The organism is Pseudobutyrivibrio sp. OR37 (genome assembly GCF_900113655.1).
Classification (GTDB): Bacteria; Bacillota; Clostridia; order Lachnospirales; family Lachnospiraceae; genus Pseudobutyrivibrio.
The window spans coordinates 1-57,671 of the sequence record NZ_FOQF01000009.1 but is presented as its reverse complement, the minus strand read 5'-3'; the positions used below and the strand labels follow the sequence as shown (position 1 = coordinate 57,671).

Here is a 57,671-nt window from a genome sequence, read left to right as displayed (position 1 = left end):
TTGCTGAAAGGTTACCTACTGTGGAGCCACCTACCAGCATGAAGGCTTTATCTACTCCGTAAAGAGTAGCAAGACGATTCTCATCCAATGCTATTACATCTTCTGGATCATGCAAATCATCCACTCCTTCTACCTCAGTCATATCTATCTGATAACATCCATCTAACATCCTTTTATGGCCTGGCATGTGAAAGGGATACATATTTGATTTTTTATAGTTTTCTAATCTTTTCTTTAAACTCATATTTCTTACTTTTATTTTTAATTGAAAATCAATATAATGTATGTATTCAAAATATATGGAGGCACACATGAACAAAACACTAGTAATCCTTTGCGGCGGAGATAGCTCTCGTATGGGAACTAAAAAAGCTCTTTTACCATTTGAGGATAAAACTATGGTTGAATATATCTACGACAAATTCAGTCCATATTTTGATAAGATTTATCTTTCTGTCAATGAAAGGGGTGACCTTACTCATCTTGGTTTAGACGCTATTGAGATTCCCGATATTTCAAGAAAAGCTGGCCCTTTTGGTGCAATTCTTTCCTGCCTTACAATGATTACTGGAGATAGAGCTTTCATTATGTCCGTGGATACTCCTTTTTTAGATCCTCGTACTGCAATGCTTTTATATGAGCACTCTTCCAACTACGATTTTACTACCTTTAATTTCAAAGAAGATCAGTTGGACACTATTTGCGGAGTCTACAGTAAACGCTGCATAGGCCCCCTTTTTAAAAGCATATTCTTTAAAAATACTACACACAACTTTTTACAGGATAAATGCCACACTAATCTGGTGGATACTAAAGAAATCGAAGGTATTTCAAAAATATCTGTAGAGCAACAGTTTTATAAAGTGAATGATAGACGCTCATATTATTATGCCGTTTTCTCAATCTTAAAGCATAATTTTGTGTGCTAACACTAGTCAAGGAATCGTTTTAATTGAGGCATCCAATCACCTAGAAATACCATATTCTTTTCCATGGCTTCCCATATTGGGCTCAAAAAATTAACAATGCATTTATTTACGTCTGGCCAGCTTGGGTCAGACTTCTTTTTTTGGCGTAACTCCACCTTCCACTTCTTTTTCATATATGTGTAATCGGTATAGCCTTCTAGCATCTTCATTCTGGTATCATCAATCACTATACCTTTTTCATTTAAAAGCTCTACCAATCGATCTTTCACCTTGCGTCCATTCACAGGATTTTCGGATAGGATTTCGTAGGCAATCAAATAATGATCCATATCGTTAATTAATTCCAGCTTTTCTATTATCTCTAGCAAATGCTTTGATAATTCCTCTTCCTTTGGGTTTGTCAAAACATCTACTTTTCTATTTTCATAGGCTATTAAATGTAATGTAATTTTCTCTGGGTCCTGGCTTCCATGGTGCTTTCTAAAATATAGATGAAGAGGTATATACATTTCATCTACGGTGATTTTTAGAATGATGCCTGAATCATCTACTGAACCATTTACAGCAAAGCCTTCCATTGCAGCCTTTGTCATGATTTCCTTTAGAATATCTCTCATGTAAAGGATGCTCATCTTATCGTCTAAATCCTTAACGTACTCGTAATAAATATTGGTTATGCAGCTATCCTTATATATCTCACTGGAAAATTCATTGTAATTGCAAAGATATAGTTCGTTGCAATACTTTCCGTTTGCTAGTAATTCAATAATAATTTCTGAAACAGCTGCAGATAAAAGATTTCTAAATGGAATATTCAGTTTTTCTGCTTTTTCCTTTATTCCAAGTCTATTTATCATAGCCACACGCCTACCATCGTTTGAACCTTCTTCAATACCTTACGTTCCTTGGCATATTCCATCAGCTTTGCTACGTCTTTGTTTTCATCCATAATGTATGCCCATACACCTTGCTTGAAAAGCTCTCTGTCCATTTTTTCCTGATATTTTAACACATCACAGATTAATCGCTCTTTAGTGTATATTTTCATTTTTCCACCTGCAAAATCTGCTTCTGTTTCACCAAGCTCAAGGACCTCTGGTTCTGTGTAATATGGTTCTACAATCGGATAATCTATGTGGAAACGGGATTTTGAAGTGTTCTTATTGATTGCTATACTCCATTTATAGGGCCTATCCTTTAGATAGCCATATACCCATAGCGCAGATTCCATTGTAAGGATTCCATCTTCACCAAAAAGCTTAAAAATCCAGTCTTCTTCAGAGCACTCATAATATTTCGTAGTGTAATATCCACTTTTTACTCTGATAAGATAGCCTTCCTCCACAAACTTTAAGACTCTTCTGTAATCAACACCAAGAGCCTCTATCTCGCTTGTTTTGATTAATCCGCCATTGTTTTCTACCAAATCATTTATTTGTTCTAACTGGTATTGCTTCTTTTCATCCCTTGAAAACAAACTTTCCATTTTTTCCACTCCTACATGCATCACGAGGTTATTTTCTTCATTATCCCATTGTAAATGTAGGAAGTCAATTAATTAACCAATTCTTCACATTCTATTTTTGTAACAGTTGCTGTCTTTTATTTGTTTATTTACTGTCTTATAATTTAGATAATACAAAATATGATGTCTTTGGAGGTTAAAATATGTCTGAAGAAACTATGGGGCTTAGAAAAAATCCTTCACGTAAGGAATGTGAGAAGATTATCAAAAAGATTTTGATGACTGAAGTGTTGGAACGTGGGACTAATGAACACTTTAAAACTGCATCCGATTTCATGGGATATTTTAAATCTTTATATCCTGCCAGTGAAAGTCTTACCAAGCAAGTTCAGCGTGCAGTAAAATCTCTTGGTATGCCAAAGGATGAACGAGGTTATTTCATCATCAATAAAACTGAGGCGCAGTTAAATCAGGATAAAGAAATAGCCTTTATGATGCAAAAATGTAATTGCCAGCTTACTGCTTTCGAAGATTATCAAACACTTTTTCTTAAAGCAGATGGCACCTACAAGGATTATCTATATCAGCTTCTCTCTGAATCAGAAACCTTTGCTGATAAAATAATTACTATAATTAATTCTTCTAAGGGATTAATTTTGTTCACTAACAATAAACAACAGCTAGAAATTATGATAAATAGTTTGATAAATAGATAATTTGTTTGTGTTTAATATACAAATCATTTCATGTCTATACTGAATATAAAAGACAGCATGATGAAAATCAGCTGTCTTTTTATATTTCATTATGTCTTTTATTGATGCATTACAGACAATTATTGTCTTTATTTACGTCTTCTTCTCTTTTTTCCGTTATTCCTTATGATAACCATGCCTTTTGTAGAAGGCTTTGCATGCCTGCTTGCATATCTATGCTTGAATAAGAGAATTTCACTAGATTTACTTCTTATGTAAAGGATGATTGCAATAACTACTGCAAGTACTAGTAATATCAATCCGATTTTAGGATAGTTTACCTGGATGTAATCTTTTCCACTACCACCCTTCTCTACAGGTAAATTATCGAATGGATAGCTTCCTGTCTGTGCACTGGTAAATACCAGATTTGCAAATCCTACCTCTCGACCTGCATAGGTGTATCTTAGCTGCCCTATAACTGCGCTGTTATCTTTTTCCGAATATGGAACAACCTCAGCCTGCACATCTAACACACTTGCTGTCTTTGGAATTACTACTAGGCCTGATTTATCTATCTTAATTAAATCGCTATTCTCGCTAAGAATTCCAGTTACATTTGTATCATCCTCAGATATTGATGCGAAATCTGCCACCTTATTGGTACTAAAGTTATCGAAGCAATATTCAAACAGATTTGTTGTATCTATATATTCATCTGTTGTTGTATCCTTCATAACAACGCAGATTAGCGTCATGCCATCCTTTTTAGCATATGTAACTAAGGTTGCACCTGCCACTACAGTATATCCTGTCTTACCACCTAAACAATAATCATAAAGATATTTATTAGTCTTGTAATAATGTAGCATTTGATGATGATTGTTAAGTGGTGTTGGATCAGCGTGCTTGTTAGTAGGTGGAATCGTATAATTTTTTGTTCCTACTATTTCGGCAAACTTAGGTATTTCATATGCTGCCCTGGCAATCAATGCCATATCATGTGCTGTTGTATAATGCTCATCATCAGGAAGTCCATTTGTATTATTAAAATGAGTATGTGTACACCCCAACTCTTTTGCTTTAGCATTCATCATATCAACAAAAGATGGTATATCTCCTGCCACATGCTCACCTAAAGCATAGGCACATTCATTAGCGGATTCCAGCATCATTCCATACAACGTTTGCTCAACTGTCATCTCTTCATTTACATCGCGGGCGATACTTGAAGATCCTAACTCCGTTCCATAAACTGCTTCAGCTGAGAAGGTTACCTTTTCATCCAAATCGCATTCTTCAAGAACTATTAGAGCAGTCATTATTTTTGTAATACTAGCTGGAAAATGTTCCTCATCTATATTCTTAGAATATAGAATCGTTCCCGTTTCCTGCTCCATGATAATAGCCGATTCAGCTGTAACTCCAACACTGTTTGGCCAATAATCTGCTGCTTTCGCAATATTGGTTTGGGCTACCAATAACCCATTAAATAAAAATAGAAAGGCTATTGCCTTTGTAATATGTTTCTTTATAATCATAATCTTATTCCTTTTCGCTTATCTAGTATAAACTTCCTTTTTATATACTTGCAATACTATTATTGAAAAAATTATGTTATAATATATCCTTCGAGCGCAAAAGATTTTATTTTTGGAGGTAATTATGAGATTAAGAAATATCCCTGGAGCTGATGAGGTAGTTGCTAACAGTCCATACTGTATCAATCAACCAATAAAGCTTAAGGGTAAATATAAATCAGAGCTTTTTCAAAATGATAATCCACTCTATATCGAGATAGGTATGGGCAAGGGACAGTTTATCACTACACTGGCAAAACAAAATCCAAATATTAATTATATTGGTATAGAACGATACACTAGCGTTTTATTACGTGCTGTTCAAAAAGTTGAAGAGGAAGAAATTCCTAATCTTCGTTTTATTTGCTTTGATGCTGCCGATATTCTTGATATTTTTTCATGTAGAGAGGTTGATAGAATTTATCTTAATTTTAGCGATCCTTGGCCAAAGGATAGACACGCTAAGCGTCGTCTTACCTCATCTACATTTTTAAATAGGTATAATTCTATATTGGCTTTAGATGGTCATATTGAATTTAAAACAGATAATAAGGATTTATTTGATTTTTCTGTTGAGGAAATTACAAATCACCCTCTATGGAAATTAGATGCTGTTACTTATGATTTGCATAATGATTCTGCTATGAATGAGGGAAACGTTATGACAGAATATGAAGAAAAATTTTCTAGTCAGGGAAATCCTATTTTTAAGCTTATAGCTAGTAGATAATATATTATACCTCCACTTTTATAGTGGAGGATTTTTTGATATATTTTTATATACAAAAAAACCGTCGACACATATCGACGGTTAAGTGCGCGATCAGGGGTTCGAACCCTGGACACCCTGATTAAGAGTCAGGTGCTCTGCCAGCTGAGCTAATCGCGCGTATCCAATTGCCTCAGCAACATGGATTATTATATAACCTATTAGAACTTTTTGCAAGTGTTTTTTTTATTTTTTATTAAATAAAGCACCTGCCTAGTGACAGGTGCATGTTATTAAATATTTGCGAATAGTTTTTCTATTTCTTCAGGACTCATTACCCTATTTGGATCAGTTAAATCTACTCCTACATCCGGAATAACTATTGAATCATCCTTAGGTTCCTCTGGAGGTGCCTCTGGCTCTGGCTCAGGCTCCGGTTCAGGTTCTTCAACAGTTTCTCCAATTTCTTCAAGTAATGCATCCAGATTTGAACCAGGGTCATCTGCTACTGGCTCTTCTGTTATTATTTCTTCAGCTGGTGCTTCTTCCGCTACTGGTTCTTCTGCCACTATTTCTTCGGCAGGAGCTTCTCCCGCTGTTGGTTCTTCGGCCACTATTTCTTCAGGCGGTGCTTCTTCAACTATTGGCTCTTCCATCATCACTTCTTCAGTAGCTGAATCTAAATCCAATCCTAAGTCTTCTACTATTTCTTCTTCTACTTCTTCTACTGGAAGTTCTTCTGTAGGCTCCTCAACTATTGCATCTAAGTCTAATCCTAAATCATCAGCTCCAGATTCCTCTTCTACGACAGCATCTAAATCTAATCCTAAATCATCTACTACTTCTTCTGCTGGTACTTCCTCCACAGAGGTTTCTTCAACTGGAAGTTCTTCCATTACTGGCTCTTCTGCCACTGGCTCCTCTGCTGGAAGTTCTTCCATTACTGGCTCTTCTGCTACTGGCTCCTCTGCTGGAAGTTCTTCCATCACTGGCTCTTCTGCCACTGGCTCCTCTGCTGGAAGTTCTTCCATCACTGGCTCTTCTGCCACTGGCTCCTCTGCTGGAAGTTCTTCCATCACCGGCTCTTCTGCTACTGCCTCCTCTGCTGGAAGTTCTTCCATTACCGGCTCTTCTGCTACTGCCTCTTCAACTGGAAGTTCTTCCATCACTGGCTCTTCCATTAATGTTTCTGTTACAGACTCTACAGGTGCTACTTGTGGCTCAGGAGCCATAGCCTGCATCTGAGGTGGAACCATCTGTATCGGCTGAATTGGTTGTGCTGCCATCACTGGAATTCCATTTTGTATTTTTCCTTCAATGATAGAAATCTGAGATGTAAGTTCCGATATTTTTTGTTGAATATCAAAATTTGATTCCTTCAACAAAGATTGCTGCTTTTCTAAAATTTGATTATTATTACTATCTATTATCTCCTTGATATTTACTATTTGATTTATAAGCTCATCATTTGAGTTCATGAGAGCATCTGTATTTTCTTTACTTCGAGAAATAGTAACTTTAGCCACTGCCTTTTGTGCATTGATAATATCTTCTGCTGGTAGTGAGCTATTTGCTTCTATAGCACGAAGCCTTTGCTCCATTTCATCAAAGCTTTTTTTGATAACGAGATAAGACGCTTTCTGCGCATTATATATTTCTTCATATTTTTCATTTTCTATGTCTTTTTGCTTTAAAGACATATCCATTAACGCACTAATCAGGAAAAAAAGCGCAACAATCATAAGTAATATGCCAATTGCCATTGCAATAAAATTACTTCTGAAATTTATCATGATATAGAACTCCATGATTATCAGCACTGCAAGGGCTATACTTGCTAGTATTACCTGAATCTTATCCTTGGCTATTTCTCTTTGAATTGCTTTAGCGTTCTCGTCCATTTCGCCCCCTAATTATCCTTTTTTTCAAATAGAGATACCATATCTTTAGCAAAAGTAATAGGATACAGCTGCACCATCACTGAATCTACTACCGTTCCAATTTTTAAATTAAATGTTACTTTTACAAAATCTACTTCTGGTGATTCAAATAATCTCTCAAATATCTTTACACTTTCTACATCAATGTTGTCTGTTTTTGGTGGTGAAATATCTACCACTCTATCAAGTAACTGTGACATCGATGAAGCTGCACTTCCCATCATTTGGTTCATAGCTTCTGACACAGCAGACAACTGAATTTCACCAATTTCGTCTGGACCAGCAACACCTGGACCACCCATCATTAAATCAGCTATAATTTTTACATCATTCTCTTTTAATATTAATACGTTACTTCCTGATAAACCCTTAACATAATTAATATGAACCAAAACGCATACGTTATGATAGTCATCCAAAGATTCACTTTTCCTAATTAATTCGATTTTAGGTGTTGTGATATCTACCTTTAAATTATTCAAAAGTGCACTTAATGAAGTTGCTGAAGATCCCATGCTGATATTCGCAATCTCTCCAAGTGTATCTTGTTGCTCTCTTGATAAAGTTACATCTGCCATTCGCCTTTCCTCCTTTTGATTGTTTTCCCCCTCTGAAATAATCTAAAGAAGTGCCTTTTTAGCACTAGCATTGTCAAATAACTTATTCTATATTATACAATATTTGCAATATTTAGACTACTTATCACATTAAAAGTATTGTAACTTATTATTGCGAAATATCTGTGGCTAAATTGTTATTATTCCCTATAAAAAAAAGAAGTCGAATAAATCGACTTCTTAGATCATGTTCGAGATGGGATTCGAACCCACGACCTTCCGCTTAGGAGGCGGACGCTCTATCCAGCTGAGCTACTCAAACAAGCAACTATTTGATTTTAATCTAGTATGCTAAAAAAATCAATGCTTTGTCACTGATATTTAGCTAAAATCAACTGTGCCCTGTAACCAGATTATTCCCTTAAAGCGTCTACCAACTAATGGTTCACCTAGTAAGTTATCTTTATTAATGCAAACCTCAAATACTACGTCGTTACTTTCAACAACAAGGAGATATAATTCCTCCATTGTGAGATGATTTACAACAGCTCTAACATCTAAAATATCACCGAGTATTTCATACTTATCATTTTCAATTCCGTATGGCATAAAGAAGCTTGTAACTACACTTAAGATATCTTCTCTTGCAACTCTTCTTGTAATACGCTGGTACAAATCAATCTCATCCATTGTGAGACTTTCAAGAGCCTCTTCATTGCCCTCTCGTGCCTGAGTAACAAGGTCAATACGCTTTTGGTTATTCATTTTTTCCTTAATACGACTTTTTTCATTGTCATACAATGGAAGGATAACCTTACCCTCTAAGGATAAAGCAGCAAGACTTACACTACTTTTACTGCTCTTTCCTTCAGTTATGTGTCTTCTTAAATATTCTCCCATATTCTGCAATTGAAAAATGAGATTAACACCCAGTCTAATTTCATCTACCATTACTTGATAATTTTCTTTATCAGACTGTTTGATAATATCTACATCATTTACAAGAGAAACAGTATCACCGAAAAATGTTGGATAATAATAATCTAAAACAAATTCATCATCATTATTATAGATACCGCGAAGTACTAAACCAACATTATCGGTTACCATGTATCTAATCTCTACAAACTGATTTCCTTCAAGATCAATAGCTGATTCCTGGTAATCAGGTCTTAACTCTATTTCTTGAAGCAAATCCTTAAGTGTATCATTATTAAGTTTACTAAATCCTATTGCTGGTAAATATTTATGCATTACATACCGCCTAAAGCTTGTTCTAGTGCCTGTTCCTCTTCCTCTGCAAGTTGAATTATAGAATTTCCATCTATAATCTCCTTAACATAAGTATAGCATCCTTCTCTTGAATGCATAGCATTAATTATGTATCCAGAGTTCTTTTCATTTAACATGCAAAGAGAAAAACTAAGCTTGCCTCCCATCTCATTAAAAGCGTCATATTTAACAAGACCTATCTTTTGGAAGCAATTCTTCATATTTTTGAAGATAGTATCAATATTTCTTTCATTGCTTGCATTAGCTTCGATTAATTCATCAACCTGTTCTAATCTATAAACTAATGTATCTTCTAAAGATTTAGCATCATTACCCTGCATAAATATTTTATATCTCTTCTTAAGCTTACTCATTTGTACAATGAATACTATAAGTAGAATCATCATTATAAGCACAAGTGCTGCTAAACCTATTACAATATAATCTGTACTAATTCCTAAGTACTGCTCTATCATTACTATTTCTCCAATCGAACGTATATTCTATTTTATAGATTGTAGTAAATCTACAATTCTATTAAGCTCATCTTGAGAATAATACTCAATTTCAAGCTTTCCTGTTTTATTATCTTTGGCATTGATAAATACCTTTGTACCAAGAACACCTTTTAGCTTTTCTTGAGTATCATGGTATACTGCCTGAAGCTGTGGATCAATACCAACCTTTGATTTCTTGTTAGAGGAGTTTTCACTTAATAACTTCTTTACTTCACGTTCAACATCTCTAACAGACATTTTTTCATCAAATGCCTTTTCTGCAAACTCATACTGCTTATCTAAATCGGTAATAGATAACATAGCTCTAGCATGACCTGTTGTTAATTTATCATCAACAATCATATCTTGAACACGTTTATCAAGCTTTAATAATCTAAGTGCATTAGTAATAGTTGTACGACTCTTTGATACTCTCTCTGCTACTTCATCCTGCTTTAACTTAAACTCATCAATCAATCTTGCAAATGCCATTGCTTCTTCAATTGGGTTTAACTGCTCACGCTGAATGTTATCAATAAGAGAAATCTCTACAAACTCCTGCTCACTTAGATTCATAATGATTACAGGAACTTTCTTAAGACCAGCTATACGTGCTGCTCTCCATCTACGCTCACCACCAATCAACTCATAGTACTTTCCTCTATCCTGTACCAATAATGGATTGATGATTCCATGTATTTTTATATTTTCAGCCAAGTCCTGTAGCTTATCTTCATCAAAGTTTTTTCGTGGCTGTAGCTTATTTGGCTCAACTTTATCGATATCTACTTCAACAGGTGATCCATGTTGTTCTGGATTAACTGCAACTACACCTTCGTTCTTATTTACAATAAGAGAATCTAATCCCTTACCTAATCCTCCCTTTTTTGCAGCCATATTATATATCCTTTCTTCCTATAATTTCTTTTGCTAAGTTACGATAGCTCTCTGCACCGGCAGACTTTTCATCATATAGATTAATTGGAAGACCGTGTGATGGAGCTTCTGCCAATCTAACATTTCTAGGAATAATAGTTTGATATACAGTTGCATTAAGATTATTCTTTACAGTATCTACTACATCAGATGAAAGATTTGTTCTCTTATCATACATAGTAAATACTACTCCATCAATCTTAAGTTTCGAATTAAGTCTTTGTTGAACAAGATCGATAGTGTGAATTAACTGGCTAATACCTTCCAATGCATAATACTCACACTGAATTGGAACTAATACAGAATCAGCTGTAGTCATTGCATTGATTGTTAACATGTTTAATGAAGGAGGACAATCAATAATAACGTAATCAAAATCATCCTTTACATAATCTACAGCATTTCTAAGAATATATTCCTTTTCATTAATTCCTAAGAGTTCGATTTCAGCACCAGCTAAATCTACATTTGAAGGAATAATTGTAAGGTTAGGAATATTTTCAACCTTATACATACATTCTTTAATACTACATTGATCAAGAACTAAATCATAAACAGTATTCTCACATTCATCCTTATCAAGACCAAGACCACTTGTTGCATTTCCCTGTGGATCAGTATCAATAACTAATACCTTCTTACCTGCTTCAGCTAAACAAGCTGATAGATTAATACTTGTTGTTGTTTTTCCAACTCCACCCTTTTGGTTGGCAATTGCGATTACTCGTTTCATTTATTGTCTCCCTCTTGTTTTATTATGTTTAACTCTGAATAGATATAATTATAGCATTCTACTTTTTTCAATTCTACTAAGAAAATCCGTTTGATTGCTATATATATTGCTAATCTTCACTATATCTAGTTGCTTAAATAATTAAGAAAAAATGTTTCACGTGAAACATTTTTTACCCAAAATAGCAATATATAGAAGTTGATTCAAATTTCAAAATACTATATTTTGTGTTTTAAACCCAATATTTAACTAAATGTTTCACGTGAAACATTACTATATTTAGGTTTGTACATTTTTATAAAGAACTAATTATCTTATCTATCTCTAATTTTGCTCTATAAGGATCAAGCATTATATAATCCTTTATATCATTCAATGAGTCTTTTATATTAGAAAGAATATTAATATTATTATCATTAACAATATGTTTATTCTTATCATCATAAGTAGGTCGATTAATAACAGCAGTATTATTTAACAGTGCAGTAATTTCAACTAATCTTCCATCATAAAATTTCATCTGCTGATTTTTTTCATCCATCTGAGCATTCAAATCACTAAGAATAGCTCTTACTTCAGCAGCTTTTTCATTATTTTTTGCATTAATATCTCTTGGAGTAAACTCTTTAAAGTATGATTCATTAGATTCTTCTAAAAGAGAAAGAAATTTAATTTTTTCATTAATCTTTGTTTCTAATAAATCCATATCTTCTTTTAATTGAATTTTATCAGAAATAAGTTCCTCCTGATATTTTTTTAGAAAATCGTTAACCATATATATTCCCCTTTTTTATTAAGTTTCATGTGAAATATATTTATTACTTTAAAGGTTCTTTACTTGGAGTACCAGCTTTTCTAGGATAAACCTTAGGAGTATTTATTTCTTTATTTATAATAAGAAAAGACCTACTAATATCAGTATTAGGTAATGAAAATAATACTGGCTTAGTCAACTTACCACCTAATTTATTAATAGCTTTTCCTGATTGTGAAATTTCATCTTCAATTTCGCCAGACTTAAAGCTAATAAAATATCCATTTACCTTAACAAGTGGTAAACAATATTCTGATAAAGTAGCAATATTAGCAACTGCACGTGAAACAACTAAATCGAATTGTTCTCTATATAATTTATTACGTCCAGCTTCCTCTGCTCTTGCATGTACTAATGTAACATTATGAAGACCAATAGCATCTACTACTTCTTGCAAAAACTTGATTCGCTTATTAAGAGAATCAATTAAAGTAAACTGGAAATTTGGATATGCAATAGCCATAGGTATACCTGGAAAACCTGCTCCAGTACCAAGATCGCATACAGTCTTTATATCATTTGGAATAATAGTACAGATAGATAAACTATCCGCAAAATGTTTAACCAATACTTCATCAAACTCTGTGATAGCAGTAAGATTCATAACCTTATTTTTTTCGATTAGCATCTCATAATATTTATCTAACTGTTGAATCTGTTTTTCATCTAATTGATAATTCCAATTTGATAAAGTATCAATTAAGTAAGAATAATCTCTATTCATAAATCTCCTAAATTTTTATATGATTATAAGGGTATATAACTATACCCTTATAACTATCAATTATTTTTTGTTAAAAGTTTCTAAGTATACTAATAATACTGAAATATCCGCTGGACTAACTCCAGAAATTCTAGAAGCCTGTCCAATATTAGCAGGTCGAAGCTTTGTCAATTTTTGTCTAGCCTCTATTCTTAAACTTGAAACATCATTGTAATCTATTTCGGTCGGAATTAATTTTTGTTCAAGTTTTTTAAATTGTTTAACCTGCTTTTCTTGCCTTGATAAATATCCTTCATATTTAATATAAATATTTACTTCTTCTCTAACTTCTTCAGATAAAGAAGGTCTATCTGGATCAATAGGCGCTAACTTATCGTAATCTAATTCTGGTCTACGAATCAAATCAACTAGTTTGATACCGTTTGAAAGTGGAATACTTCCATAGGATTCTAATAATTCCTGTACTTCTTTTCTTGCACCTATATTAATTTCTTTAACACGGGCTACCTCTTCATTAATCAAACGTTCCTTTTCAACTACATGATCATAACGTTCTTTAGAAAGTAAGCCAACCTCGTATCCAATTTTAGAAAGTCTCAAATCTGCATTATCTTGTCTAAGTAAAAGCCTATACTCTGCTCTTGAAGTCATCATTCGATATGGCTCTTTTGTTTCCTTTGTAACAAGGTCATCTATTAAAACTCCAATATAAGAATTTGATCTATCTAGAATCATAGGCTCTTTATTAAGAAGTTTTAATGCTGCATTAATACCAGCAACTAATCCTTGCGCTGCTGCTTCCTCATATCCACTACTACCATTAAACTGACCAGCAGCAAAAAGTCCATCAATATTTTTAAATTCTAATGAGGCCTTTAACTGAGTTGCATTAATACAATCGTATTCGATAGCATAAGCATTACGAACAATCTTACAATTTTCTAAGCCAGGAACAGTATGATACATTTCATATTGTACATCCTCTGGCATAGATGAACTCATACCACCAATATACATTTCATTTGTGTTAAGTCCCTCTGGCTCAACAAAAAGCTGATGACGATTCTTATCAGCAAAACGAACAACCTTATCTTCAATACTAGGACAGTATCTAGGACCGGTACCTTCAATAACACCTGAATACATTGGTGATCTATCAAGATTGGCCCTAATAATTTCATGAGTCTTTTCATTAGTATAAGTAAGATAACATGGAACCTGCTCAATTTGAACATCATCACGATTAGTACTAAATGAAAACGGTACAACCGGATTATCACCAAGCTGAATTTCCATCTTTGAATAATCAATAGAACGACTGTCTACTCTTGCCGGAGTACCAGTTTTAAAGCGGTTCATTTCTACATTATTATCAGTTAATGATTGAGTTAAATGATTGGCAGCTTTTAATCCATTTGGACCAGTATGTTCAATAACATCACCATACAAACATCTAGCTCTAAGATAAGTTCCAGTACAAATAACAACAGCTCTAGCATGATAGGTAGCACCAGATAAAGTCTTAACACCTTTAACCCTACCATCTTCAACAATTAAATCTGTAACCTCAGCTTGTCTTAAAGTAAGATTATCTGTATCCTGCATAGTCTTTCTCATTCTAAGAGAATATGCAGATTTATCTGCTTGTGCTCTTAGTGAATGAACAGCAGGACCCTTTGATGAATTTAGCATTTTCGATTGGATAAAAGTATGATCAATATTAATACCCATTTGACCACCTAACGCATCAAGCTCACGAACAAGATGGCCCTTAGAACTTCCACCAATATTAGGATTACATGGCATTAATGCAACAGAATCCATACTAACAGTAAAACAAATTGTATTTAATCCCATTCGTGCTGAAGCAAGTGCTGCTTCACATCCAGCATGTCCTGCTCCTATTACTACAACATCATAGGACTCTTCTACGTGTGACATAATTAACTCCTTAAAACTTCTACCTATTTTCCCATACAAAATTCTGCGAAAATCTTATTTGCTAAATCATCATCTATAGTCTCGCCAGTAATTTCACCTAAGAAATTATATGCATCCATTAAATCTATTGAAAAGAAATCTTCTGGCATCATATTTTCAATACTAGCTAATACATTAGTTAAACTATTCTTTGCATTTGTCAAACAAGCAGCCTGACGGGAATTAGTAATATATAATGTATCATCAGATTTTACTTCACCACTAAAGAACATATCAGTAATAGTAGATTCTAATGTCTTTAATCCATCCATACTAACAGATGAAAATGAAATTACAGGTTTATCATATTTTTTACATATATCTTCCTCGTTGATAACGGTGTCGAGGTCAGATTTATTTAATAAAATAATTATCTTTTTATCAATAATCTTATTAATTATAAATTCATCATCGGAATCTAATGGTCTAGATGAATCTAGAACAAATAAAATCAAATCAGCATCTTCTATAGAATCAATAGCTTTATCAACTCCTATTTTTTCAACTACATCATCTGTTTGACGAATACCTGCTGTATCAATAATATTTAATGAAACACCATTAATAGTAATCTGTTCTTCAAGAGTATCTCTAGTAGTACCAGGAATATCAGTTACTATAGCTCTCTCTCTTCTAGATAATGTATTAAGTAAAGAAGATTTTCCTGCATTAGGCTTTCCTAAAATAAGTGTATTGATTCCTTCTTTTAAAATATGACCTGAATTAAATGAATTAATCAAATCATCAATATTAGAAATCATTTCATCAACTTTAATTTTAAGATTATCTGGATAATCCGTTAAATCATAATGCTCCGGATCATCTAAAGCCGATTCAATATATGCTGTTTCATATAAAATCTTATTTCTTAAATCAACGATAATTTTATTTAATGAACCAGATAACTGTTTAATGGAATTTTTCATAGCAAGCTCTGAATTAGATGAAATTAAATCCATTATAGACTCAGCTTCCGATAAATCTATTCTACCATTTAAAAAGGCTCTTTTTGTAAACTCTCCTGGCTCGGCTATTCTAGCTCCTGCATCTATAAGAAGTTTTAATACCTTTTTCAGTACCAAAATTCCACCATGACAATCTATCTCAATAGTGTCTTCTGTAGTGTAACTTCTAGGAGCCTTCATAATCATAACTAGTACTTCGTCTACAATTTCAGTATCAGAAACAATATGTCCGTATTGAATTGTATGAGAATCACAATCTACCAGTTTATTTTTTCCACGAAAAATAGAATCAACTATAGCAATTGATTCTTCACCACTGACACGGATAATACCAATACCAGAACTATTTAACGATGTTGCAATAGCACAAATTGTATCTGACTGATACATAAAAGCCTCCATATTTGTTAATTAATAAATCAAAGAATAATTCTTAAATCTATTAATTAACAAAGTCAAAGGGTTAGCCTATATAAAAAGACTAACCCTTGAAATCAATTATTTCTTAAGAGTAATAACAACGTAGCGGTATGGCTCTTCACCCTCTGAATGTGTAGTTACATTATTATCATTCTGAAGTGCTGAATGGATAATACGTCTTTCATAAGGATTCATTGCCTCAAGAGTAACTGCCTTCTTTGTTCTCTTAACCTTGCTTGCCATATTTCTTGCAAGATTTTCAAGAGTCTCTTTTCTACGACGTCTATAATCCTCAGTATCAATTTTAACTCTAGTATAATTTTCAGATGAACGATTAACAGCAAGATTTGTAAGATACTGAAGTGAATCAAGTGTTTGTCCACGCTTACCAATTAATATACCCATCTCTGGACCAGCTAAATCAATAGAAAGAGTCTTATCTGCTTCCTGATAATCCATTGAAAGATTAACTTCTAACTGCATAGCATTGAAAACACCATTTAAAAATTCTGTAGCAACTTCTTTTGGATCTTCATCTGCAGAAATAACAACTTTAATTACTGCATCTTTAGAACCAATTCCAAGAAATCCATTACTTCCTTCTTCAAGAATTTCATATTTAACCTGATCAGAAGTAATACCTAAAGAAACAGTTGCATTAGTAAGAGCATCTGCAACAGTTTTACCTGTGAACTCTTTAAATTCCATATTACATCCCCCTTATTTATTATTCATTTCATTAAATTCTTTTACAAGGTTTGCCTTTGCAGCAAGAGAATTTGAATTAGCCTTTGATCTAAATTCTTCAGCTGCCTTTAAAGCTTCAGAATTATCCTTTACAAGGTTAGCTTTATCAGCCATAGATGTAGACTTTGTAGACATACGAGCTGCTTCATAAATTTGCGCTTGACGAATACCACGCTTTTCAGCCTTTGCAGCTGCCTTATCCTTATTCTTCTCAATAATACTTTCAAGGTCAATCTTTTCAAAATGCTTATTTAAGAAGTATTGCTGAACTACACGAACTAAAGCACCAGCAATCCAATATAAACCAAGACCTACAGGTACTGTAAAACAAATGAAAAGAGACATAAGTGGCATCATAAGATTCATTGTCTTCATCTGTGCTGCCATCTGCTCTGACTGTCCTTCAGTAGACTGTGGAGTAAGCTTAATGTTTAACATTTGTGTTAAATAAGAAATTACTGGAATAAGTAAAGCACAAATAATTAAAACAAAATTCTTTGAATCAGCTGACCAACCAGCCTTAATTAGGTTGACTGGTGTATCTGAAATATTAAGTACAAATAAGTAATTAATCTTTTCAAGCTTTGCTACAACAGTATCAATAGATAATGTTAAATCAGGAAAAGCATTTGTAATTGCATCCCAACCTGATGAAGGAAGCTTATAAAGAACATCTACTAAATAATTAGAAACTACAGTTTTATCTGAAACTGTAAAATCATAATTTACATTTCGAAGATTAGCAGCATCAGCAATATCAGTCATTGTCTTTGCAAAGCCATCTGTAGCCATAATTCCATTTACAAGTTCAGTAAATACATTTTTAACTGATGTAATGTAAGCAGGAACATTATAAAAGACTCTATAAAGAGCAAATAAAATAGGCATCTGAATTAACATATAAACACAGCTACCAGTTGGTGAAATACCGTATTTATCATAAAGAGCCTGAGTTTCCATCTGCTGCTTTTGCATACTATCCTGGTCTTTAGCACCCTTATACTTATCCTGAATAGCTTTCATTTCAGGCTGCATCTTACGAGTTAAAACAGCAAACTTCTGCTGCTTGTAAGTAAGTGGGAACATGCAAAGATAGATAACAAAAGTGAAAATAAAAATTGTAAGAGCTATGTTTTCAATGCCAATGGTAGCAAGTAAAACATAAATCTTATCCATAACCCATCCTAATAATACTGCGATAGGTCCAAGAATAGAACCACCATAAGCGGTAAGTAATAAATCGCTCAATGTAAAACCTCCAGTTAATTAAGGAACCGGATCAAATCCACCATGCGAAAAAGGATTACATCTAATAATTCTCCAAAGAGCTAAACTGCCACCTTTTATTGCCCCATATTTTTCAACTGCTTCAAGTCCATAAGCAGAGCATGTAGGACAATAAGGACATTTAGTTTTTTTCATTGGCGAAAGATATTTTCTATAAAACTTAATTAAAAATATAAATAACTTCTTCAACATGATAGAAAGGATGATTCCAATTATTTACGAGTTACTTTATGAAGATTTGCAAGATGAAGCAAAGATTTCTGTATTTCATCAAAAGTAGCGGAAGCTGCAGCTTCTCTTACAACGACTACAATGTCCAAACCACTATTGAACATCTCTTCATTTAGTCTATAACTTTCTCTTATCAGTCTCGTCAAATGATGTCTAACTACCGAATTTCCAACCTTTTTACTAACAGAAATTCCAATTCGATTTCGATCCGTATTATTATGGTAAATATACATAACAAGCTGTCTATTAGCTTTTGAAATACCTCTTCTGTACACCAGCGTGAAGTCTTTATTCTTTTTTAGAGATTCACTAAATTCCATAACAATATTTTCCTTATAAATAAGAAGAAAGACCACATGGTCTGTGGCCTAAGCTGATAATTTCTTTCTTCCTTTTGCACGTCTAGCTGCAAGAACCTTACGTCCACCAGCTGTGCTCATTCTTGATCTAAATCCATGAACTTTGGATCTCTGTCTCTTTTTTGGTTGATATGTCATCTTCATAATATATCCACCTCCTCTTATGAGAAAACATCAGTTGAAATTATAAAGGGAAAAGCCCATAAAGTCAATAAAAAATACAGGATTTAATAATTATTCCTTATGTGGATAACTAAAAAACACAATATGTTAACAACATCAGAAAATAAAAATACTAAATATAGTATAAATCGGCCTAAAAAAAATTATATCTTATCTACAATGTGTGGAAAACTATGTGGATAAGTTAATAATAACTAAATTTTATCCACAATTATTATACAAAATAATGTAAAATAAAGGAAGAAAATGTGGATAAGTAAAATTTAAAGGATGTGGATAACTATAATATCAATTTCTGAGGCTCAAATTCAAAAAATAAGCCACTTTAATTCCTAAGCAATCCCCTACACGTTTTTGTAGTAAATATTGATTAAAAGGCTTATTTAGGTTAGAATAGGAACAAGTATAAAATGTGGATAAAAGGGAAATTAAATGGAAGAACTTGTTAAAAAATGGGATGAAATCCTAGATTATCTTAAAACTGAGTATAATATCTCAGATGTATCTTATAATTCTTGGTTGAAACCTCTTGAATTATTTCAAATAGAAGATAATAAACTTTATATAACCTATAACGGTGATCAAAATCAAATGACAATAGGTTATATTACTAGAAAGTATGCAACACCTATTAAAGTAACAATTGCAGAAATGACTGGTACACAGTTTGATGAAATAATCTTCATAACTCAAGAAAAAGCAAATCAAATTAAAAAAGAAAAGAATATCGATTTAATTAAAATAGAAGAAGCTCCAACCTTCGAAGAAAGAAGAATGGGTAATTCTACTATTAATCCAAAGTTTACTTTTGATAATTTTGTCGTTGGTCGAAATAATAGATTTGCTCAAACAGCTGCTCTTGCAGTAGCAGAATCACCTGGAGAATTTTACAATCCTCTCTATATATATGGAGGTCCAGGATTGGGTAAAACTCACTTGATGCAGGCTATTGGAAATTACATTGAAAATCAGAATCCAAATACTCATATATTATATGTAACTTCAGAAGAGTTTACTAATGAAGTTATTGAAAACATGAGAACCAATAATAATGCAACAGCAATGCAACGATTTAGAGATAAATATCGTACTGTTGATGTTCTAATGGTTGATGATATTCAATTTATAATAGGTAAGGAAGCTACTCAGGAAGAATTTTTCCATACATTTAATGCATTACATGCTATGGGAAAACAAATCGTAATTTCATCTGATAAACCTCCAAAAGATATGGAAACTTTAGATGATCGTTTTAAATCTAGATTCGATATGGGTCTTATGGCTGATATAGGATATCCAGATTATGAAACACGAATGGCCATCCTTAATAAAAAAATCGAAGATAAAAACTTTAACTTAGATGAATCAATAAGAAAATACATTGCTGAAAATATTCAATCAAACATTAGAGAAATAGAAGGTGCACTTAATAAATTAATAGCCTTCTCTAGATTAGAAAAGATTGATATCACAATGGATATTGCAGAAAGAGAATTACAAAATTTCATTTCTCCAAATATATCCAGAGAAATCACACCGCAGCTTATTATAGAAGTTGTAGCTGAACACTTTAATATAACAGTTGATCAAATGGCATCAAAAAATAGATCTAGCTCGGTAGTTAGACCAAGACAAATAGCTATGTATCTATGTAATACAATGACAGACTCTTCTCTTCAGGCAATAGGCCTGTTACTTGGAGGTCGAGATCATTCCACAATCATCCATGGAGCTAATAAAATTGAGGATGAAATTGTTAAAGATGAAAACACAAAGAATCTTGTAGAAACAATTAAAAAGAAAATCAATCCTAACTAATGTGTAAAACTTGTTGATAACTATGAAGATAAGTTGTGATTAAATTGTGAATGGCCTGTAGATAATAATTTTGTTAAATTTTTGCAAATATTTTTATTCACAGAATATCCATACATTATCAATACAAAATTCACAGGTTTTTCAAATAAAAAAAACAGTGTTTTACGTATAAATACTGATGTTTCACAGTTATCTACAAATCAACAACCTATAAGAAGAATACTTAGAAAATAAATTATATTTTTTATGTTTAAGAAAGGGAGCAACAAAAATGAAAATATCTTGTCAAAAAGCGGATCTAGTAAAAGGCGTTAATATTGTATCGAAAGCAGTTCCAACCAGAACTACAATGGCGATACTGGAGTGTATTCTTATAGATGCGTCTTCTGGCGAAATCAAATTAACAGCTAATGATATGGAAATAGGAATAGAAACAATCGTTTCTGGTACCATTCACGAAAGAGGAATTATAGCTCTCGATGCAAAGAAATTTTCAGAGATTGTTAGAAAGCTTCCTGAAAACGAAGTTACTATAGAAACAGATACATCTTTTAAAACTTCTATTACATGTGAAAAAGCTAAATTTGATATTATTGGAAAATCTGGAGAAGACTTCTCTTATATTCCAGTTATTCAAAGAAATCAACCAATTGTTATATCTCAGTTAACACTTAGAGATATCATTAGACAGACAATCTTTTCAGTTGCTGATAATGAAAATAATAAATTAATGACAGGTGAGCTTATTGAAATTAAAGATAATAAGCTTAAGGTTGTTGCCCTTGATGGTCATAGAGTTTCAATTAGAAATGTAGAATTAAAGAATCCTGCAAATGATGTGAAGGTCGTAGTACCAAAGAAGACATTAAATGAAATCATTAAGATTATTGATGGTGGAATTGATGATGAAGTAAATATCTTCGTTACAGACAATCACATTATCTTCGAATTTGATCAGACTACTGTTGTATCAAGAATAATTGAGGGTGAATTTTTCAAAATTGAGCAGATGCTTTCTGCTGATTATGAGACAAAGGTTAAGATTAACAAGAGAGAATTCTTTGATTGTATAGATAGAGCTACCATTCTTGTTAATGAAGGCGATAAGAAGCCAATTATTGTTAATGCTGTAGATAATACTATGTCTCTTTCAATTTCATCATTTATTGGAACATTGAATGAAGACATTGATATTGTAAAAGAAGGTAAGGATATTATGATAGGCTTTAACCCTAAGTTTGTACTTGATGCACTTAAGGTTATCGATGATGAGGAAATCAACCTTTTCATGCTTAATGCAAAAAGCCCATGCTTCATAAAAGATGATGCTGGCTCATTTATCTATATTGTCCTTCCTGTAAATTTTAATAATCCAGGAGCAAACTAATGGAAAAAATAGTTATACGTGATGAATTTATAAAGCTTGGTCAATTACTTAAGCTTGCTAATTTAGTTGAATCTGGTGCAATGGCTAAAGAAGTTATTGAAGAAGGTTTAGTTAAATACAATGGTGAGGTTGAAACTCGCCGTGGAAAGAAAGTCTATCCAGGTGATATTGTTGAATTTAATGGAGAAAGTGTAACAGTTACTAATGATAATTAAATCCATTGAGCTTGAAAATTTTAGAAACTATGATTCACTTAGCATCAGCTTTGATGAGCATACTACTATTCTTTTCGGTGACAATGCCCAAGGAAAGACAAATATTCTTGAGTCTGCCTATATATCTGGGACAACAAAATCCCATAAAGGCAGTCGTGATAAAGAAATAATAAAATTTGGTAAAGATGAAAGTCATATAAAAACAATAATTTCAAAGAACAATAGAGATTATCAAATAGATATTCATCTTAAGAAAAATAAATCTAAAGGAATTGCTATTAATAGGGTTCCAATTAAAAAAGCTGCAGATTTGTTTGGTTTAATTAATATTATTTTCTTTTCACCAGAGGATCTTAATATTATTAAAAACGGTCCATCTGAAAGAAGAAAATTTATGGATGCAGAGTTATGTCAGATAGATAAAATATATCTTTCTGATTTAACAAATTATAATAAAGCGCTAAATCAAAGGAATGCACTGCTTAAAGAGATGATTTATAAGCCTGAGCTCAAAGAAACATTACCTATTTGGGATGAACAGCTTATAAATTATGGCAAAAAAATAATAAATCGACGTCAACAATTTATAAATGACATTAATATCATCGTAAAGGATATTCATTCAGGCATTACTGCTGGAAAAGAAAATATTGATGTCAGCTATGATCCAAATATCGAAGATATCTTTTTTCTTGATGAATTAGTTAAAAACAAAGAAAAAGACATGAGATTTTGTCAAACTTCAGCTGGACCTCATAGGGATGATATTAAAATAACTGTTGATGGAATTGATATTAGAAAGTTTGGAAGTCAGGGACAACAGCGTACGTGTGCTCTCTCACTTAAGCTTTCAGAAATAAAGCTTGTAGAAAATACAATAAATGATAAACCAATATTGCTTTTAGATGATGTTTTATCAGAGCTTGATAAAAATCGTCAAAGCGATTTATTAGATAATTTACTTGATACACAAACTATTATTACTTGTACTGGACTTGATGAATTTGTAAAAAATCGTTTTAAACTTAACACAGTATATAGAGTAAATAATGGTTCTATAGAATTAATTACGGAGGAACTAAATGGCAGCAGAAATTAATCAGGAATACGGTGCAGACCAAATACAGATACTAGAAGGTCTTGAAGCTGTTAGAAAAAGACCTGGTATGTATATTGGTTCAACCTCTGAAAGAGGTCTTCATCACTTGGTGTATGAGATAGTAGATAATGCTGTTGATGAAGCCTTGGCTGGATTTTGTACACATATTCAAGTAACAATTAATCCAGATAACTCAATAACTGTAATAGATGATGGTCGTGGTATTCCTACAGGAATCAACCATAAGGCAGGTATACCTGCAGTAGAGGTAGTATTTACTGTACTTCATGCTGGTGGAAAATTCGGTGGTGGAGGATACAAGGTATCCGGTGGACTTCACGGTGTAGGTGCTTCCGTTGTAAATGCCCTTTCAAATTGGGTTGAAGTAGAAATTAAACGTGAAGGAAAAATCTTTAAGCAGAGATACGAGCGTGGTAAAACTATGTATCCTCTTAAGGAAATTGGAACATGTCCTGCAGAAGAAACAGGTACAAAGGTAACCTTCCTTCCAGATGATACAATTTTTGAAACTACAATTTTTGATTATAAGACTTTAAAAGTACGTCTTCGTGAGACAGCTTTCCTTACAAAAGGACTTCGAATCACTCTTACAGATACAAGAAGTGAGGAGATTAAAGAAGAAAGCTTCCATTACGAAGGTGGTATTAAAGAGTTTGTTCAATATATCAACCGCGGAAATAAACCACTTTATGAGGACGTTATTTATTGCGAAGGTACTAGAGATAATATTTACGTTGAAGTTGCTATGCAGCACAACGATGGATATCAGGATCAGGCTTATAGCTATGTAAATAACATCGTTACACCTGAAGGTGGTACACATCTTACTGGCTTTAGAGGTGCTCTTACAAAAGTATTTAATAAATACGCAAGAGATAACAAGATTTTAAAGGATAATGACCCACAATTAGAGGGTGATGATATCAGAGAAGGATTGGCAGCAATCATCTCTATCAAAATTGAAGAGCCTCAGTTTGAGGGACAGACAAAGCAAAAGCTTGGTAATTCAGAGGCTAGAGGTGCTGTAGATTCAATTGTTACAGAGCAGTTAACATGGTTCCTTGAGCAGAATCCAGCTACAGCAAAGCTTATTTGTGAAAAATCTCTTCAGGCTCAAAGAGCTAGAGAAGCTGCAAGAAAGGCTAGAGACTTAAGTAGACGTAAAACTCCACTTGAAGGTATGTCACTTCCTGGAAAGCTTGCTGATTGTTCAGATAAAGATCCTAAGAATTGCGAGATTTTCATCGTAGAGGGAGATTCCGCTGGTGGTTCTGCAAAGACCGCTAGAAGTCGTGCAACGCAGGCTATTCTTCCACTTCGTGGTAAGATTCTTAATGTAGAAAAGGCTAGAGAAGATAGAATCTACGGTAACGCAGAAATACAAGCAATGATTACAGCATTTGGTACTGGTATCCATGAAAACTTTGATATTTCAAAGCTTCGTTACCACAAAATTATCATAATGACTGATGCCGATGTGGATGGTGCTCATATTGCTACACTTATGCTTACATTCTTGTATAGATTCATGCCAGAGCTTATTAAGCAGGGATATGTTTATCTTGCTACTCCTCCACTTTATAAGCTTGAGAAAAATAAAAAGGTTTGGTATGCATATTCTGATGAAGAATTAAATCAGATTCTTACTGAAGTTGGTCGTGATTCAAGTAATAAGATTCAGCGATACAAGGGACTTGGTGAGATGGATGCTGAGCAGCTTTGGGAAACAACAATGGATCCTGAAAAGAGAATTTTAAAGCGTGTTGTTATTGACGATGAAGATGTATCTGAGATAAATGTTACGTTCTCAACCCTTATGGGTGATAATGTTGAGCCAAGACGTGAATTTATCGAGGCTAACGCAAAGTATGTACAGAACCTTGATATATAAAATTTCTTAAAAATTTTTCGGGCAAAGCCCGTAGAAAGAAAAAGGAAAAATATGGACGACAAAATTTTTGATAATATTCATGATGTTGACCTAAAAGAAACTATGGAAAACTCTTATATCGACTATGCCATGAGCGTAATCGCTTCACGAGCACTTCCAGATGTAAGAGATGGTCTAAAACCAGTTCAACGTAGAGTATTATTCTCTATGATTGAACTTAATAATGGTCCTGACAAACCACACAGAAAATGTGCTCGTATTGTCGGTGATACAATGGGTAAATATCACCCTCACGGCGATAGCTCAATTTATGGTGCACTTGTCAACATGGCACAGGAATGGAACACACGTTATCCACTAGTAGACGGACATGGTAACTTTGGTTCTGTGGATGGTGATGGCGCAGCTGCCATGCGATATACAGAAGCACGTCTTTCTAAAATTTCCATGACAATGTTTGGTATCAACTACAAGGATGATAAATTCACTCTTGGTAAAGATATCGACATGGATGGCGTTGATTTCATGCCAAACTTTGATGAGACTGAAAAAGAGCCTACTGTTCTTCCAGCCCGCTACCCTAACCTACTTGTTAATGGTACTACTGGTATTGCTGTAGGTATGGCTACCAATATTCCACCACACAACCTTCGTGAAATTATTGGTGCAGTTAATAAAATTATTGATAATCAAATTGAAGAAGATAGAGATACAGATATTGATGAAATTTTAGATATCGTTAAGGGCCCAGATTTCCCAACAGGTGGTGTAATCCTAGGAAAATCGGGAATTGAAGAAGCTTATCGTACAGGTAAAGCTAAAATTAGAGTACGTGCAGTTTCAGAAATCGAGCCAATGGACAATGGTAAAAACAGAATTGTTGTTACAGAAATTCCATACAACGTAAATAAAGCTCGTTTAATTGAAAAAATTGCAGAGCTTCACAAGGATAAAAAAATTGACGGAATTACTGACCTTCGTGATGAATCATCACGTGAAGGTATGCGTATTTGTATTGAGCTTAGACGTGATGTTAATCCTAACATCATCCTTAATCAGCTCTATAAGCACACTCAGTTACAGGATACTTTCGGTGTAATAATGCTTGCACTTGTTGATAATCAGCCAAAGATTCTCAACCTTAAGGAAATGCTTACTCATTATTTAAATCACCAGAAAGATGTTGTAACACGTCGTACAAAGTATGAGCTTAACAAGGCAGAAGAAAGAGCACACATTTTAGAAGGATTACTTATTGCTCTTGATAATATTGACGAAGTAATTCAAATTATCAGAAGTTCAGCAGATGTAAGTACTGCAAAGCTTACATTAATGGAGCGCTTTGGTCTTTCTGATGCTCAGGCTCAGGCTATTGTAGATATGCGTCTTCGTGCTCTTACAGGTTTGGAGCGCGATAAGATTCAGCAGGAATACAATGAATTGCAGGTTCTTATTGGAAAATTGAAGGCTATTCTTTCAGACGAAAAGGTACTTCTTTCAGTTATCAAAACTGAAATTACAGAGATTGCTGAAAAGTATGGTGATGATAGACGTACATCTATCGGATATGATGAATACGATATCAGCATGGAAGATATGATTCCAGTTACTAACACAGTTGTTACATTTACAAAGCTTGGTTACATTAAGCGTATGAATGAGGACAACTTTAAGGCTCAGCACCGAGGCGGTAAGGGAATTAAGGGTATGGATACAATAGATGACGATTATGTAGTTGAAATGCTTATGATGTCATCTCACGATTATCTACTCTTCTTCACTAACAAAGGACGAGTATATCGTATAAAGGCATACGAAATTCCTGAAAGTAGCCGTACAAGCCGTGGTATAGCTATAGTTAATATTCTTCAGCTCCAGCCTGATGAAAAGGTAACAGCTATGATTCCTATAGAGGATTACCACGAGGATAAATATCTATTCATGGCTACAGCTGACGGCTTCGTTAAGAAAACAAAGATTACAGAATACGACAACATCAGAAAGAACGGTCTTACTGCTATCACTCTTCGTGATGATGATAAGCTTATTGAAGTTAAGCTTACAGATGGTAAGGAAGATGTAATCATGGTTACAAAATATGGTCAGGCTATTCGCTTTAGCGAAACTGAGGTTAGACCTACAGGTCGTGCAACCATGGGTGTTATTGGTATGAATCTTGCTGCTGATGACATGATTATCGGAATGCAGATGATTTCTCAGGGAGAGTCTCTGATGACTGTATCTGAAAATGGTTTAGGTAAGTGTACTTTAATGACTGAATTTAACACAATCCACCGTGGTGGTAAGGGTGTTAAGTGCTACAAGATTACTGAAAAGACAGGTAACCTAATCGGTGCAAAGGCTGTTGAAAAAGATGATGAAGTAATGCTCATTAATACAGCTGGAACAATAATCAGAATTGAGGTAGCAGGTACTGCTCTTCTCAGTCGAATTACATCAGGTGTAAAGCTTATTGATTTAAAGGAAAATACTAAGCTAATTAGCATTGCAAAAGTTAGAAAAAGTGAGACAATTCTCGAAAATGACGATGAAAATGTAAGCGAAAATTAGTATTAAAAACTTTATAAAAAAAAATTTGGGAAATCTTTAAGATTTCCCTATTTTTTTGTTGACTTTATGGGAATACTCTAGTAGAATAACACATGCGTCGAACAAAAGAAGTAATACCTACAACTTGGAGAAGTACTCAAGAGGCCGAAGAGGCGCCCCTGCTAAGGGTGTAGGTCGGGCAACCGGCGCGAGGGTTCAAATCCCTCCTTCTCCGTTTAACTTTTATATATGGTGCCATAGCCAAGTGGTAAGGCAAAGGTCTGCAACACCTCTATCACCAGTTCAAATCTGGTTGGCACCTCTAATTTAAATCCCTCGACCCTAGTAATGGGGGCGAGGGATTTTTGTTTACACAAAACTAACTGTTCAAAAATGTGAGAAAGGAGAATTTTGCAATGACAATTTATGACGAGTTAGTAGCTCGTGGCCTGATTGCCCAGGTGACAAACGAGGAAGAAATTAAAAAATTAATTAATGAGGGCAAGGCAACTTTCTATATCGGCTTTGATTGCACTGCAGATAGCCTTACTGCTGGTCACTTTATGGCCCTCACATTAATGAAAAGATTACAGATGGCTGGCAATAAGCCAATAGCTCTTATCGGTGGTGGTACAACTATGATTGGTGATCCATCAGGCCGTACAGACATGAGAAAAATGCTTACTAGAGAAGATATCAATCACAACGCAGAGTGCTTCAAGCGCCAGATGGAGCGTTTCATTGATTTTAGCGATGGTAAGGCACTTATGGTAAACAATGCTGATTGGTTACTTGACCTTAACTACGTAGACCTTTTAAGAGAGGTTGGCGCATGCTTCTCAGTTAACAATATGCTTCGTGCAGAGTGCTACAAGCAGCGTATGGAAAAGGGGCTTTCATTCCTTGAGTTCAACTACATGATTATGCAGTCTTATGACTTCTATCACATGTTCCAGGAATACAATTGTAACCTTGAGTTCGGTGGTGATGATCAGTGGTCTAACATGCTTGGTGGTACAGAACTTATCAGACGTAAGCTTGGTAAGGACGCTCATGCTATGACTATCACTCTTCTTACAGATTCACAGGGTAAGAAGATGGGCAAGACAGCTGGTAATGCAGTATGGCTTGATGCTAATAAAACATCTCCATTTGATTTCTATCAGTACTGGAGAAATGTTGGTGATGCTGATGTTCTTAAGTGCATCCGCATGCTTACATTCCTTCCAATGGAAGAAATTGAAAAGATGGACAGCTGGGAAGGTGCTCAGCTTAATGAAGCTAAGGATATCCTTGCTTATGAACTTACTCAGATGGTTCACGGTACAGAAGAAGCTGATAAGGCTCGCGAGGCATCAAAGGCACTTTTCGCAGGTGGAGCTAATTCTGAGAATATTCCATGCCACAAGCTTTCAGATGAAGATTTCCGCGATGGCAAGGTAGACATCCTTCAGATTCTTGTATCTGCAGGTCTTACTGCTAGCCGTGCAGAAGCTCGTCGTGCTGTACAGCAGGGTGGTGTTTCTGTAAATGGTGATAAGGTAGCAGACCCATTCACAGCATATGAAAAGTCAGCTTTCTCAGATGAGTTCCTTCTTAAGAAGGGCAAGAAGTCTTTCTGCAAGATTGAAGCTTAATAGTATTTTCACAATAAAAATATACAATAGTGCCAAGGCATGCGGCCTTGACACTATTTTCTTTTAAGGAGGAATTTATGGAAGCTATAATTGAACAATCAAGAGTTTTCTATTTTGATTGGGAGTTAGATTTACTTCATTGGTTTCAGAGTATTCATAATACCGTGTTAGATTGGCTTGTACCAAAGATTACCATGCTTGGAAATGCAGGTTGGTTTTGGATAGCTGTTACTCTTCTACTTTTAGTTTTACCATTTAATAGAAAAATGGGCGTTCAAGCTGCAATTTCTCTAATACTTACTGTGATTTTATGTAATATAATATTAAAGCCAAGTATCATGAGATGCAGACCATGTTGGTTAGAGCCCGAGGTTCAGTTGCTTGTAAAGGTACCTCATGACTTCTCATTCCCATCAGGTCATTCAAATGCAAGCTTTGCTGTTGCAACGACAATCTTCACTAGAAATAAAAAGCTTGGCATACCAGCACTAATTCTTGCGACAGCCATTGCAATAAGTAGATTATATGTCTTTGTTCATTGGCCAACAGATGTATTATTTGGCACATTAACAGGTATATGTGGCGGTATAATAAGTTACTTTATAGTAAATTATATCTACAAAAAACTTAAAAGAAGCTAAAGGTTGAAAAATCTAGGAAATTTTAGTATATTGTATACATCTTCGTGAGGGAGTAGCAAGCGCAATTAGATTGTGTTGTTTGTCAACAGACTCGGGATTATCCCTGGCAAACATTAAATAGTGAGACTCACGTGTAGCCATAGATTTGGTTACACGTGGGTCTTTTTTGTTATATCAGCCCTCACAAAAAAAGGAGTTTAATATGAGTATAGTAGACGTATTTTTATTCGGTGTAGGTCTATCTATGGATGCATTTGCTGTAGCTATCTGCAAAGGACTGGCAATGAAGCAGGTAAATAAAAAGCAAATGTTTATGATAGCACTATTCTTCGGTGGTTTTCAGGCATTGATGCCACTGATTGGTTTCATTTTGGGAAGCGCATTTGCTGATATGATTTCAGCCTATGACCATTGGATAGCCTTCGTACTTCTGTTGTATATAGGTGGCAAAATGGCTATTGAGGCAATCAAAGAATGGAAGGATGAGGATAAGGTGGAAATCATGGATCCACCACTTGATTTAAAGGAGCTTACACTTCTTGCAATTGCCACAAGTATTGATGCATTAGCCTGTGGTGTTACTTTCTCATTCTACGAAGGATTTAACATACTTCGTGCAATCTTAATTATTGGTTTAACAACATTTGCTATTTCAGCAGGTGGTGTTTATGTGGGAAATATTTTTGGTAATAAGTTCAAGTCAAAGGCCCAGTTATTAGGCGGAATTATCCTAATTTTCCTTGGCGTGAAAATCTTGCTTGAGCATTTATATGGAATATCATTTGGGTTTTAAAGGAGGAGAATATAATGACATTTTTTAGCACAATACCAGGAGCTTTGATTCTCTTGGTAGTAGGATTTGTATTTTTGATTAAGGGAGCAGATTTCTTTGTTGAAGGTGCTTCTGCGGTAGCTAAAAAGCTTCATGTACCAGCACTTGTTATAGGAATGACAATTGTTGCGATGGGAACTTCTCTTCCAGAGCTTTCAGTTTCAGTAACTGCATCACTTGCTGGAAGTAACCAGCTTGCTATAGGAAATGTAATAGGTTCAAACATTTTTAACCTTATGGTAGTACTTGGTAGCTGTGCACTCTTCTCTGCTCTTGAGGTTAGCGATGATACTATTAAAAAGGATTTTCCATTTTCAGTTGCTTGTGCCATTGCACTTATGGTAATGGGACTTATTGGAAACTCAGTTGGACACATTGATGGAGCAATTCTTCTTGTTGCATTTATCATTTTTTTAGCATCAATGCTTAAGGCGGCTAAAAAATCTAGAACAGATGCTGCATCTCTTGCAGAACAAGATGTTGAAAAAGAAATAGTCGATATCCCAACATGGCTTTGCATTGTTTATATTATTGGCGGTGCTGTAGCTATTAAATTTGGTGGTGACTGGGTTGTAGATTCCTGCACTACTCTAGCATTAAAGTTTGGAATGTCAGAAACATTAGTAGGACTTACAATTGTTGCACTTGGTACATCACTTCCAGAGCTTGTCACATCAATTGTTGCAGCTAAGAAAAACGAGCTTGATATGGCAATTGGAAATGTAGTAGGTTCAAACGTTTTTAATATTTTGTTAATACTTGGTACAGCAGGTGCCATTTCGCCAATGACATATCTTACAGTAAATGCTATTGATACCCTTATTCTTGTAGGTTTTTCAGCAATTGTTTGGGCTATGTGCCTAAAAAAGAAAAATCTTAATAGAGCAAACGGTATTATCATGCTTTTACTATATGCTGCTTATTTAGGATATATCATATTAAGAGATGGAGTTTAAAATCTCCCAATATATCAAGTAATTATAATTGTGGAAAACGAAACCTCTTTGTGGAAAAAGTGGTAAAAAAGCTATTATTGTGTTAAAATCAAAAGGTTTAGAGGGGATTTTTTCGACAAAGGGAGGTAGATATTTATGGGACTTTTAGATGAACTTTCAGATAGCATTGCAAATACAACTAAAGACCTTGGAAAAATGGCACAGAATGCTGGTGATATGACCAAGCTTCAGTACGATAAAAAGGTCAAAGAAAACGAACTTACCAAACTATTTGAAAAGCTTGGAAGAAAGTATTACGAAGAGCAAAAAGACGAAGACCTTGAAGAAATAAAAGAAATCAAGGCTTGTGAGCTTCGTCTTCAGGAAATTAACAATGACATTATGGCACTTAAAGGGGGAAAGGCTTGTCCTAAGTGCGGTGCATTAGTTAAGAATGGCTCTAGGTACTGCAGTGCTTGTGGAGAGAAAATAGATGATATTTTTGAAGAGTAGGAGTTAAAAATGGGTAACAAAGGCAATTATTACATTACTACAGCAATCGCTTACACATCAGGTAAGCCACATATTGGAAATACTTATGAAATCGTTCTTGCAGATGCAATCGCACGTTTTCGTCGTCAGGAGGGATATGATGTATTCTTCCAGACAGGCACAGATGAGCACGGACAGAAAATAGAGCTTAAGGCCGCTGAAGCAGGCATTACACCAAAGGAATTTGTCGATAATATTTCAGGTCAGGTTAGAAATATTTGGGATTTAATGAACACATCTTATGATAAATTCATCCGTACAACAGATGAAGATCATGAGAAGCAGGTTAAGAAGATTTTCAAAAAGCTTTATGATAAGGGTGATATCTATAAGAGCTCATACGAAGGACTTTACTGTACTCCATGTGAGTCATTCTGGACAGAGTCACAGCTTGTAGATGGCAAGTGCCCAGACTGTGGTCGCGAGGTTCAGCCAGCTAAGGAAGAAGCATACTTCTTCAAGATGAGCAAATATGCTGATAAGCTTATCGATTACATTAATACACATCCTGAATTTATTCAGCCTGTATCACGTAAGAACGAAATGATGAACAACTTCCTTCTTCCAGGACTTCAGGATCTTTGTGTATCACGTACATCATTTACTTGGGGTATTCCAGTAGATTTTGATCCAAAGCACGTTGTATATGTATGGCTTGATGCCCTTACAAACTATATCACTGGTATTGGTTATGAATGCGATGGTGAGTCTTCAGACCAGTTTAAAGCACTTTGGCCAGCAGACCTTCACCTTATCGGAAAGGATATTATCCGTTTCCATACAATTTATTGGCCAATCTTCTTAATGGCACTCGATCTTCCACTTCCAAAGCAGGTATTTGGTCATCCATGGCTTCTTACAAAGTCTGCTGATGGTGGCGATGATAAGATGTCAAAGTCTAAGGGAAATGTTATCTACGCTGACGAATTAGTTGATTTCTTTGGCGTTGATGCTGTTAGATATTTCGTATTACATGAAATGCCATTCGAAAATGATGGTGCTATTTCATGGCCACTTATGGTTGAGCGTGTTAACTCTGATCTTGCAAACACACTTGGTAACCTTGTTAACAGAACAGTTTCTATGAGCAATAAATACTTCGGTGGCGTTGTTGAGGACAAGGGTGTAACTGAGGATGTAGATGCAGATCTTAAGGCTGTATGCACTTCTACTGTTACTGCTGTTGAGAAAAAGATGGCAGATTTACGCGTAGCTGATGCAATCACAGAGGTATTTAACTTATTCAAGAGATGTAATAAGTACATCGACGAGACAATGCCTTGGGCACTTGCAAAGGATGAAGCTAAGCAGGATAGACTTGCAACTGTTCTTTACAACTTAGTAGAGGGTATCTCAATCGGTGCTACTCTTCTCAAGTCTTTCATGCCTGAGACATCTGAAAAGGTATTAGCACAGCTTGGCGCTAAGGAAATCGCATATGATGAGCTTTCTACATTTGGTCACTATACAAATGGTGGAAAGGTTACTGAAAAGCCAGAGATTCTCTTCGCTCGTCTTGATCTTGATGAGGTTATGGCTAAGGTTGCTGAGCTTCATCCAGCACAGCCAGAAGCTAAGGACGAGGATGATGAGGAAGGCATCGATATTGAGGCTAAGCCAGAGATTACATTTGATGATTTCATGAAGCTTCAGTTCCAGGTTGGTAAGGTAGTTTCATGTGAGGCAGTAAAGGGTTCTAAGAAGCTCCTTTGCTCACAGGTTAAGATAGGTTCACAGACAAAGCAGATTGTTTCAGGCATCATTAAGCACTACTCTCCTGAAGAAATGGTTGGAAAGAAGGTAATGGTTCTTGTTAATCTCAAGCCAGCTAAGCTTGCAGGCGTATTATCAGAAGGAATGCTTCTATGTGCAGAGGATGCTGAAGGTAATTTATCACTTATGACACCTGAAAAGCCAATGCCATCAGGTGCGGAGATTTGTTAGTATGATTTTTGAGACTCATGCTCATTATGATGATGAGAAGTTCGACGCTGATAGAGTCGAACTTCTTTCTCATTTATTGAGAGAAAACAATATAGGAAATATAGTAAATGTAGGTGCCACCTTTAAAGGCTGTAAGGAAAGTCTTGCATTGGCAGAAGCCTATAATGATGTATATGCTGCGATAGGTATCCATCCTGAAGAAATAGATGAAATTAACGAGGATGTGATAGATTGGCTGCGAAAAAATGCTTCTAATCCTAAGGTAGTTGCTATTGGAGAAATAGGCTTGGACTACTATTGGGTAAAGGAAGAAGACCAGCGTGAAGAGCAGCGTTTATGGTTTGAAAGACAGATGGATTTGGCTGAAGAAGTTAATCTTCCAGTAATTATCCACTCAAGAGACGCTGCAGAAGACACTTTAAACACAATTAGGAAGTATAATAATAGGCACGTAAAAGGTATTGTCCATTGCTATTCATATTCGAAGGAAATAGCCTTGGAGTACGTAAAAATGGGCTGGTATATAGGTGTAGGTGGCGTTGTCACCTTTAAAAATGCTAAAAAGCTTGTTGAAACAGTTGAGGCAATTCCACTTGAAGCAATTGTACTTGAGACTGATTGCCCATACATGGCTCCGGTTCCACACAGAGGGGAACGTAACTCTTCAATCTTTCTTAGCCATGTAGCTGAAAAAATAGCGGAAATAAAAGGTGTTAGTGTTGAAGAGGTAGAAAAAGTAACCTACCAAAACGCGCTGACTATATATGATAAAGCGAATAAAAGATAGTAAAAGGAAATAAATATGGCATATTTAAGTAATCCAACATATACAAGAGCTGTATTAGAGGCTCATGGATTCTCATTTCAAAAAAAATACGGACAGAACTTTCTAATCGATGGTAATATTCTTGATAATATTATTGAAGCTGCAGGCATTACAAAGGATGATTTTGTTCTGGAAATTGGACCTGGTATCGGCACTATGACACAGCGTCTTTGCGAAGAAGCAAGGGAAGTTGTAGCTGTAGAAATTGATAAAACCTTGATTCCAATTTTGGACGATACTCTCTCCTCTTACAAAAATTGGAGTGTAATTAATCAGGATATTTTAAAAGTTGATATTAAAAAGCTTGCAGAAGAAAAAAATGCAGGTAAGCCAATAAAAGTTGTTGCAAATCTGCCATATTATATTACTACACCAATCATCATGGGATTATTTGAAAGTCATGTACCACTTGAATCAATTACTATTATGATTCAAAAGGAAGTGGCTGACAGAATGCAGGAAGGCCCAGGCTCAAAGGAGTACGGTGCTCTCTCACTTGCAGTTCAGTACTATTCAAATCCACAGATTGTTTGTGACGCACCACCTAGCTGTTTTATGCCACAGCCAAAGGTTACTAGCACAGTAATTACATTAAAATGTCACAATAATCCTCCTGTTCAATGTGATGAAAAGCTTTTATTCCAGATTATTAGAGCTTCCTTCAATCAAAGAAGAAAAACTCTTCAAAATGGTTTAAGTAATGGTCTACATTTTTCCAAAGAACAGATTGCGGAAGCTATTGAGAAGGCTGGGTTTAGCCCAACAGTACGTGGCGAAGCGCTATCACTTGAGGATTTTGCGACTTTAACAAATATATTAAAAGAGTATTAGGCAATAATTGGAGCGGGGAGATCAATGAATGTACTAGGGTACAGCAGAGAAATTCAATTATTAATTGGGGACATTCAGAAAAATAGGGGAAAAGATCCAGGAGCAATCATCAAAGCATGTGATAAGTTGTTAGCTTATGGAAAAAGCATGAATGATGATGCTCTTATTGGGTATGCTTATTTTTCAAAGGGAGAAACCTATTATCTTTTAAATGACGCTTCAAATTTCTATTCACAGATGCTATCCTGCATGGGTCCAATGGAGCATGTAAAGGAATGGGGATACGTTGCAATTGCCAACAATATGCTTGGAATCGTATCTCTCAACCGCGGCAATGCCCCTTTTGCCTTGGATTATTTTATTAAAGCAATCAGTATTTGTGAGGATTATTCACTGCCCGATATAGAGTGGATGATTCACATGAATCTTGGCTCCCTTTATCTTAATATTGGGGAGTATCAAAAATCTATTTCCCACACAGAAATTGCCCATAGATATTTACTTGAAAATAAAGATATTGATAATTACATAGAGAATATGACAGCAATACTTCTTGGTATGGGGCGTGCCTTCTTGAAATTAGATATGCAAGAGCGATACTTAGAGGTAGAAAAAAGATTACGACTTGATTGCATGCCATTTATGCAAGAAATGGATAAAATAGTCATATATTGCTTTTTTGCAAGGGTTCACCAAGCTATCGGTGAAGAAGATGCTAGTGATTACTGGATTGACATGGTGAATAAGAATGCCAGCACAAGTATGCCTATTTTGGATGTTTTTGATGATTTTTATGATTATCTCCACATGCTATTATCCGCAGAAAAATATGATGATTTTTTCAGAGCCTATGTTATTTTAGATGATTTAACAAAGCATACATCTATTAAAAACCTTGAACGCAAGCTGTTAACCTTAAAAATAAGATATTATCGCAAGGTTAATCAGATTGAAGAATATAAAATTGCTTCGGTACTGTATTTTGAGCTATCCGAGTTTATGGAACGTGAAAATAGATTGATGGTAAGTAACATGGTCGTTATGCGTAATTCGTATATGGAGCTTACACAAATCAATCGAAAAGTCGAGGAGAAGAATACATTCTTGCAAAAACGTTCAGAGACAGACCCGCTAACAGGAATGTATAATAGACTGAAGCTTAATGAATATAGTGAAGAAGCTTTTAAAAAAGCGCTGGCTAATGATACAAGTATTGCAGTTGAAATATTAGATGTAGATTTCTTTAAACAGTATAATGACAATTATGGACATCAGGCTGGCGATGATTGTATTAAATTTATAGCAGATATGCTTTTAAAGCTTGCATCTGATAATGGAATTTTTGCTGCAAGATATGGTGGCGATGAATTTGTGGTAATTTATGAAGGCTTTACCTATGAAATGGTTGAAGCAAAAGCTAAAGAATTAAGGGATTTAATATATGAATCCAAAGTGGAGCACAAATTTTCGTTAACAGATAATAGAGTTACTATTTCACAAGGAATCTGCTATGGAAAGCCTACTAAAAATGACAATATGTTTTTATATCTGCAGAAGGCTGACAACATGTTGTACGAAGTTAAGCAACAAAGTAGGAACGCATTAAAAATTTACGATGCAACTAAAGATAATTAATAAAGGGATGAGCGTTTAATGAAGACCGTAAAAAAGATTTTTGTTGATGATGTTGTAGGATTGGTAAAGAATTATTTTGCCCTTGTTATAGTTATAGGTATATGTTTTTTGCCAGCCTTATATGCGTGGTTCAATATATATTCTAACTGGGATCCTTATGGAAACACGGGAGCCTTGAAATTTGCTGCCGTATCCTTGGATAAAGGATTTACTGATGAAGATGGAGAATATCATAACCAAGGCGATACTATAATCGAAAATCTGCATGAAAATACAGCTGTAAATTGGCAGTTCGTGGATTCAGCTGAAGAGGCTACAGCAGGCGTTTATAGTGGTGAATATTATGCTGCTGTTGTTGTAGATGAGGATTTCACCTACGATATGTACAACGTTCTTACAGAAGAGGTAGATAGACCTACTCTTCATTTCTACGAGAATCAGAAAAAAAATCCAGTAGCAACAAAAATTTCAGATACAGTAGTTCAAACCCTGCAAAATAATATTAATGTGGCATTTACAGAGGTAGTTGTTAGTGAGGTATTTTCTAATGCTTCAGAATTTTCCGATGAGGTACAAGCACAAGGCGGAGTAGAAAAAGTTACCAAGAAGCTTAAAACTCTCAGTAATGATTTAACAAGATATCAAAATGCACTTACAACAATTATTGAAAATGATGCCAAGCTTCAAGCATCACTTGCAGTGGCAAAGCAGGATGCTACAAACATTGAAAATCAGGCAAAGGTAAGTGCAAATGCCATAAAAGATACACAAAATGTATCAAATCAAGTAAATGTGACTGTTAATTCATATTCATCAGATGTGAATGATGTTTTTAATATTATAAATTCAAAAGTAAACAATATGAGTTCCTATATAGACACTGCTGCTGTAGAGTCAAATGTTGCTAAAAAGGCCGAGGCTCTAAAGAATGCAGCAATAACTGCTACACAGATTGAGCAGCTTATATATAGTCTTCCTAAAACCATAGGACAGGAAAAAATTGATGATGTAAAAAACAATGTCTTGCCTTTACTTAGAGAAATTCAGAGACTTTATTATCTTTTAGGAAAAGATACCACAGAAATTAATCAAGCTATAGCGGAATTAGATAGTATTGATGAAAAAATCGCCAGTAGCGAAGATAAAGTAAAAACAGCCAAGGAAAAAGAAGAAAAGCTAAAGGCTGTAGATGTAAATACAGTTGTTGCTAAAGGTGCAGATAAGATTGATGCGCAGATTGCACAGGCCAAGAAAAATGCAGTTGGCGTTGAAAATATAATAACAGGCGATTTAAAAAATAAAATAAACAGTGGATTAAATTCCCTATCTGGAATGCTTGGAAATACAAATTTACTGCTAAATAATGTGGGTGAAACCTTTGGCAATCTAGTGGTGATGTTCTCAGCAATTGATAACAGTGTAGACTGTGCCAATACAAGCCTGCAAAAGACAAAAGAAGCGATTGTATACGTAAATGGTCGATTAATAGATGTTGTAAATGATGTTGAGAAAGCAAGCGAAAGCGAGAAACTTAAGGTGTTGGTAAATGCATTATCAGGTGATCCTGAAGTATACGGTAAGTTTTTCTCAACACCTGTAGAGGTAGTTACAGAAGCTGTATATCCTATTGAAAACTATGGTTCAGCTGTTGCTCCATTCTATTCAACATTAGCTTTCTGGGTTGGAGCATTAATTTTAACAGCTATTATCAAGGTTCATCCAAATAAGGCACAATACCCAGATGCGTCTCAAAGACAGTTATTCTTTGGAAGATATGCGCTTTATTGGATTTTAGGACAGCTACAATCAATAATTATTGTCTCAGGAGACATTTTATTGTTACATGTACAGTGCCTACATCCGGGATTATTCTTCCTAGCAGGTTCATTTATAGCCACAACCTTTACAATTTTGATTTATTCATTGGTTGTAACATGGGGTGATGCAGGAAAAGCTCTTGCAGTAGTACTTGTAGTTATTCAGATTGCAGGCAGCTCAGGAACTTATCCAATAGAATTATTGCCAGATTTCTTCAAAAAGGTATATATTTTCTTCCCATTCCCTTATGCAATTAATGCCATCAGAGAATGCTTATGCGGATTATATAAGTTGGATTACCTTAAATATATTGGTACATTAGTCGTATTTATGGCCGTATCCATTGTAATAGGATTATTGATAAAGATTCCATTTGAACCAATTAATCATTACATGGAAGAAAGAATGGAAGATACAGAGATGATGTAGGAGGCCTCCACATGGGCAAGGAAAAAGAAATAGTATATGAAAAGTTCATGGAGCTGCAAAAGCAGGTTCATCTTAATAATCAAAAGAAAATACGAGTAGGCTTAAAGGTAAACATACTTCTCCCATTGGTATTTTTGGTAATTAGTTTCACCTCTAACAGATCAAAGCTTGTGTTTTTAGTGCTATGGATAGTGTCTTTATTTGGAATAGCTTTTTATTTGCTATACGTTGAATATATGGACTTTAAGCTTCAGGAGCAGTTGCAAGAATTAGGTATTATGGAAAAAGAAGCTGAAGCTCAGGCACTTATAGGAAATGAAGTAGTCCAAAGCATGGAAGACATCAACAATGCAAGAAAAGAAGTACAGAAAGATATTAAGGATTTGAGACAGGGAATTAAGAAGGAAATCAAATCTGATATTCGTACGATGGGAGACAAGTTTAAGAAATGAATAATATAATAAAAATAATTGCCTCTGACATTAAAAGATTATCTACCAATGTGGTAGCAATGGTTGTAATCATTGGATTGACTGTAATACCATCACTTTACGCATGGTTTAATATTCTTTCGAACTGGGACCCTTATGGTGAAAGCGCCACATCTAATCTGCAGGTTGCAGTTGCATCATCAGATCAAGGAATAGTGATTGGTAATGTAGAGCTAAATGTTGGAGACATCATCATTAGCAGGTTAAAAGAAAATACCACCATAGGATGGGTATTTACAGACACAGCCCAGGAAGCTGTAGCAGGGGTACATTCTGGGGATTATTATGCTGCGCTTGTTATTGATGAAGAATTCAGTGATAACATGATTAGTTTCCTCAGCGGAGATATTAAAAATCCTGTCATTACCTACTATGAAAACGAAAAGAAAAATGCGATTGCACCAAAAATCACTGCAAAGGTTAAGACAACTATTGAAAGAGAAGTAGATCATGCCTTTGTAAGTACTGTAGCCGAAGCCTTGTTAAAGGGAGGCGAATACTTTGCAGACCTTGATGAAGAAGGCAATATAACAAGTCAGGGAATCGAAAAGCTTGAAAAATTGGATTCAGATCTTAAAGGAGTAATTGCTCTACTTGATTCCTATATTGCATTGTCAGATTCTACCGAAAGTATTTCAACCGCTGGAGGCGCTGTAGCGGATAGTGCAAAGTCAATCACAAAGCTAGCTGAACAGATGGCTGATTCTGCACAAAAAGACGCACAAGTAGGAAAGCAGGACCTTCAGAAGGTAAAAAATCTTACTGACGACAAGGTAAAGGAAATTAATAATGAGTTTGATTCAGTAGATAGCGCTGTTAAGGTAATAAATGATAAGGCTAATGGTGTAACCTATAACAATCCTGTTGATATTGAGGCCTTACAAAAAAGCGTAAATGAATTTACAGCTAAATGGGGAACAAAGGATCAGCCAGGAACCTATTATCATATGATAAGTACGATAAACACTGGCAATGATTTGATTAACCAGACCATCTATGACTATGCAGACGAGTTAGACGGAAAAATTAAGGTGATTAATGAAGATGTCAAGATATTAAGTGACGCTTCAAAACAAAGTGAAGAATTATTTAATAATACAAAATCAAAGCTTATTAATGATATTGCTTCATGTATAGATGCCACCTACAAGGTCCGCTCCGAGTATGTTAACACTCTTTCACCACTTGGCCAAAATGCGATGAATTCAACTGCAAATTCAGTTGCAGAAATTGAAAAGCTACTAAACTATAATGCAACAAGCATTGATTTGGTAATAGATAATTTAAAGAATTATTCAACATTAATGGACCAGTCTAAGGATTCGCTTGTTAAGTCACGCAATGAAGCCGTAGATATGGAGCGCCAATTGTCTGCATTAATAGCTGATATAAAGAGCATTGGTGATAATGAGGCATATCATAAGTTTGTTAATTTGCTTCAAACAGATCCAGATTTGCTTTCTGAATTTATTAGCAGCCCTGTAGAAATATCAAATGAGTATATTTATCCGGTTGAAAATAATGGTTCTATGACAGCGCCATTTTATATTGTGCTTTCGATTTGGGTAGGAGCATTAATTATGTCCACTATCCTTAAAACATCTGTTAAAGACACAACAGGAATGCGTAATCTTAAGAATTGGCAGTGCTTTTTCGGAAGATTTTTTGTGACATTTATGATTGGTCAGGTGCAGACGATTATTACAGTAATGGGTGCATTTTTGTTTGTAGGAATACAATGTGAGCATCCAGTCTATTTCTGGCTGGCATGCGCTTGGACTTCATTGATATATTCATTACTGTTATATTCATTTACATATTCCTTTGGAAACATAGGAGAAGCTCTTTCTGTAATCCTTATGGTTATTCAGGTTGCTGGTGCTGGTGGAACATTCCCAATCGAGGTATTACCAAAGGTATTCCAGATATTATATAGATTTATGCCATTTAATTATTCAATGAATGCATTAAGAGAATGTATAGGTGGCTTCTATGAGGATACTTACAGAAATTGTATGCTTACTCTTATTATATACGGCGTAGTTGCAGTATTTGTAGGTGTAGTGTTATATCATCCTTTCAAATTATTAAATGAAAAAATTGAGAACAGTAAAGAAAAATCGGGTATTTTGATTTAAAATAAAGGCAGGGTAACCTGCCTTTTTGTTGTATATGGAGATTGGAGGTTTTTATGCGAGATATAGAATGGGTTAAGGAGTCTGTGTTCTATCACATTTATCCGCTAGGAGCATTTGCCTGTCCAAGGGAGAATAAAGGCGATGAAACTGCAGGGCACAGAATATTAACACTGATAGAGTGGATTCCTCATCTAAAGGATATAGGTATAAATGCCATATATCTTGGCCCAATAATGGAATCGGGGACTCACGGCTATGACACTACCGACTATTACCGAATAGATAGAAGATTAGGCGATAATGATGATTTTAAAAGGGTTGTCAAGGAATGTCATGCCAATGATATAAAGGTCGTATTAGATGGTGTATTCAATCATGTAGGTAGAGGTCATGAGGCTTTCATAGATGTACTTAAAAACAGAGACAACTCTCCATACAAGGATTGGATAGCAGGTCTAAATCTAGGCGGTAATAATTGGCACAATGATGGCTTATCCTACGAATGTTGGGCAGGTGCAGAGGAGCTTGTAAAGTTGAATCATTGGTGTGAAGCTGTGGATAACCACATATTAAACGCTGTAGGCATGTGGATAGATGAGTTTGACATTGACGGCTTGCGACTTGATGCTGCTGATTGTATTGAAAGAGGCTTTTTCAAGCGTTTAAAAGCATACACTGAGCAAAAGAAATCAAGCTTTTGGCTAATGGGCGAGATAATTCATGGAGATTATAATGTCTATGTAAACGAGGAAATGTTAGATGCTGTAACCAATTATGAATGTTGGAAGGGTATATATTCCAGCCATAATGACCATAATTATTTTGAGATAAATTATGCAATGAAGCGTCAATGGGGCCAGGGAGGACTTTATAGCGGTAAATATCTCTACAATTTTGTTGATAACCATGATGTAAATAGAATAGCAACATTACTGAACGATAAAGAAAATATATATCCAACCTATACACTGCTGTTCACAATGCCAGGAATTCCATCTATCTACTATGGTAGTGAATGGGCAATTGAAGGTGATAAAAACGCTGGTGATGGCGATTACGCACTTAGGCCAGAGCTTGATATTGATAAGATGAATAATCCAAATTTAATTGAGCATATTAAAACTTTGGCTGAAATAAGAAAGCAGTCTAAAGCATTGCAGCTTGGAATATATGAAGAAGTCCAGGTAAGAAATGAGACATTAGTATTTGCGAGAGTTTATAATGATGAATATGTAATTGTAGCTTTAAATAATACGGCCGATAAAAAGCAAATTAGCTTTGATTACAGGGGAGAGCACACAGATATAGAATTAGAGCCTCATGGAAGTAAAATCCTTAAATAATCAATTGTTGGCAAGATAAGCATACATACAATGATCAAGGCGTTCTCCGTTGATGATAATTTTATCGCGGAGGATGCCTTCGTATTTAAAGCCAATTTTCTCTACCATGTGGATAGAAGAATCGTTATCAGGAAGAATTAAGGCCTCAAACCTGTGAATACCAAGTTCGCTGGAAATAATAGGGATAGTAGCTTTAATGGCTTCGCTGCAAAAACCTTTATTCATATGATTTCTGTCCATTTTATAGCCGATGGTACAGCTTTCATAAATAGGACGAACTATATTTCTATAGCTTACAGTACCAATTATTTCTGTAGGATTATTCTTGTCGAAAATCCAATATCGAATCATAACAAGCTTTAGAATGTTTTTATGTTCAAATTCAAGTATTTTTTTTTGATGAGCAATAGTATAGAAATCGTCTCCAATAATAGGTTCGTATTTCTCAAAAATATCTCTATTTCGCTGATAAAAGCTTAATACCATAGGTGCAGCTTCTGGCCCAAGTACTTTTAGAACTAAGCGGTCGGTTTTAATCTCAAATGTCATTGCAATCCCCCTATTTAATGATAATATTATACACCTCTTAGTTGCGTGTTAGGAATATATGGTTTTAATACATCAATAAATTGTTCTAAGGTTTCCAAACTAGGGCTAGAAAAGATAGGATTAATAACTTGTTCAGACTCTCTATAGCTCTGCAAATAGTATGCCCTTGCGCCCTTAAGCCATTGTCCGATTGCTTCCATATCAGTCACAGTATGACATTCCGCCATGACAGTTGTTCTAAATTCATAGTCAATCTTTCCTTCTAGTAAAAGTGATACAGATGCATCGATGGGAGCAATATCAAAACTGTTCATACACGCAATATCGTTGTACTTTTCTTTGGTGGTTTTTATATCCATTGCTATATAATCAACAAGTTTGCTTTCAATCAAGGCTGCCAGCATATCAGGATTTGTACCATTAGAATCCAACTTTACTAGAAACCCAAGGTCTTTAATCTTTTTAATAAACTCAGGCAAATCCTTGTGAAGAGTAGGTTCGCCGCCAGTTATGCAAACACCATCCAATATTTTCTTTTTTGATAGAAGATGCTCAAATATCTCTTCTTCAGTGAAGGCAAAAGCGTCCTTAGGAGGAAAAACTAAATCTTTATTATGACAAAATGGGCATTTAAAATTACATCCACCTGTAAAAATAGTTGATGCAATCTTACCTGGATAATCTAAAAGAGTTGTTTTCTGTAAACCTAGTATTAACATAAGCCTTTCTTTCCTTTTGAATCTAAAAGTGTTATAAATAAAATAGCTGAAAAATGCGAATAAATGCTATATTTATAATAAAAAGTATAGCAAAGTAGGAGGTGAAAATCTATGTTATCAAAAGAGGAACGCGAGGAGAAACGCGTTGCTAAACTTCAAGAAAAAGAAGAAAAGCGTAATCTTAAGATAAATGAGAAATACATGGAGCAGGCCTTAAAAGAGGCAAAAAGAGCCTATGATATAAATGAAGTACCTATTGGTTGTGTATTAGTTCAGGATGACAAAATCATCGCAAGAGGGTATAATCGCAGAAACACCGATAAAAGTGTACTTGCACATGCAGAAATAGCAGCAATATCAGAAGCTTGTAAAAAAACAGGAGACTGGAGACTTGAGGATTGCACTTTGTATGTTACTTTAGAGCCTTGCCAGATGTGCGCTGGAGCCATCGTACAGGCAAGAATTCCTAAAGTTGTTATTGGGGCTATGAATCCAAAAGCGGGTTGTGCTGGCTCCGTTATTAATATTTTACAGATGCAACAGTTTAATCATCAATGTGAGGTTGAGCGAGGTGTTTTAGGAGAAAGATGTACAGAAATAATGACAAAATTCTTTGAAGAGCTTCGCGAACAGAAAAATCAAGTAATGTAATAAAGGCATATATATTGACAAAGGAGTCCTTGTTATCATAAAATAAGGGCTCCGAGCAATATAAGATATCATTTGGCGGTCGTTTTGTAGGATGCTGATCTTTGGGTCCTGCGTAATGGGCACCTACGAATCGTGTCAGGGCAGGAATGCAGCAGCACTAAGTAGGACCGTTCATCTGACGCGGGGTCGCCTGGAGGGAGTCCTGCAAAGCGGCTACCAAATGATATCTAACAATGGCTCGGTATTTTTATATATAGAAAAAGGATTATAGTATGGGTGCACAGGATAGAACAGAACGAGTATTAAGAGATATGCATGTGTTATTTTCAAAGGCTCAGCCTTATGAAGGAAGCACAAGAAATGTCATCGTTGATAAAAATGCAATGATGGATCTTCTCAAGGAACTAAACGAGTGTATGTACGACATGATGGAAGAGCATGAGCTTACAGTTAAAAGCCGTGACAAAGCCAATCGTGAAATGCAGAAGCAGGGTGATGATATTGTGTTCGAGGCTACCAGAAAGGCTGAAGATATATATGCAGCATCACTCATGTACACTGATAGTGCGCTAGATGCTATTCAAAATATTATAAAGGAATCCCAGGAATCTATAGCAAAGATTTATGAGGACGCAAATAAAAAGATAAAAGAAGAGACTAAATCTGTAAAATCAAATCAATTGGAGCTTAAGGGCCATTTGAACGATTTGATTGATACACAGAAGTATCTTAGATTAATTGATGAAGAAAACATGCGAATCCGCAAAGAAAAGGCGGAAGGAACATCAGAAGAATATGATGATGCACCAAAATATGCAGCGCCAGAAATTCGAATAGATAAAGATTACTTTGCAAAAGCAGGAATTGAAATAGATGATGATGTAGCTCAACCAACAGAAGATATACCAGAAAACACTATATCTTCAGAAGATTTAGATGCAGAGTATTTTAAATGGCAGGAGGAAGAATCTTCAGAGGAAAAGAAACCAGTTAAGAAAGGACTATCAGGTCTTTTTGGATTAAAACACTAAAAGGAGAATAAAGGATGAAGCTTTACAACAACGGAGTGTACTTAATTAACGGTAGCCAGATTGTAGAAGATGGCCCAGAGGCAAGCGCAAAGATTAAGGCTGCAATAGGCAAAGATGTGACAAAAGATGTTGCACATAAGGAAACTATGGCCTATGGCATTCTAGCCAACCACAATGTTTCTGGAAACATGGACCACTTACAAATCAAATTTGATAAGTTGATAAGTCATGATATTACTTATGTAGGTATTATTCAGACAGCTAGGGCTTCAGGCCTTGAAAAATTCCCTATTCCATACTGCCTTACTAATTGCCACAATTCATTATGTGCAGTTGGTGGAACAATTAATGAAGATGATCACATGTTTGGACTTACATGTGCTAAGAAATACGGCGGAATATATGTACCACCACATCAGGCTGTTATACATCAGTTCGCTCGTGAAATGATGGCTGGTGCTGGCAAAATGTTGTTAGGTTCAGATTCTCACACTAGATATGGCGCATTAGGAACCATGGCTATGGGTGAGGGCGGACCAGAGCTAGTAAAGCAGTTATTACAGCAGACATACGATATAAGCATGCCAGGTGTTATTGGTGTATATATGACAGGTACTCCTAGAAAGGGTGTCGGCCCACAGGACGTTGCCTTAGCAATTATCGGAGAGGTATTTGATAAGGGCTATGTAAAGAACAAGGTAATGGAGTTTGTAGGCCCAGGAGTAGCAAATCTTTCTATGGACTTTAGAATTGGCGTAGATGTTATGACTACTGAAACTACATGTTTAAGTTCCATCTGGATAACAGATTCAAAGACAGAAGAATTCTACGAAATTCATGGCCGTAAGGAAGAATATAAGGAGCTTAATCCAGGTGAAGTTGCATACTATGATGGAATGATTGAAATAAATCTCGATGAGATTAAGCCAATGATAGCCATGCCTTTCCATCCAAGCAATACATACACAATTGAGGAATTAAATGCTAATCTTATGGATATTCTTGACGATTGTGAAAAGAGAGCAAAGGTTTCTCTTGATGGTCAGGTAGAATTTTCACTTAAAGATAAAGTTCGAAACGGAAAATTATATGTAGACCAGGGTATTATCGCTGGCTGCGCAGGCGGTGGCTTTGAGAATATTTGTGATGCCGCTGATATACTTAGGGGCGCAAGCATCGGCCCAGATGAATTTACACTTTCAGTATATCCTGCATCTACCCCAATCTACATGGAGCTTGTTAAGAATGGAGCCGTTGCCGACCTTATGAGCACAGGAGCAATTGTAAAAACAGCATTCTGCGGACCATGCTTTGGCGCAGGCGATACTCCTTCAAATAATGGCTTTTCAATTCGCCATTCTACAAGAAACTTCCCTAACAGAGAGGGTTCTAAGCTTCAGAATGGTCAGATTGCATCAGTTGCACTTATGGATGCTCGTTCAATCGCTGCAACAGCAGCAAACAAGGGATATCTTACAGCTGCAACAGAAATTGATGTCGATTTTACAAAGCCAAAGTATCATTTTGATGGAAGAATATATGCAAACCGCGTATTTGATTCAAAGGGCGTAGCTGAACCAGATACAGAGATTCACTTTGGACCAAACATCAAGGATTGGCCAAAGATGAGCGCATTACCTGAAAATTTATTCCTTCAGGTAGTATCAGAGATTCATGATCCAGTTACAACAACAGATGAACTAATTCCATCTGGTGAGACATCATCATATCGTTCTAATCCTCTCGGACTTGCAGAGTTTACATTATCTCGTAAGGATCCAGAGTATGTAGGACGTGCAAAGAATATTCAAAAGGCCCAGAAGGCTTTAGAGGCAGGAGAGTGCGCAGGTGATGCTGTTCCAGAGCTTAAAAAGATTGTACATAAGGTAAAAGAAACATATCCTGATGTAAATCATGATAATTTTGGAGTAGGAAGCACTATCTTTGCTGTAAAACCAGGAGATGGTTCTGCAAGAGAGCAGGCTGCATCTTGCCAGAAGGTACTTGGCGGATGGGCTAATATTGCAAATGAATATGCTACAAAGAGATATCGTTCAAACCTTATTAACTGGGGAATGCTTCCATTTGTAATTCCAGAAGGTGAGTTACCATTCAAAAACTTGGATTATATCTTTATTCCAGGTATAAAGGATGCTGTTGTTAACAAGGATGACACAATAAAAGCGTATGTTGTAAGAGATGAGGGATTAAAGGAATTTACAATGACCCTTGGAGAACTTACAGATGATGAGAGAGAAATAATTCTTAAAGGCTGCCTAATTAATTACAATAGAAAGTAGGCCTAAGGAGGGGAATATGCCAGAGGAAAACGAAAAGCTCGAACGAAGAGCTTTTAGAAGAAAGCTAGGAAGCTATGTTTTTGCTACCTGCATAGTTATAGCATTTTATTTTGTGCTAAGAAATGGTAGGAGCGTATCTGCGGCATTTAACCATGTAAATAAAGTAATTCAGCCTATATTGATAGGATTTGTTATGGCATTTTTAATGAATCCTATCATGGGCGTTATTGAAAAGAGACTATATAAGATTTTTGCAAAATTCTGCAAGACCGAGGTTGGTGCCAAAAAGGGCGATAGAGCATTATCTTCAATTTTGGCATTGGTAGTGCTTGTAAGCATTGTGATTTTTATAATAGCATCAATTGTTCCAAATCTTATAAGCACCATTATATACCTTGCAAATCATATAGAAGATCAGATTGCAGGAGTTTTAGATTGGTGTAATGTAGTTACAAAAGGTAATTATGAAGAGGCCTTAATGAAGGCAAAAGACAATAAAATTGGTGATTTGGTAAATCAAGGACTGGATTTATTTAATCAATATGTCGATTACGACCAATCTGATATGATGTCTATGATTACAAGCAGCGTTCTTTCTGTCACTAAATTCATTGTTAACATCATAATTGGAATGTTCGTTTCTGTTTATGTATTGATTTCAAAGGAGACCTTTAAGGCACAGGCTAAAAAGCTTGTTTGCGGCATATTTGCACCTAAGTACGCTAATATCATATTAGAGGTTAGCAGAAAATCTGGAGAAATTTTTTACGGCTTTATTATCGGAAAAATTATAGATTCAATTATAATTGGAGTGATATGCTACATCGCATGTCTAATCATGAAGATGCCATATCCTATGCTTGTATCAGTTATTGTCGGTGTAACCAATATCGTTCCCGTATTCGGCCCATATATTGGAGCAGTTCCAACAGTAATCATTATTTTCCTTACAGAGCCAATGAAGGGTATATATTTCTTAATCTTCATCCTGATATTACAGCAGGTAGATGGTAATCTTATTGGACCAAAGATTCTTGGGGACTCAACAGGAATATCATCCTTCTGGGTAGTGTTCGCTGTAGTTGTAGGTGCTGGCTTCTTTGGAGTAGGCGGTATGATTGTAGCAGTTCCAATAGTTGCTATTATTTACTACATAGTTGGCAGAATTGCAAGCTATCTTGTGGAAAGAAGAGATTTACCAAAAGATACAAATGAATATATACTGATGGATTATATAGATTTGGAATCTAACACCTTGATAAAACATCAAGAAAAGCTAGCTACATCCAAATTAAAGTTTTCATTCAAGCTTAATAATCACGGTAAAAAATAATTAAAAAAACCAGGATATTTTGTCCTGGTTTTTTTGATTTTAGAATTAACGTATGTTAAAATTTTTTATAACTATAAGTATGTATTTTGGAGAATAATGCTGTGGAAAAAATGGAGTATCGTACTAGGATTGAAGAGATGAAAAATCTCGTATCAAAAAATAAATTCGTTGATGCAATGAACGTAGCTGAAAGTATTAATTGGCGAAGGATTCATAACATAAACGATTTAATAGCAGGAAGCGAGTGTTATGAAGCAGCAGGGCAAGTAGAGGATGCCAGAGATTTACTGCTCCTAGCTCATGAGCGTTCACCAATCGGAAGGATGATATTATACAAGCTGTGTATGATATCAATTAAGCTTAAGGAAATAGATGAAGCGCAGGAATACTACAACGAGTTTGTTCAAATAGCACCTCATGATAGCTTAAAATATATCTTAAAATATAATATTAATGTTGCAAAAGGCGCTGATACAGCCACTCTTATCAAGATTCTTGAGCAGCTCAAGGATAACGATTTTATTGAGGAGTGGGCGTACGAGCTCGCCTATCTTTACCACAAAACAAATCAAGCGGAAAAATGCATATCTTTATGTGATGAGATTATCTTATGGTTCGGAGACGGCCCAGTTGTTGAAAGAGCCTTGGAATTAAAGATGCTTTATCAGCCACTAGATAAGTCGCAAGAGGACAAATATCGAAATTTCCAGACCAAGAAAGATGGAATAACAGAAATTACTCCAAAAATAATGGCCGAGTCTAGTAGAGTTTTGCCTAATGTTAAAGCCATCAAGCTACCAGAGGGACCAGAGAGATTTGATACTCTTAACCTTCAGGCTGAAATTAAAAAGAACATTGATGAAATCATGAAGGCAACAGATGCAGGTGAAGTATCTGAAAACATGGATGCCATTAAAAATCTTGTTGAAGAGATTCCATATCTGCAGGTTTCAGATGATGAAGATGTTGAAGAAGAGGATGATAAATTCTCTATTAACGATACCTTCCAGCAGTATCTTGAGGAAGGTTATGATGGTCAAATCAGCTTAAAGCTTGCCGATGAAAGCAAGGAAACAGAGCAGCAGGTAGAAGGCCAAATGACAATCGAGGATGTTTTAGCTGAATGGGAAAAGACAAAGCGTGCAGCTGAAGCAGCAATGGAAGATGCTAAGACAAAGGAATTAGAGAGTGCCAGAGCACGTGCCTTGCGCGAGGCCAATAATGTCCTTAATCGTTTGGAAGGTGCTATGTCTAAGCTTAATGCTGGCATGACATCTCAGGAATTATTGAAGGAAGAATACTTATCGCCAGATAGAATCGAAGAAGTTAAGCTTGAAGAAACACCAGTGGAAGAGGTAGCTTCAGAGGAAGAGCAGTCAGATGATACTCAGCCAAGAACAGGATTTGCTATTCCTAAATTATCAATAGACGGCTCACAGGAAGGATTAATAGATATTCCTGTAATTACAGCAGAGGAAGCTGCAGCATCGGTTGCAAGTGCAGGCACTGCAGTTATGCGCACCGCAGAAGAGCTGGAGGATACAGCCAACTGGCAACCACCAACCCTTGAAGAATCAGCAGATGTAGAAAACACAGAAGAAGATGAAGATGTTGGTTTAACAGAAGCCTCTCAGTTGATTGCTGATGTGAACAGCATCCTACAGCAGGAAATCGATAGATTAACAGTTGATGATGAAGAAGCTCCAGAAGAAATAGATAATCAAGAGGCTGAATCATACAAAGAAGAGCCTATTTCTGAGGTTGCAGATAATACAATTGAACATGATTATAGAGAGTTAGACAGCGAGCAGCTACAGGCGGTGCTCGAGGATAATGCAGAGGAAACTTCAGAAGAAACTTCAGAAGCTTACAGCTATGACGATGACTTCGAGCTTCCTCCAATAGAAATCCCACAGGATTTATTGAACGAGGTTATTTCTACACCATTCCATGAGGAATTACCAGAGGAGACTGCTGAAGTTGAAGAGCCTGTAATTCCAGAAGTGGAAGAAGAAGTATCAGAAATACCAGCCCCAGAGGCAGTTCCTGTACAGGATTTAGATATCCCAGAGCTAGAAGAAGCTCTAGAGCAGGAAGCAGCAACTTCTGTTGGTGTTGATGAAGAGGATTTAGAGATATTCTCTTACTTCTTACCAATTTCAGGAATGAAGGCCAAAATCACCAAGGTTATAGAAGGTGCCGCTGAGCACTTGTTAAAGCCTAATGGAAATGGTGGAAGCATTGTAATTGTCGGAGAACAGGGCTCTGGAAAGACTCAGATGGCAACAAGCATCATCAAGGTCCTTCAGAAGAAGACAGGCTATCCAAAGGGAGGAATCGGAAAGATTTCAGGCGAGAAGCTTAACGAAAAGGATATCCAAAGACTTTATTCTAAGATACAGGGTGGATGTCTTATTATCGAGGCTGCAGGCGGAATTTCAAAAGAAACAGCCGTAACCTTATCACTATTGATGGAATCTGATAAAACAGGAACAATCCTTATTATTGAGGATAATAAAAAGGGTATAGATAGAGCATTAATGCGCGACCATTCATTCGCAAAGAGATTTACCGAAAAGATTGTAATTCCAGTATTCTCAATTGATGAATTGGTATCATTTGCTAAGACCTATGCTCTTGAAGCAGGTTGTACAATAGACGATATGGGAATCCTTGCACTTTACAATAGAATTAATCTTATTGGACGTTACGACCATGTTACCACTATAAAAGAAGTGGCAGAGATTATGGATGATGCTATCGAAAAATCTACAAGGGGAGGCTTCTTTAACAAGCCAAAATATGATAGATACGGCAATATCATCCTAAAAGAGAAGGATTTTGATAAATAATTAAATAAAGGGGATAGTAGTATATGAGCAATTTTACAGAACTAGATGGATATTTGTTTGGCCAGGGAACACACTATGATATATATAAAAAGCTAGGTGCTCACAAGGGTAAGCAAGGCAAAGAAACAGGCGTATTTTTTAACGTATGGGCACCACATGCTGCTAGTGTAGCTGTTATTGGTGAGTTTAACGATTGGGATGAAAACCGCAATTTCATGCATAGAGTTGAACCAGCAGAGCAGGGTATATTTGAAACCTTTATACCTGAGGCTAAAGAGGGCCAGTTATACAAATATCTAATATACACAGATGATGGGACTAAACTTTACAAAGCAGATCCATATGCTACTTATGCAGAGGTTCGTCCAGGTACTGCATCACGCATTTTCGACACTACAAAGTTTAAATGGACAGACCAAACATGGATGAAGCAAAGAAAAGCAATTAAGAATTTTTGGGAGCAGCCATTGGCAATATATGAGGTGCACCCAGGTTCTTGGAAGCGTCATCCTAGAACAGAAAACGATGGATTCTATAGCTATAAGGAATTTGCTCATAGCATAACAGAATATGTTCTTGATATGGGGTATACTCATGTAGAATTAATGGGAATTTCTGAATACCCATTTGATGGTTCATGGGGTTATCAGGTAACAGGCTATTATGCACCAACATCAAGATACGGCACACCAGACGATTTCAAGTATCTTGTAAACTATCTTCATAAAAATGGCATAGGTGTCATTCTGGATTGGGTTCCTGCACATTTTCCAAAGGATGCCCATGGTCTAGCTGATTTTGATGGCCAGCCATTATATGAATATGGTGACCCACGTAAGGGCGAACATCCAGATTGGGGTACAAAAATCTTTAACTATGGCAAGCCAGAGGTTAAAAACTTTTTAATTGGTAGTGCCCTTCAATGGGTAGAGCAATATCACATTGATGGATTAAGAGTTGATGCAGTTGCCTCTATGCTTTATTTGGATTATGGTAAAAAGCCAGGCCAGTGGGTTCCAAATGAGCACGGTGGAAATGAAAATCTAGATGCTATCGAGTTTTTTAAGCATATTAATACATTAATCAGAGGAAGAAATCCAGGAGCTGTTATGATTGCCGAAGAGTCCACAGCATGGCCAAAGATAACAGGTGATGTTGAAAATGGCGGATTGAATTTCTCTTACAAATGGAATATGGGATGGATGCATGATTTCATTGATTACATGAAGCTGGATCCATATTTCAGAAAAGATAATCACAATAGAATGACTTTTGCAATGAGCTATAACGAAGCAGAACGATATATTTTGGTGCTCAGTCATGATGAAGTAGTTCACCTTAAAGGCTCAATGCTTGCAAAGATGCCAGGACTAGAGGTTGATAAATATAAAAACCTTATGGCGGGCTATGCATTTATGATGGGACACCCAGGCAAGAAGCTTCTTTTCATGGGCCAGGAATTTGCACAAGGCACAGAGTGGAGCGAGGCCAGAGAACTAGATTGGTATGTGCTTGATAATCCTAACCATAGACATGTTTCAAGAATGTTTAAGGAATTACTAACCATATACAGAAATTATCCTGCAATGTACGAACAGGATGTATCATGGGCGGGCTTCGAATGGATTAATGCCAACGATAACTATAGAAGCATATTTAGTTTTGTCCGTAAATCCAAAAATGGCAAGAATAATATACTATTTGTAATTAATATGACACCAATGAGATATGATGATTATAAAGTTGGTGTTCCTGAAAATAAAAAATGTAAACTATTATTAGATAGTGAGAACACTGAATTTGGTGGTGAAGGTGGAAAGATAGAAGATAGCTATATGCCAGTCCACGAAGAGTGTGATGGAAGAGAGTACTCAATAGCTTTCCCAGTTGCACCATATCAAGTAGCAGTATTCGTATATTAAAATATTTATGGGCTGGTTATACAGCCCATAATTTTTTAGATAAGGCAATTAAGTATGGAAGAATTCAAGATTATTAAACTACCTGAAAAGAAGGAAGAGAAAACAGCAGAGGAAGTAGAAATAAAGAAAAAGCCGATAAAAGATGACGATTATACCCCACCGAAAAAACGATACCTATTTCTACTATTGCTTTTGCTCATAATAGTTATTTCTATCATAGTAATCAGGACTGTTTCCACTTATGAGGACTTTGAGGTGGAAAAAAGCTGGGAAAGACAGGATTCAGCTGAAAGTCATTATATAAGCTATAATAATAATCTTTTGAAATACAGCGCAGATGGTATTTTCTACACTGCATTTGATGGTACATTGATATGGAATTATACTTATGATATGACTAATCCAAGTGTAGATATTAGCGGTGATTATATAGTTGTTTATGATAAAAAAGGAACAGAGGTAGATATTTTCTCTTCTAAAGGATTCATTAAATCAATAGCAACTACTACACCAGTAATAGAGGCAAGGGTAGCCAATCAGGGAACAGTAGCCATTATGCTGCAGGAGAATTCCACAACATATATACAAATGTACGATAAAAAAGGAACTCTACTTGTTTCAGGAGAAATTCATCCTGAAAATAAGGGCTTTCCTGTATCCATGGCATTATCTTCAAACGCTACGCGCCTGCTCTTATCCATTATTAATGTAGATGATGGAGAAGTCTCAACAGAATTAGTATTTTACGATTTCACAAGCGCAGGCAAAAAAGAAGAGGATAATATTGTTGCATCATACCAGTACATTGGTACACTAATACCAAAGGTAGATTACGTAAAAAATGATAAAGCTATTGCATTTGCTGATTCGAAAATAATTGTATTTAACAATAATTTAAAAGCTACTGTAGCCAAGGATATAACGATAGATGAGCAGATGAAGAGTGTATTCTATAACGACACTCATTTTGGATATATTTGCGAGAAATCCTTGGAATCAGGCGAAGTAGTAAATGTATTAAATGTTTATAATCTGTACGGGTTTAAGAGCGTATCAAAGGAATTAGACAATAATTACGAATACGTATCACTACTGGATAATAATATAGTGATGCTTAAGAATGAAAACGAGATTGCCTTATACAACTTGCAAGGCTTTGAGAAATTTACGTACAAGTTTGATGATACAGTCTATGATGTAATACCAACTACAGCCGAAAAAAGATATTATATTATTCAAAAAAATAAGACAGAGGAAATATATTTAAAATAGGTGATAATATGGAAATAAACTATTTATTAGTTGTATTTGGAATCATAATGCTGATTTGCATAATAAGAGGCACAACCCAAGGTATGCTAAGAATAGTATTTGGTATGGTAGCATGGATTTTTATGATATGCTTTGTAAACTTTGGCTCAACCTTCGCTGCCAGCTATATTTCTACAAACACAACTATACCCACAGTAATCCAGCAGAACTTAGATGAACATCTTCATGAAAGATATTATGAATCAGAAGAAAAAGAAACAGGCTCAGGTCAGGATGCAGTATTGGTTGTGGTGCCAGAAGCTATTAGGCAAAAAGTAGAAGAATCAGTGCAAAGCTCAATAGATGTTACTATTAATGTAATAGCAACAGAATTAGCGTCTACAGCTATAAAAGGCATATCAACTATAGCATGTATCATAGTAGCTATATTAGTAATACTTATATTAGACAAGATCATAAACGTAATAGGCCTTGTTCCAGGGGTTAGGGATGTAAATCGTTTATTGGGATTTCTGGCAGGATTAATAGAAGGAATAATAATAATATGGCTTATCCTCTTCATTGCAGACTGCTTCCCAGCCTCTGCGTATGGCAGATTTATCATAGAAAACACAGAAAATGACCAGATGTTGTATTTTATTTATCAAAACAACATAATTGAGAGAATTATCGGAATATAAAGACATTAATTATTTTGAAAAAACCTGTTGACTTTGTGGTAGTGGGATGATAATATACTATTCGTTCCGCGAGAGCAGAACACAAGATGAAATCGAGTGTTTCATCAAAAAGATTAAAAAAATAAATCTTAAAAAGTGCTTGACAAAGCAAGCTGCTCATGATAATATAAACGAGTTGCTGCTGAGAAGCACAACAAACGAAGATTGATAACTGAACAGTGAAACAAACCTTGAATTAATACAAGTTTTTAAAACATGTATCCTTGAAATTCATTTAAGTTTCTTAATGAAACGAAACCTTTATTA

51 protein-coding genes, 4 tRNA genes and 1 other RNA gene (1 of these 56 running past the window's edge) are annotated in these 57,671 nt (G+C 35.4%); 33 read left to right on the top strand and 23 right to left on the bottom strand.

What is annotated here, in order from left to right:
* Positions 1-244, bottom strand: partial view of an aminotransferase class I/II-fold pyridoxal phosphate-dependent enzyme gene (locus BM097_RS06220; RefSeq protein WP_177197389.1) — the start only. Its footprint begins 1,121 nt before the window's first position; 244 of the gene's 1,365 nt are visible here — the first part of the coding sequence; it begins with the start codon at positions 242-244; its stop codon lies off the left edge, out of view.
* A gap of 67 nt (positions 245-311) precedes the next feature.
* On the opposite strand from BM097_RS06220, the gene mobA reads away from it, so the two are divergent.
* Entirely contained in the window at positions 312-929 is a 618-nt protein-coding gene (gene mobA / locus BM097_RS06215) for a molybdenum cofactor guanylyltransferase (RefSeq protein WP_090547035.1), read from the top strand.
* Between the two features lie 2 nt (positions 930-931).
* On the opposite strand, the gene BM097_RS06210 is transcribed toward mobA, so the two are convergent.
* Together BM097_RS06210 and BM097_RS06205 are read right to left on the bottom strand one after the other, a co-directional pair.
* On the bottom strand, positions 932-1,786 hold the full coding sequence (locus BM097_RS06210) for a hypothetical protein (protein WP_090547033.1): 855 nt from the start codon (positions 1,784-1,786) through the stop codon (positions 932-934).
* Complete coding sequence (locus BM097_RS06205; protein ID WP_090547030.1) at positions 1,783-2,415, bottom strand: type IV toxin-antitoxin system AbiEi family antitoxin domain-containing protein; 633 nt, start codon at positions 2,413-2,415, stop codon at positions 1,783-1,785. Before BM097_RS06205 ends, BM097_RS06210 begins: the two co-directional genes overlap by 4 nt.
* Positions 2,416-2,597: 182 nt before the next feature.
* On the opposite strand from BM097_RS06205, the gene BM097_RS06200 reads away from it, so the two are divergent.
* On the top strand, positions 2,598-3,110 hold the full coding sequence (locus BM097_RS06200) for a hypothetical protein (protein WP_090547027.1): 513 nt from the start codon (positions 2,598-2,600) through the stop codon (positions 3,108-3,110).
* Positions 3,111-3,238: 128 nt separating this feature from the next.
* Here the strand turns inward: BM097_RS06200 and BM097_RS06195 are convergent, their stop codons facing one another.
* A complete protein-coding gene (locus BM097_RS06195; RefSeq protein WP_090547024.1) occupies positions 3,239-4,630 on the bottom strand; it encodes a D-alanyl-D-alanine carboxypeptidase family protein in 1,392 nt (463 codons plus the stop codon).
* 124 nt (positions 4,631-4,754) lie between these two features.
* On the opposite strand from BM097_RS06195, the gene trmB reads away from it, so the two are divergent.
* Positions 4,755-5,399 carry a tRNA (guanosine(46)-N7)-methyltransferase TrmB gene (gene trmB / locus BM097_RS06190; protein WP_090547021.1) on the top strand — a complete coding sequence of 215 codons (645 nt, stop codon included), beginning with the start codon at positions 4,755-4,757 and terminating at the stop codon, positions 5,397-5,399.
* An 86-nt stretch (positions 5,400-5,485) separates the two neighbouring features.
* On the opposite strand, the gene BM097_RS06185 is transcribed toward trmB, so the two are convergent.
* The 17 genes from BM097_RS06185 to rpmH form a co-directional block, all read right to left on the bottom strand.
* Positions 5,486-5,558, bottom strand: a tRNA-Lys gene (locus BM097_RS06185).
* A 113-nt stretch (positions 5,559-5,671) separates the two neighbouring features.
* Positions 5,672-7,279, bottom strand: a complete 1,608-nt coding sequence (locus tag BM097_RS16045) for a hypothetical protein (RefSeq protein WP_143084961.1) — start codon at positions 7,277-7,279, stop codon at positions 5,672-5,674.
* A gap of 8 nt (positions 7,280-7,287) precedes the next feature.
* Positions 7,288-7,935, bottom strand: coding sequence for a flagellar motor switch phosphatase FliY (gene fliY, locus BM097_RS06175; protein ID WP_255406628.1), 648 nt, complete (start codon positions 7,933-7,935; stop codon positions 7,288-7,290).
* A 188-nt stretch (positions 7,936-8,123) separates the two neighbouring features.
* Positions 8,124-8,197: transfer RNA gene (locus BM097_RS06170), tRNA-Arg, on the bottom strand.
* Positions 8,198-8,256: 59 nt separating this feature from the next.
* Positions 8,257-9,129 (bottom strand): DUF3881 family protein, encoded by an 873-nt coding sequence (locus BM097_RS06165; protein WP_090547016.1) that lies wholly within the window; start codon positions 9,127-9,129, stop codon positions 8,257-8,259.
* Positions 9,129-9,623, bottom strand: coding sequence for a DUF4446 family protein (locus tag BM097_RS06160; RefSeq protein WP_090547013.1), 495 nt, complete (start codon positions 9,621-9,623; stop codon positions 9,129-9,131). The genes BM097_RS06165 and BM097_RS06160 overlap by 1 nt, the downstream gene beginning before the upstream one ends.
* 27 nt (positions 9,624-9,650) lie before the next feature.
* On the bottom strand, positions 9,651-10,541 hold the full coding sequence (locus tag BM097_RS06155) for a ParB/RepB/Spo0J family partition protein (RefSeq protein ID WP_090547011.1): 891 nt from the start codon (positions 10,539-10,541) through the stop codon (positions 9,651-9,653).
* A gap of 1 nt (position 10,542) precedes the next feature.
* Positions 10,543-11,313, bottom strand: a complete 771-nt coding sequence (locus BM097_RS06150; RefSeq protein WP_090547009.1) for a ParA family protein — start codon at positions 11,311-11,313, stop codon at positions 10,543-10,545.
* 295 nt (positions 11,314-11,608) lie between these two features.
* Positions 11,609-12,088, bottom strand: coding sequence for a hypothetical protein (locus BM097_RS06145; protein ID WP_090547007.1), 480 nt, complete (start codon positions 12,086-12,088; stop codon positions 11,609-11,611).
* 43 nt (positions 12,089-12,131) lie between these two features.
* Positions 12,132-12,851, bottom strand: a complete 720-nt coding sequence (rsmG, locus tag BM097_RS06140; RefSeq protein ID WP_090547005.1) for a 16S rRNA (guanine(527)-N(7))-methyltransferase RsmG — start codon at positions 12,849-12,851, stop codon at positions 12,132-12,134.
* A 60-nt stretch (positions 12,852-12,911) separates the two neighbouring features.
* Positions 12,912-14,792 carry a tRNA uridine-5-carboxymethylaminomethyl(34) synthesis enzyme MnmG gene (gene mnmG, locus BM097_RS06135; protein WP_090547003.1) on the bottom strand — a complete coding sequence of 627 codons (1,881 nt, stop codon included), beginning with the start codon at positions 14,790-14,792 and terminating at the stop codon, positions 12,912-12,914.
* A 23-nt stretch (positions 14,793-14,815) separates the two neighbouring features.
* Complete coding sequence (mnmE, locus tag BM097_RS06130; protein WP_090547000.1) at positions 14,816-16,186, bottom strand: tRNA uridine-5-carboxymethylaminomethyl(34) synthesis GTPase MnmE; 1,371 nt, start codon at positions 16,184-16,186, stop codon at positions 14,816-14,818.
* Positions 16,187-16,294: 108 nt separating this feature from the next.
* On the bottom strand, positions 16,295-16,924 hold the full coding sequence (gene jag / locus BM097_RS06125; protein WP_090546997.1) for an RNA-binding cell elongation regulator Jag/EloR: 630 nt from the start codon (positions 16,922-16,924) through the stop codon (positions 16,295-16,297).
* Positions 16,925-16,936: 12 nt separating this feature from the next.
* A complete protein-coding gene (locus BM097_RS06120) occupies positions 16,937-18,211 on the bottom strand; it encodes a YidC/Oxa1 family membrane protein insertase (protein WP_242944668.1) in 1,275 nt (424 codons plus the stop codon).
* A gap of 18 nt (positions 18,212-18,229) precedes the next feature.
* On the bottom strand, positions 18,230-18,442 hold the full coding sequence (yidD, locus tag BM097_RS06115) for a membrane protein insertion efficiency factor YidD (RefSeq protein ID WP_177197388.1): 213 nt from the start codon (positions 18,440-18,442) through the stop codon (positions 18,230-18,232).
* A 20-nt stretch (positions 18,443-18,462) separates the two neighbouring features.
* Entirely contained in the window at positions 18,463-18,801 is a 339-nt protein-coding gene (rnpA, locus tag BM097_RS06110) for a ribonuclease P protein component (RefSeq protein ID WP_090546994.1), read from the bottom strand.
* Between the two features lie 48 nt (positions 18,802-18,849).
* Positions 18,850-18,984: a 50S ribosomal protein L34 gene (gene rpmH, locus BM097_RS06105; RefSeq protein ID WP_015550658.1), complete on the bottom strand. Its 135-nt coding sequence runs from the start codon at positions 18,982-18,984 to the stop codon at positions 18,850-18,852.
* A gap of 471 nt (positions 18,985-19,455) precedes the next feature.
* On the opposite strand from rpmH, the gene dnaA reads away from it, so the two are divergent.
* The 21 genes from dnaA (at position 19,456) to BM097_RS06000 (ending at position 44,056) form a co-directional block, all read left to right on the top strand.
* Positions 19,456-20,841 (top strand): chromosomal replication initiator protein DnaA, encoded by a 1,386-nt coding sequence (dnaA, locus tag BM097_RS06100; RefSeq protein WP_090546991.1) that lies wholly within the window; start codon positions 19,456-19,458, stop codon positions 20,839-20,841.
* Between the two features lie 271 nt (positions 20,842-21,112).
* Positions 21,113-22,228, top strand: a complete 1,116-nt coding sequence (gene dnaN, locus BM097_RS06095; RefSeq protein ID WP_090546988.1) for a DNA polymerase III subunit beta — start codon at positions 21,113-21,115, stop codon at positions 22,226-22,228.
* Positions 22,228-22,443 carry a S4 domain-containing protein YaaA gene (yaaA, locus tag BM097_RS06090; RefSeq protein WP_090546986.1) on the top strand — a complete coding sequence of 72 codons (216 nt, stop codon included), beginning with the start codon at positions 22,228-22,230 and terminating at the stop codon, positions 22,441-22,443. Before dnaN ends, yaaA begins: the two co-directional genes overlap by 1 nt.
* Positions 22,433-23,542, top strand: a complete 1,110-nt coding sequence (gene recF / locus BM097_RS06085) for a DNA replication/repair protein RecF (RefSeq protein ID WP_090546984.1) — start codon at positions 22,433-22,435, stop codon at positions 23,540-23,542. Before yaaA ends, recF begins: the two co-directional genes overlap by 11 nt.
* Complete coding sequence (gyrB, locus tag BM097_RS06080; RefSeq protein ID WP_090546982.1) at positions 23,526-25,454, top strand: DNA topoisomerase (ATP-hydrolyzing) subunit B; 1,929 nt, start codon at positions 23,526-23,528, stop codon at positions 25,452-25,454. The genes recF and gyrB overlap by 17 nt, the downstream gene beginning before the upstream one ends.
* A gap of 51 nt (positions 25,455-25,505) precedes the next feature.
* Positions 25,506-28,025: a DNA gyrase subunit A gene (gene gyrA / locus BM097_RS06075; RefSeq protein ID WP_090546979.1), complete on the top strand. Its 2,520-nt coding sequence runs from the start codon at positions 25,506-25,508 to the stop codon at positions 28,023-28,025.
* A gap of 126 nt (positions 28,026-28,151) precedes the next feature.
* Positions 28,152-28,239 (top strand) — tRNA-Ser (locus tag BM097_RS06070).
* A 16-nt stretch (positions 28,240-28,255) separates the two neighbouring features.
* Positions 28,256-28,326 (top strand) — tRNA-Cys (locus tag BM097_RS06065).
* A 94-nt stretch (positions 28,327-28,420) separates the two neighbouring features.
* Positions 28,421-29,641: a tyrosine--tRNA ligase gene (gene tyrS, locus BM097_RS06060; protein ID WP_090546978.1), complete on the top strand. Its 1,221-nt coding sequence runs from the start codon at positions 28,421-28,423 to the stop codon at positions 29,639-29,641.
* A 77-nt stretch (positions 29,642-29,718) separates the two neighbouring features.
* Complete coding sequence (locus BM097_RS06055; RefSeq protein ID WP_090546976.1) at positions 29,719-30,282, top strand: phosphatase PAP2 family protein; 564 nt, start codon at positions 29,719-29,721, stop codon at positions 30,280-30,282.
* Positions 30,283-30,484: 202 nt separating this feature from the next.
* Positions 30,485-31,075, top strand: a complete 591-nt coding sequence (locus tag BM097_RS06050) for a manganese efflux pump MntP (protein WP_090546974.1) — start codon at positions 30,485-30,487, stop codon at positions 31,073-31,075.
* A 14-nt stretch (positions 31,076-31,089) separates the two neighbouring features.
* Positions 31,090-32,070, top strand: a complete 981-nt coding sequence (locus tag BM097_RS06045; protein ID WP_090546972.1) for a calcium/sodium antiporter — start codon at positions 31,090-31,092, stop codon at positions 32,068-32,070.
* Positions 32,071-32,205: 135 nt separating this feature from the next.
* Positions 32,206-32,562 (top strand): zinc ribbon domain-containing protein, encoded by a 357-nt coding sequence (locus BM097_RS06040; RefSeq protein ID WP_090546969.1) that lies wholly within the window; start codon positions 32,206-32,208, stop codon positions 32,560-32,562.
* A gap of 9 nt (positions 32,563-32,571) precedes the next feature.
* The gene (metG, locus tag BM097_RS06035) at positions 32,572-34,545 is read left to right on the top strand and encodes a methionine--tRNA ligase (protein ID WP_090546966.1); all 1,974 of its coding nucleotides are present in this window, start codon (positions 32,572-32,574) and stop codon (positions 34,543-34,545) included.
* 1 nt (position 34,546) lies between these two features.
* On the top strand, positions 34,547-35,332 hold the full coding sequence (locus BM097_RS06030; protein WP_090546964.1) for a TatD family hydrolase: 786 nt from the start codon (positions 34,547-34,549) through the stop codon (positions 35,330-35,332).
* 15 nt (positions 35,333-35,347) lie between these two features.
* Positions 35,348-36,202 carry a 16S rRNA (adenine(1518)-N(6)/adenine(1519)-N(6))-dimethyltransferase RsmA gene (gene rsmA / locus BM097_RS06025; RefSeq protein ID WP_090546962.1) on the top strand — a complete coding sequence of 285 codons (855 nt, stop codon included), beginning with the start codon at positions 35,348-35,350 and terminating at the stop codon, positions 36,200-36,202.
* Positions 36,203-36,226: 24 nt separating this feature from the next.
* Positions 36,227-37,837 (top strand): tetratricopeptide repeat-containing diguanylate cyclase, encoded by a 1,611-nt coding sequence (locus tag BM097_RS06020; protein WP_090546960.1) that lies wholly within the window; start codon positions 36,227-36,229, stop codon positions 37,835-37,837.
* Positions 37,838-37,855: 18 nt separating this feature from the next.
* The gene (locus BM097_RS06015) at positions 37,856-40,084 is read left to right on the top strand and encodes a YhgE/Pip domain-containing protein (RefSeq protein WP_090546957.1); all 2,229 of its coding nucleotides are present in this window, start codon (positions 37,856-37,858) and stop codon (positions 40,082-40,084) included.
* A gap of 11 nt (positions 40,085-40,095) precedes the next feature.
* Positions 40,096-40,536, top strand: a complete 441-nt coding sequence (locus BM097_RS06010; protein ID WP_090546955.1) for a hypothetical protein — start codon at positions 40,096-40,098, stop codon at positions 40,534-40,536.
* The gene (locus BM097_RS06005; protein WP_090546952.1) at positions 40,533-42,713 is read left to right on the top strand and encodes a YhgE/Pip domain-containing protein; all 2,181 of its coding nucleotides are present in this window, start codon (positions 40,533-40,535) and stop codon (positions 42,711-42,713) included. The genes BM097_RS06010 and BM097_RS06005 overlap by 4 nt, the downstream gene beginning before the upstream one ends.
* A 53-nt stretch (positions 42,714-42,766) precedes the next feature.
* Complete coding sequence (locus BM097_RS06000) at positions 42,767-44,056, top strand: alpha-amylase family glycosyl hydrolase (RefSeq protein WP_090546949.1); 1,290 nt, start codon at positions 42,767-42,769, stop codon at positions 44,054-44,056.
* Here the strand turns inward: BM097_RS06000 and BM097_RS05995 are convergent, their stop codons facing one another.
* Positions 44,057-44,605: a GNAT family N-acetyltransferase gene (locus tag BM097_RS05995; RefSeq protein WP_090546947.1), complete on the bottom strand. Its 549-nt coding sequence runs from the start codon at positions 44,603-44,605 to the stop codon at positions 44,057-44,059. It abuts the gene before it with no gap.
* A 26-nt stretch (positions 44,606-44,631) separates the two neighbouring features.
* Entirely contained in the window at positions 44,632-45,324 is a 693-nt protein-coding gene (locus BM097_RS05990) for an anaerobic ribonucleoside-triphosphate reductase activating protein (RefSeq protein WP_090546944.1), read from the bottom strand.
* Between the two features lie 111 nt (positions 45,325-45,435).
* On the opposite strand from BM097_RS05990, the gene tadA reads away from it, so the two are divergent.
* The 9 genes from tadA to BM097_RS05945 all read left to right on the top strand — a co-directional run bounded on the left by tadA (position 45,436) and on the right by BM097_RS05945 (position 57,365).
* A complete protein-coding gene (gene tadA, locus BM097_RS05985; protein ID WP_090546941.1) occupies positions 45,436-45,975 on the top strand; it encodes a tRNA adenosine(34) deaminase TadA in 540 nt (179 codons plus the stop codon).
* A 51-nt stretch (positions 45,976-46,026) separates the two neighbouring features.
* Positions 46,027-46,217, top strand: an RNA gene (gene ffs, locus BM097_RS05980) — signal recognition particle sRNA large type.
* A gap of 30 nt (positions 46,218-46,247) precedes the next feature.
* A complete protein-coding gene (locus tag BM097_RS05975; RefSeq protein WP_090546939.1) occupies positions 46,248-47,006 on the top strand; it encodes a hypothetical protein in 759 nt (252 codons plus the stop codon).
* 14 nt (positions 47,007-47,020) lie between these two features.
* Positions 47,021-49,306 carry a hydratase gene (locus BM097_RS05970; RefSeq protein ID WP_090546937.1) on the top strand — a complete coding sequence of 762 codons (2,286 nt, stop codon included), beginning with the start codon at positions 47,021-47,023 and terminating at the stop codon, positions 49,304-49,306.
* 16 nt (positions 49,307-49,322) lie between these two features.
* Positions 49,323-50,639: an AI-2E family transporter gene (locus BM097_RS05965; protein WP_090546935.1), complete on the top strand. Its 1,317-nt coding sequence runs from the start codon at positions 49,323-49,325 to the stop codon at positions 50,637-50,639.
* A gap of 101 nt (positions 50,640-50,740) precedes the next feature.
* Positions 50,741-53,491 (top strand): tetratricopeptide repeat protein, encoded by a 2,751-nt coding sequence (locus BM097_RS05960; protein WP_090546932.1) that lies wholly within the window; start codon positions 50,741-50,743, stop codon positions 53,489-53,491.
* Positions 53,492-53,514: 23 nt separating this feature from the next.
* On the top strand, positions 53,515-55,413 hold the full coding sequence (glgB, locus tag BM097_RS05955) for a 1,4-alpha-glucan branching protein GlgB (RefSeq protein ID WP_090546930.1): 1,899 nt from the start codon (positions 53,515-53,517) through the stop codon (positions 55,411-55,413).
* 54 nt (positions 55,414-55,467) lie between these two features.
* Positions 55,468-56,685: a DUF5711 family protein gene (locus BM097_RS05950; protein WP_090546928.1), complete on the top strand. Its 1,218-nt coding sequence runs from the start codon at positions 55,468-55,470 to the stop codon at positions 56,683-56,685.
* Between the two features lie 83 nt (positions 56,686-56,768).
* Positions 56,769-57,365, top strand: a complete 597-nt coding sequence (locus tag BM097_RS05945; RefSeq protein WP_242944667.1) for a CvpA family protein — start codon at positions 56,769-56,771, stop codon at positions 57,363-57,365.
* Positions 57,366-57,671 lie beyond the last annotated feature (306 nt).

Bases quoted from the DNA above. Each gene is read 5' to 3' on its own strand.
- BM097_RS06005 (WP_090546952.1), top strand. From the start codon at position 40,533: ATGAATAATATAATAAAAATAATTGCCTCTGACATTAAAAGATTATCT.
- BM097_RS05975 (WP_090546939.1), top strand. From the start codon at position 46,248: ATGGGTGCACAGGATAGAACAGAACGAGTATTAAGAGATATGCATGTG.
- BM097_RS06200 (WP_090547027.1), top strand. From the start codon at position 2,598: ATGTCTGAAGAAACTATGGGGCTTAGAAAAAATCCTTCACGTAAGGAA.
- gyrA (WP_090546979.1), top strand. From the start codon at position 25,506: ATGGACGACAAAATTTTTGATAATATTCATGATGTTGACCTAAAAGAA.
- trmB (WP_090547021.1), top strand. From the start codon at position 4,755: ATGAGATTAAGAAATATCCCTGGAGCTGATGAGGTAGTTGCTAACAGT.
- mobA (WP_090547035.1), top strand. From the start codon at position 312: ATGAACAAAACACTAGTAATCCTTTGCGGCGGAGATAGCTCTCGTATG.
- jag (WP_090546997.1), bottom strand. From the start codon at position 16,924: ATGGAATTTAAAGAGTTCACAGGTAAAACTGTTGCAGATGCTCTTACT.
- mnmE (WP_090547000.1), bottom strand. From the start codon at position 16,186: ATGTATCAGTCAGATACAATTTGTGCTATTGCAACATCGTTAAATAGT.
- BM097_RS06150 (WP_090547009.1), bottom strand. From the start codon at position 11,313: ATGAAACGAGTAATCGCAATTGCCAACCAAAAGGGTGGAGTTGGAAAA.
- gyrB (WP_090546982.1), top strand. From the start codon at position 23,526: ATGGCAGCAGAAATTAATCAGGAATACGGTGCAGACCAAATACAGATA.
- tadA (WP_090546941.1), top strand. From the start codon at position 45,436: ATGTTATCAAAAGAGGAACGCGAGGAGAAACGCGTTGCTAAACTTCAA.
- recF (WP_090546984.1), top strand. From the start codon at position 22,433: ATGATAATTAAATCCATTGAGCTTGAAAATTTTAGAAACTATGATTCA.
- rnpA (WP_090546994.1), bottom strand. From the start codon at position 18,801: ATGGAATTTAGTGAATCTCTAAAAAAGAATAAAGACTTCACGCTGGTG.
- BM097_RS06050 (WP_090546974.1), top strand. From the start codon at position 30,485: ATGAGTATAGTAGACGTATTTTTATTCGGTGTAGGTCTATCTATGGAT.
- BM097_RS05990 (WP_090546944.1), bottom strand. From the start codon at position 45,324: ATGTTAATACTAGGTTTACAGAAAACAACTCTTTTAGATTATCCAGGT.
- BM097_RS06015 (WP_090546957.1), top strand. From the start codon at position 37,856: ATGAAGACCGTAAAAAAGATTTTTGTTGATGATGTTGTAGGATTGGTA.
- rsmA (WP_090546962.1), top strand. From the start codon at position 35,348: ATGGCATATTTAAGTAATCCAACATATACAAGAGCTGTATTAGAGGCT.
- glgB (WP_090546930.1), top strand. From the start codon at position 53,515: ATGAGCAATTTTACAGAACTAGATGGATATTTGTTTGGCCAGGGAACA.
- BM097_RS06165 (WP_090547016.1), bottom strand. From the start codon at position 9,129: ATGCATAAATATTTACCAGCAATAGGATTTAGTAAACTTAATAATGAT.
- BM097_RS06160 (WP_090547013.1), bottom strand. From the start codon at position 9,623: ATGATAGAGCAGTACTTAGGAATTAGTACAGATTATATTGTAATAGGT.
- BM097_RS16045 (WP_143084961.1), bottom strand. From the start codon at position 7,279: ATGGACGAGAACGCTAAAGCAATTCAAAGAGAAATAGCCAAGGATAAG.
- BM097_RS06195 (WP_090547024.1), bottom strand. From the start codon at position 4,630: ATGATTATAAAGAAACATATTACAAAGGCAATAGCCTTTCTATTTTTA.
- BM097_RS06030 (WP_090546964.1), top strand. From the start codon at position 34,547: ATGATTTTTGAGACTCATGCTCATTATGATGATGAGAAGTTCGACGCT.
- BM097_RS06155 (WP_090547011.1), bottom strand. From the start codon at position 10,541: ATGGCTGCAAAAAAGGGAGGATTAGGTAAGGGATTAGATTCTCTTATT.
- BM097_RS06145 (WP_090547007.1), bottom strand. From the start codon at position 12,088: ATGGTTAACGATTTTCTAAAAAAATATCAGGAGGAACTTATTTCTGAT.
- BM097_RS05995 (WP_090546947.1), bottom strand. From the start codon at position 44,605: ATGACATTTGAGATTAAAACCGACCGCTTAGTTCTAAAAGTACTTGGG.
- BM097_RS06045 (WP_090546972.1), top strand. From the start codon at position 31,090: ATGACATTTTTTAGCACAATACCAGGAGCTTTGATTCTCTTGGTAGTA.
- BM097_RS05970 (WP_090546937.1), top strand. From the start codon at position 47,021: ATGAAGCTTTACAACAACGGAGTGTACTTAATTAACGGTAGCCAGATT.
- yaaA (WP_090546986.1), top strand. From the start codon at position 22,228: ATGGAAAAAATAGTTATACGTGATGAATTTATAAAGCTTGGTCAATTA.
- rsmG (WP_090547005.1), bottom strand. From the start codon at position 12,851: ATGAATAGAGATTATTCTTACTTAATTGATACTTTATCAAATTGGAAT.
- BM097_RS05950 (WP_090546928.1), top strand. From the start codon at position 55,468: ATGGAAGAATTCAAGATTATTAAACTACCTGAAAAGAAGGAAGAGAAA.
- BM097_RS06055 (WP_090546976.1), top strand. From the start codon at position 29,719: ATGGAAGCTATAATTGAACAATCAAGAGTTTTCTATTTTGATTGGGAG.
- tyrS (WP_090546978.1), top strand. From the start codon at position 28,421: ATGACAATTTATGACGAGTTAGTAGCTCGTGGCCTGATTGCCCAGGTG.
- BM097_RS06040 (WP_090546969.1), top strand. From the start codon at position 32,206: ATGGGACTTTTAGATGAACTTTCAGATAGCATTGCAAATACAACTAAA.
- BM097_RS05945 (WP_242944667.1), top strand. From the start codon at position 56,769: ATGCTAAGAATAGTATTTGGTATGGTAGCATGGATTTTTATGATATGC.
- mnmG (WP_090547003.1), bottom strand. From the start codon at position 14,792: ATGTCACACGTAGAAGAGTCCTATGATGTTGTAGTAATAGGAGCAGGA.
- BM097_RS06000 (WP_090546949.1), top strand. From the start codon at position 42,767: ATGCGAGATATAGAATGGGTTAAGGAGTCTGTGTTCTATCACATTTAT.
- dnaN (WP_090546988.1), top strand. From the start codon at position 21,113: ATGAAAATATCTTGTCAAAAAGCGGATCTAGTAAAAGGCGTTAATATT.
- rpmH (WP_015550658.1), bottom strand. From the start codon at position 18,984: ATGAAGATGACATATCAACCAAAAAAGAGACAGAGATCCAAAGTTCAT.
- BM097_RS05965 (WP_090546935.1), top strand. From the start codon at position 49,323: ATGCCAGAGGAAAACGAAAAGCTCGAACGAAGAGCTTTTAGAAGAAAG.
- yidD (WP_177197388.1), bottom strand. From the start codon at position 18,442: ATGTTGAAGAAGTTATTTATATTTTTAATTAAGTTTTATAGAAAATAT.
- metG (WP_090546966.1), top strand. From the start codon at position 32,572: ATGGGTAACAAAGGCAATTATTACATTACTACAGCAATCGCTTACACA.
- BM097_RS06010 (WP_090546955.1), top strand. From the start codon at position 40,096: ATGGGCAAGGAAAAAGAAATAGTATATGAAAAGTTCATGGAGCTGCAA.
- dnaA (WP_090546991.1), top strand. From the start codon at position 19,456: ATGGAAGAACTTGTTAAAAAATGGGATGAAATCCTAGATTATCTTAAA.
- BM097_RS06020 (WP_090546960.1), top strand. From the start codon at position 36,227: ATGAATGTACTAGGGTACAGCAGAGAAATTCAATTATTAATTGGGGAC.
- BM097_RS06205 (WP_090547030.1), bottom strand. From the start codon at position 2,415: ATGGAAAGTTTGTTTTCAAGGGATGAAAAGAAGCAATACCAGTTAGAA.
- BM097_RS06210 (WP_090547033.1), bottom strand. From the start codon at position 1,786: ATGATAAATAGACTTGGAATAAAGGAAAAAGCAGAAAAACTGAATATT.